Raw genomic sequence first — 55,193 nt, forward strand, 5'->3', positions numbered from 1 at the left:
CGGGGGGGGGGGGGGGGGGGGCCCCCGGGGGGGGGGGGGGGGGGGGGGGGGGGGGCCCCCCCCCCCCCCCGCCGGACGGTTGTCAGGTCAGACGGCGAGCGCCTGGGCGCGGCGCTTCACCTCCGTGCCGCGATTCTCGCTCAGCGCCTGCGCGGGGGTGCCCGGCAGGGTCGGGTCGGGGGTGAAGAGCCACTCGAGCATCTCTTCGTCGTTGAAGCCGTCGTCCCTGAGCAGGGTCAGCGTCCCGGTGAGGCCCTTGACGACCTTGTCGCCGTCGATGAAGGCGGCGGGCACGTGCAGCGCCCTGTTCTCACCGCGGCGTACGGCGATCACCTGGCCTTCCTTCACCAGTTGCCGCACGCGCGTCACCTCCACGCCGAACTGCTCGGCAATGTCGGGGAGGGTGAGCCACTCGGGGACGAGAGCATCGATCTTTGCGTCAATCTCGGTCACAGGACAAGCGTGCCATCCCGGACTGACAGTGGGAAACGCGGCCGCGCAAAAGGCCCCTCGCCCGCGCGGGGCCGTTACACGACGGCGGCCTTCAGGGGACGGGCCGGGTCGCTGATGACCTGCGGGTCCAGCAGGGCGCCCGACTCGATGAGCTTGCGCCCTTGCGCCAGGTCGCGCGGGCGGCCCACGGCGAGGACGCCGACGAGACGGCTCTCGCGCAGCCAGCACACGCTCCAGGACGCGCCCTGCGGGTCGCCGCGCCACACGGTGGTGTCGGCGGCCGCGTGATGCCCGGCGTACTGCACGAAGCGGCCGAACTGCTCCGACCAGAAGTACGGCACCGGGTCGTACGTCGCCGGGGTCTCGCCGATGATGTTGGCGGCGACCGTGCGGGGGCCCTGGAGCGCGTTGTCCCAGTGGTGGACCATCAGGCGCTCGCCGTACCGGCCCGAAGGGAAGGACGAGCAGTCACCGACCGCGTACACATCGGGCTCGGAGGTGCGCAGGCGGTCGTCCGCCACGACCTCGCGGTGGGCGCCGAGCGTGATGCCGGAGCCGGTGAGCCAGCCGGTGGCGGGGCGGGCCCCGATGCCGACGACTACGGCTCCGGCGGGCACCCGGGTGCCGTCGTCGAGGAGGACGGCACCGGGTTCGACGTGCTCCACACGCGCGTGGGTGCGCAGTTCCGCCCCGGCGTCCGCGTACCAGGCGGCCATGGGAGCGGCGACCTCCTCGGGCAGCGCCCCGGCAAGCGGCCGCTCGGCCGCCTCGACGACGGTGACCGCGCATCCGGCCTCGCGGGCCGCGGTGGCGAACTCGGCGCCGATCCAGCCCGCGCCCACGACGACGATGTCGCGCTGCGCGGCGAGGACGGGGCGCAGACGTTCGGCGTCGTCGAGCGTGCGCAGCAGATGGACGCCCGGGATGTCCTCCGTGCCGGGCAGCCTGATGGGTTCGGCGCCGGTCGCGAGGACGAGGACGTCGTAGGGGGCGGGTCCGGTGGCGGTGTCGAGGGTGTGCTCGGCGGGGCGTACGCCGGTGACCTCGCGGCCCAGTTCGAGCGTGATGTCGAGTGCTTCGAAGTCGACGTCGAAGGCGGACCCCTCGGCCTTGCCGAGCAGGACGGCCTTGGACAGCGGGGGCCGGTCGTACGGCTGGTGGGGTTCGGCGCCGATCAGCGTGACGGCGCCGGTGAAGCCCTGTTCGCGCAGGGCCACGGCGGTCTGGACCCCCGCCATCCCGGCGCCGACGATGACGACGTGCCGCCCTGCCTGGGGCGCCGGTGCCTGGTTCTGGGTCTGCTCGCTCACCGGATCACCATATGCACCTGACGTTCAGTCAGTCAGCGGGCCGCGTCACACCGGTCCCGTGACGTCTTCCACACCGGCCGCCGGTTTGACCGCTCCGGCCGCCCGCGCTCCCGCGGTCAGGCGCCGTGGACCTCTTCGACGACGCTCGTCCCGCTGCCCGCCTGCGACTCCCACTCCCACGTCTCGTCCAGCCGCACCCGCCCGTCGGGAAGGTCCACGACGAGCGAGACACAGTGCCCGGAGGAGGTCGTCGCGTCCGTCTTCAGCTGCACGTACCTGAAGTCGATCCGGTCGCCCTCACGGGTGCCCACGAGGTGGCCGCGCACCACGTCCCCGCCCGCGTACTCGGCCCAGATCCGGCCGTCCTCCTCGTGGTACGTGAACCGCGTCCGCGTACCCACCTGACCTGGAGCCTGGTCGGCGACCGGGGCGAGGACGAGTCCGTCGAGCGAGCGGGCCATGCGGGCGGGCTCCCTTACTGGGCGTCGGGGCAGTGGTTCAGGGGGTTAGGGTGGCCACCGTAAAGCACTCGCGGGAGCCCGGACGTACCGGGCTGAGAGGGAGGCTGGGACGGCCTCCGACCGTACGAACCTGATCCGGGTCATGCCGGCGAAGGGAGGGGCTGGACGCCCATGTCGCGTACTTCAGAAGGCTCCGACGTCCTGATCGTGGGCGGCGGGATCATCGGTCTCGTCACCGCGTGGCGGGCCGCGCAGCGCGGGCTGCGCACCGCGGTCGTGGACCCCGAACCGGGCGGCGGGGCCGCTCAGGTGGCGGCCGGGATGCTCGCCGCCGTCACCGAACTGCACTACGGAGAGGCCGAACAGACCCTCCTCGGCCTCAACGTGGAGTCCGCGCGCCGCTATCCGGCGTTCGCGGCCGAGCTCTCCGAGGCCACCGGGCTCGACCTCGGCTACCGCGCGTGCGGCACCCTCGCCGTCGCGCTCGACTCGGACGACCGCGCACACCTTCGGGAACTGCACGCCCTCCAGCGCAAGTCGGGCCTGGACTCGGAGTGGCTGTCGGGCCGTGAGTGCCGGCGCCTCGAGCCGATGCTGGCCCCGTCCGTGCGGGGCGGCCTGCGCGTCGACGGTGACCACCAGATCGACCCGAGACGCCTCGCGAAAGCCCTTGTCGCGGCCTGCGAGCTGTCCGGGGTGCGGTTCCACCGGCGGTGGGCCGAGCGGCTGACAGTCGTCCGCGAGGGCGCGCGCGGCGTGGTACTCGCCGACGGCACCGGGCTCGACGCCGACCAGGTCGTCCTCGCCGGCGGCAGCCTCAGCGGCAGGCTCGCCGGGGTCCCGGACGACGTGCTGCCGCCGGTGCGCCCGGTGAAGGGGCAGGTGCTGCGCCTGACCGTGCCGAAGGTGTACGCGCCGTTCCTGAGCCGCACCGTGCGCGCCGTCGTGCGCGGCGGCAACCTCTACCTGGTGCCCCGGGTCAACGGCGAGCTCGTCGTCGGGGCCACCAGCGAGGAGCTCGGCTGGGACACGACGGTCACCGCGGGCGGCGTCTACGAGCTGCTGCGCGACGCCCACGAGCTGGTGCCCGGCATCACGGAACTGCCGCTCACGGAGACCCGCGCGGGCCTGCGCCCCTGCTCCCCCGACAACGCCCCGATCCTCGGCCCGACCGCACTGCCGGGCCTGCTGCTCGCCACCGGCCACTACCGCAACGGTGTGCTGCTCACGCCGGTCACCGGCGACTCCATGGCCCACGCGCTCGCCACCGGCGCACTCCCCGAAGTGGCCCGCCCCTTCACCCCTCGGCGCTTCGACGCCGTCCCCGCACCCGTCTCTGTGGAGCAGTCCGTATGACCGTGTCCGTCACCCACGTATCCGTGAACGGCGAGGGCCGCCAGGTCGCCCCGGGCACCACGCTCGACGTCCTCGTCTCCGCGCTGACCAGCGCGCCGTCCGGTGTCGCCGCCGCACTCAACGAAACCGTCGTCCCGCGCACCCAGTGGGCCGTCACCGCACTCACGGACGGGGACCGCGTCGAGGTCCTCACCGCGGTCCAGGGAGGCTGATCCCATGGCTGACGACTCCTTGGTCATCGGCGGTACGTCCTTCTCGTCCCGGCTGATCATGGGCACGGGCGGGGCGCCCAGCCTCGACGTCCTGGAACGCTCTCTCGTCGCGTCCGGCACGGAGCTGACGACCGTCGCGATGCGGCGCGTGGACGCGAGCGTGCAGGGCTCCGTGCTCTCCGTCCTGGAGAAGCTGGGGATCCAGGTGCTGCCGAACACGGCGGGCTGTTTCACCGCCGGTGAGGCCGTTCTGACCGCCCGCCTCGCGCGCGAGGCGCTCGGCACCGACCTGGTCAAGCTGGAGGTCATCGCGGACGAGCGCACCCTGCTGCCCGACCCGATCGAGCTCCTGGACGCGGCGGAGATCCTCGTCGACGACGGCTTCACCGTGCTGCCGTACACGAACGACGACCCGGTGCTCGCGCGGAAGCTGGAGGACGTGGGCTGTGCCGCGGTCATGCCGCTCGGTTCCCCCATCGGCTCCGGGCTCGGCATCCGCAACCCGCACAACTTCCAGCTGATCACCGAGCACGCGCGCGTGCCGGTGATCCTGGACGCGGGCGCCGGGACGGCGTCCGACGCGGCGCTCGCGATGGAGCTGGGGTGCGCCGGTGTGATGCTCGCCTCGGCGGTCACCCGCGCGCAGGAGCCGACCCTGATGGCGGAGGGCATGCGGCACGCGGTCGAGGCGGGGCGGCTGGCGTTCCGGGCAGGCCGTATCCCCCGCAGGCACTTCGCCGAGGCCTCGTCGCCCGTGTCCGGGATGGCCAGGCTCGACCCGGAGCGGCCCGCGTTCTGAGGGCCGTACGGCACGGTCACAGCTCTGCTGCAGTACGGCCGTCTGCGGACGACTGCGGAGCCGGGTGTCGGCGGCGGCTCGTACACTCACCTGCGTGGACACGACCCTTCAGGACCCTCTCGTCGGGCAGGTGCTCGACGGCCGGTACCGCGTCGACGCACGCATCGCGGTCGGCGGGATGGCCACGGTCTACAGGGCCGTGGACACCCGCCTCGACCGCGTGCTCGCGCTCAAGGTGATGCACCCGGCCCTCGCCGCCGATGTCTCGTTCGTCGAGCGCTTCATCCGCGAGGCCAAGTCCGTCGCCCGGCTCTCCCACCCGAATGTGGTCGGGGTCTTCGACCAGGGCGCGGACGGCCAGTACGTCTATCTGGCGATGGAGTACGTCGCGGGCTGCACCCTGCGGGACGTCCTGAGGGACCGCGGGGCACTGCGGCCGCGCGCCGCACTCGACATCCTGGAGCCGGTCCTCGCCGCGCTCGGCGCCGCGCACCGCGCGGGATTCGTGCACCGCGACATGAAGCCGGAGAACGTCCTCATAGGGGACGACGGCCGCGTGAAGGTGGCGGACTTCGGCCTCGTACGGGCCGTGGACACCATCACCAACACGACGGGCTCCGTCCTCGGCACCGTCTCCTATCTCGCCCCCGAGCAGATCGAGTCGGGCACCGCGGACCCCCGCGTCGACGTGTACGCGTGCGGGGTGGTGCTCTACGAGATACTCACGGGCGCCAAGCCGCACTCGGGCGACTCCCCCGCCCAGGTCCTCTACCAGCACCTGAACGAGGACGTGCCGCCCCCGTCCGCGTCCGTTCCCGGCCTGCCCGCGGAGCTGGACGAGCTCGTCGCGTCCGCGACCGCGCGCACGCCCGACCTCAGGCCGTACGACGCGGTGGCGCTGCTCGCCCAGGTCAGGGCGGCCAGGGCCGCCCTCACGGACGCGCAGCTCGACGCGGTGCCGCCGGCCGCACGCCCCGAGGACCTCGGGGACCGTGACATCTCCGACGACCGTACGAGCGTGATCCCGCGGGCACTGCGGACCAGGGGCGTACAGCTCCCGCTGCCCGCCGACGACCAGGACCCGCAGGCGGAGCTGAACCGCACGAGCCGCTTCGAGACGCCGCCCCCGCCGCCCGCCCCTTCCCGGAGGCGACGTCCGCGACGCGGTGTGCTCGCGGCCGTCGCGGCCGTGCTGCTCGCCCTCGGCCTCGGCGCGGGCGTCTGGTACATCAACTCGGGCCAGTTCACGAAGGTCCCGCCGCTGCTCGCCAAGACACAGACGCAGGCCAGGGAGCGGCTCGGCGAGGCCGGCCTCGACCTCGGGCACGTCAAGCGTGCGTACAGCGACACCGTGCAGCGCGGCACCGTGATCGCCAGCGACCCCGAGGTGGGCGCCCGCATCCGGGACAACGGGGCGGTGGATCTGACAGTGTCCCTGGGTCCGGAGACCGTGAAGGTCCCCGACCTCCAGGGCACGCCCCTCGGCAAGGCGGAGCGTCGGCTGAAGGACGCGGGCCTGGAGCCCGGCATGGTCACCAAGGATTTCGACGAGGACGTCCCCAAGGGGGCAGTGCTCGCCACGGACCCGGAGTCCGGCACCACGCGCAAGGCCGGCTCGGCCATCGCGCTCGTGGTCAGCAGGGGCAGCGCGGTGGACGTCCCGGACGTGACGGGCGAGTCCGAGGAGGACGCCATCGCCGACCTGCAGGACGTGGGCCTGAAGGCCGAGATCGCCACGCAGCGGGCGTACTCGGACGAGGACAGGGGCAGCGTCGCCGGACAGTCCCCCGTCGAGGGCAAGCGGCTCGGCGAGGGGGACACGGTCACCCTGACGATCTCCAAGGGCCCGGAAATGGTCGAGGTCCCCGACGTCGTGGGCATGAGCGTCGACGACGCCCACCAGAAGCTCGAGGCCCGCGGCTTCGAGGTCGAGAACGACCGCGGCCTGCTCGGTATTTTCGGCGACACCGTGAAGAAGCAGTCCGTGAAGGGCGGTGACGAAGCCCCGAAGGGGTCGACGATCACCATCCAGATCCGCTGACGGGACAGGCACGCGCGCGTGCCACCCTTGACGGGTGAGCAGCACCGACACCGCATCCCGTAACCCGGTCGGCGGCCATGTCCCCGTCGCCGGCGGCCTGGCCTCCGTAGGGCTTTCGTACGCGCGCGAGCTCGGCGCCGAGACCGTCCAGGTCTTCGTCGCCAACCCGCGCGGCTGGGCGACGCCGCCCGGCAATCCGAAACAGGACGAGGCGTTCCGCGCGGCCTGCGCCGCCGAGGACATCCCGGCGTACGTCCACGCGCCCTATCTGATCAACTTCGGCTCGCACACCGAGGCGACCGTGGAGAAGTCCGTGGAGTCGCTGCGGCACTCGCTGCGCCGGGCCCGCGAGATAGGCGCGCTCGGCGTCGTCGTGCACACGGGTTCGGCGACCGGCGGCCGTGCGCGTGAGGTGGCGCTCGCGCAGGTGCGGGAGCGGATGCTGCCGCTCCTCGACGAGCTGACCCATGACGACGACCCGTACCTCCTCCTGGAGTCGACCGCGGGCCAGGGCTCTTCGCTGTGCTCGCGGACCTGGGACTTCGGGCCGTACTTCGACGCACTGGACGCGCATCCGAAACTGGGTGTCTGCCTGGACACGTGCCACATCTTCGCGGCGGGCCACGACCTGACGGGCCCCGCCGGCATGAACCAGACCCTGGACCTGCTGGTGGACACCGTGGGCGAGGGCCGCCTCAAGCTGATCCACGCCAACGACTCCAAGGACGTCGCCGGCGCACACAAGGACCGCCACGAGAACATCGGCTCCGGCCACATCGGCGCCGAGCCGTTCCGCGCGCTGATGGCCCACCCGGCGACCGAGAACGTGCCGCTGATCATCGAGACGCCCGGCGGCAAGGTGGGCCACGCGACGGACGTGGCCCGTCTGAAGGAGCTGCGGAAGGGCTAGAAGATCACTTGAGGAATACCCCCAGGGGGTATACGGTTCTTGTCGGCGACAGGAACCGCTCTCCGACGTTGGGGGAACTCATGCAGCACGAGACGCACGCCGGGCACGCACACCACGAGCAGCACGAGCACTCCGGTCACACCCACGTCGGGCACGGCCTCGGCAAGGTCAGCTGGTCCATGGCCGCGCAGGCGACCCTCCACTGCCTCACGGGGTGCGCCATCGGCGAGGTCCTCGGCATGGTGATCGGCACGGCGTTCGGCTGGGGCAACATGCCGACGATGATCCTGGCGATCGTGCTCGCGTTCTTCTTCGGCTACTCGCTCACGCTGCGCAGCGTCCTGAAGGCCGGCGTCGACTTCAGGACCGCGTTCCGGGTCGCGCTCGCCGCGGACACCCTGTCCATCGCCGTCATGGAGCTGATCGACAACGGCGTGATCGCACTGTGGCCGAGCGCGATGGACGCCCGTCTGTCGGACGGCCTGTTCTGGGGCGCGCTTGCGGCCTCACTGGCCATCGCCTTCGTCGTGACCACGCCGGTCAACAAGTGGATGATCGGCCGCGGCAAGGGCCACGCGGTGGTGCACCAGTACCACCACTGACGGATCGTACGACCACTGACAGACCGCAAGGGAAGCGCCAGGACTCAGAGCTCGGGGCCGTCCCCGGGCCCTTCCTGGTACGAGTAACGCTGCTCCCGCCAGGGGTCGCCGACGTTGTGATAGCCGCGCTCCTCCCAGAAGCCGCGACGGTCGGCCGTCATGTACTCGATGCCGCGGACCCACTTCGGGCCCTTCCAGGCGTACAGATGGGGCACGACGAGGCGGAGCGGGAAGCCGTGTTCCGCGGTGAGGAGTTCGCCGTCCTTGTGGGTGGCGAAGATCGTGCGGTCGGCGGCGAAGTCCTCGAGGCGGAGATTCGCGCTGAACCCGTACTCGGCCCAGACCATCACATGGGTGACGGCGGGCGCGGGCGGCGCCAGCTCGAGAATCGTCGCGGCGTGCACGCCGCCCCACTCCGCGCCGAGCATGCTGAACTTCGTGACGCAGTGCAGATCTGCCACGACCGTGCCGTAGGGCAGGGCGGAGAACTCCTCGTGGGTCCAGCAGCGCTTGTCCCCGTCGGCCGTGGCGCCGAAGACTCTGAACTCCCAGCGTTCGGGGCGGAACTTGGGCACCGGGCCGTAGTGGGTGACCGGCCAGCCCCGCTGGAGACGCTGTCCCGGTGGAAGCTCCGACTGCACTGCTCCCCCAGACTCGCGACCCACCGGCTGACCCATGCCTCCATCCTGACAGACCCCGGGCAGTGGCCGTGACCAGCGAGAGCCCGGCCACCTCCGAAAAGGGCAACTCCTACTAAGCATGCACTTACTGGACGGTTTTCGGTGCCGGTGCGAGGATGCGCGAAATCTGCCCAGTCCACCACGTGGAAGGAGCCTCTGCGATGCAGGGCGACCCCGAGGTCATCGAATTCCTCAACGAGCAGCTCACGGGCGAGCTGACGGCCATCAACCAGTACTGGCTCCACTACCGGATCCAGGACAACAACGGTTGGACCAAGCTCGCGAAGTACACCCGTGCAGAGTCCATCGACGAGATGAAGCACGCGGACCGGCTGACGGAACGGATTCTCTTCCTCGACGCCCTGCCGAACTACCAGCGGCTCTTCCACGTACGGGTCGGGCAGACCGTCACGGAGATGTTCCAGGCCGACCGCCAGGTCGAGGTCGAGGCGATCGACCGCCTCAAGCGCGGCATCGACGTCATGCGGGCCAAGGGCGATGTGACGTCGGCGCGGATCTTCGAGGACATCCTGGAGGACGAGGAGCACCACATCGACTATCTGGACACCCAGCTGGAGCTGATCGAGAGTCTCGGTGAGGCGCTGTACCTGGCCCAGCAGATCGAGCAGCCGGACAGTTAGCGGCCGCACATACTCAGGCGGAGCCTCAGGCGGCGTCCGGAAGGTCCACGAGGGCGTTGGGGTCGGCCGTCAGGACGGGCCTTCCCTGCTCGACCAGCTCGCGGCGCGGGCAGCTCCCACGGCCGAGCAGCGCCTGAATGCGGCGTACACACGAGCCGCAGTCCGTGCCGGCCTTGCAGGCCGACGCTATCTGGCGGGGGGTGCACGCACCGCCGTCCGCGTGCTTCTTGACCTGGTCCTCGGTCACACCGAAGCAGTTGCAGACGTACACGCGGTTCACCTCCCAGCGATCAGGACCGGTTCGTTGCTCCCGCCCTAATGAACGGTGAGGCTAACCTAACCTTACCCGCCGGGTGCGGAGCACAAAAGTGCCGTGGGGCGCGGATCGATGTGATCCGCGCCCCACGGCGATTTACTGCGGGATCACTGGTCGCGGTACATCTCCGCCACCAGGAACGCCAGGTCGAGGGACTGGCTGCGGTTCAGGCGCGGGTCGCAGGCCGTCTCGTAGCGCTGGTGCAGATCGTCGACGAAGATCTCGTCGCCGCCGCCCACGCACTCGGTGACGTCGTCACCGGTGAGCTCGACATGGATGCCGCCCGGGTGGGTGCCGAGCGCCTTGTGGACCTCGAAGAAGCCCTTGACCTCGTCGAGCACGTCGTCGAAGCGGCGGGTCTTGTGGCCCGAGGCCGCCTCGTACGTGTTGCCGTGCATCGGGTCGGTGATCCATGCGACGGTCGCGCCGGAGGCGGTGACCTTCTCGACCAGCTCCGGGAGCTTGTCGCGGACCTTGTCGGCGCCCATGCGGACGATGAAGGTCAGGCGGCCGGGCTCGCGGTCCGGGTCGAGGCGCTCGATGTACTGCAGCGCGTCCTCGGCCGTCGTCGTCGGGCCGAGCTTGATGCCGATCGGGTTGCTGATCTTCGAGGCGAACTCGATGTGCGCGCCGTCGAGCTGGCGGGTGCGCTCACCGATCCACACCATGTGGCCCGACACGTCGTACAGCTTGCCCGTACGCGAGTCCACGCGGGTCAGCGCCGACTCGTAGTCGAGGAGCAGCGCCTCGTGGGAGGCGTAGAACTCGACCGTCTGGAACTCGGCCGGGTCGGTGCCGCAGGCCCGCATGAAGTTCAGCGCGTTGTCGATCTCGCGGGCGAGCTGCTCGTAGCGCTGGCCGGACGGGGACGACTTCACGAAGTCCTGGTTCCAGGCGTGCACCTGGCGCAGGTCGGCGTAGCCGCCGGTGGTGAAGGCGCGCACCAGGTTGAGCGTGGAGGCGGACGCGTTGTACATCCGCTTCAGGCGCTCGGGGTCCGGGATGCGGGCCTTCTCGTTGAAAGCGAAGCCGTTGACCGAGTCGCCGCGGTACGTCGGCAGGGTCACGCCGTCGCGGGTCTCGGTGCCCTTGGAGCGCGGCTTGGAGTACTGCCCCGCGATACGGCCCACCTTCACGACGGGCACGGAGGCCGCGTACGTGAGGACGGCGCCCATCTGGAGCAGCGTCTTGAGCTTGTTGCGGATGTGGTCGGCCGACACGGCGTCGAAGGCCTCGGCGCAGTCGCCGCCCTGGAGGAGGAACGCCTCTCCCTTGGCGACGGCAGCCAGTCGGGCGCGCAGCTGGTCGCACTCGCCCGCGAAGACGAGCGGCGGATACGACTCGAGCTCCGCGATCACATCGCGCAGAGCCTCGGCATCGGGGTACTCGGGCTGCTGCGCCGCGGGCAGGTCTCGCCAGGTGTTGCCAGCGCTTGCGCTGGTCTTAGCGTTCACGGTCACATCCTCAACATTACGGGGTCAGGTCGGCTGTCCAGCCGACCGCTCACCCTTTGAGACGCGTCGTCCACAGATGAGCTGCCGATCGGGTAAGGTGCCGCTCATGTTCGCGCACACGACCCGTAACTGGTGGTGGACCGCTCACCCAGCGGCCCACTGACTGCGCGTACAGCGAAGCGAAGGCCGCCCGAGGGCGGCCTTCAGTGTTTTCCGGGACCTGGCCGTTCCTCTCCGCAACCGGAGTCCGGAAGAGGAATCACACGCCATGGATCTGTCCGAGCTGCTGCACGACGACCGCCCCTTCGCCCTGTTGCGCCGCCGCGCGCCCGGCCGCGACCACGACATCGTGGAGCTCCTGGTCGGCCCCGTGCACACCTACGAGCGACTCGCCGACATTCCGGAGGGCCTCGCCCTCGTGCCGTTCCGGCAGATCAGGGAGCGCGGCTTCGACGTCCGCGACGACGGCACCCCGCTCACGGTGCTCACCCCCGACCAGACGTACGAGCTGCCGCTGGCCGACGTCCTTGCGCAGCTGCCGGCCCATGACGTCCGCGTGTCGGACGGGGGCTTCGACGTGGACGACGCCGCGTACTCGGACATCGTGGAGCGGGTCCTGCGCGAGGAGATCGGGCAGGGCGAGGGCGCGAACTTCGTGATCCGGCGGACGTACGAAGGCGCGATCCGCGGGTTCGGGCGGGCGGACGCGCTCGCGCTGTTCCGGCGGCTGCTCGCCGGGGAGCGGGGCGCGTACTGGACGTTCGTCGTGCACACCGGAAATCAGCAGGGGACCGAAGGGACTTCCCCGGAAGGGCGGGGGCGGGCGACGGGCGGGCGGACGCTGGTCGGGGCGAGCCCCGAGGTGCATGTGCGGATGAGCGGCGGCACGGTCGTGATGAACCCGATCAGCGGGACCTATCGCTACCCGGCCGAGGGCCCGACGCCCGAGCACCTGCTGGATTTCCTCGCCGACGGCAAGGAAATCGAGGAGCTGTCGATGGTCGTCGACGAGGAGCTCAAGATGATGTGCACCGTCGGCGACATGGGCGGGGTCGTGATCGGCCCGCGCCTGAAGGAGATGGCACATCTCGCTCACACGGAGTACGAGTTGAGGGGCCGGTCCTCGCTGGACGTGCGCGAGGTGCTGAAGGAAACCATGTTCGCGGCGACCGTCACGGGGTCGCCGGTGCAGAACGCCTGCCGGGTGATCGAGCGGCACGAAGTGGGTGGGCGCGGCTATTACGCGGGGGCGCTCGCGCTGATCGGGCGGGACGCGGGCGGGGCGCAGACCCTGGACTCCCCGATCCTGATCCGTACGGCCGACATCGACGCAGGCGGGAAGCTGCGGGTGCCGGTCGGGGCGACGCTGGTGCGCGGCTCGGACCCGGCGAGCGAGGTCCAGGAGACGCACGCGAAGGCGGCCGGGGTGCTGGCCGCGCTGGGGGTGCGGCCCGGGCGGCCGCGCGGCGAGGGCGTGCGGCCCGCGCTCGCCGACGATCCGCGGGTGCAGGCGGCGCTCGACGGGCGGCGGGCTGCGCTGGCGCCGTTCTGGCTGCGGATGCAGGAGAAGGCGGCGGCCCTGGAGGGGCACGCGCTCGTGGTGGACGCCGAGGACACGTTCACGGCGATGCTGGCGCATCTGCTGCGGTCGTCGGGCCTCACCGTCTCCGTGCGGCGCTACAACGAGCCGGGGCTGCGGGACGCCGTGCTCGCCCACGAGGGCCCCGTCGTCCTGGGCCCGGGACCTGGCAACCCCTCCGACGAGACGGACCCGAAGATGCGTTTCCTGCGCGCGCTGACCGCCGAGGTGCTGCGTGATCACCGGCACGGCGTGCTCGGCGTGTGTCTCGGCCATGAGCTGATCGCGGCCGAGCTGGGGCTTGAGATCGTCCGCAAGGAGGTGCCGTACCAGGGCGCGCAGACGGACGTCGATCTGTTCGGGCGGACCGAGACCGTCGGGTTCTACAACAGCTTCGTGGCGCGCTGCGACGACGACGCGGCGATGGAGCTGGCCGCGCACGGCATCGAGGTGAGCCGGGACGCGGCGAGCGGCGAGGTGCACGCGCTGCGCGGGCCGGGTCGTGCCGGAGGCGCGCCAAAAAATGCAGTGGCGGGGGTTCAGTTCCACCCGGAGTCGGTGCTGTCGCTGCGCGGGGCGGACGTCGTGCGGGAGCTGCTGGGTCAGCTCTTGGGCGCGGAGGGCACGAGGACGTTCTCGGAGCGCCGGCCCGCCTGATAGTCGAGGACGTTGGCCACCGTGGTCTCGATGATCTGGCTCACCGCGTCCACGGTGTAGTACGCCTGGTGCGATGTGACCAGGACGTTCGGGAAGGTGACGAGGCGGGCCAGGGTGTCGTCCTCGACGACGTCGAGCGACTTGTCGAGGAAGAAGAGCCCGGCCTCGGCCTCGTACACGTCGAGGCCGACGCCGGTGAAGCGGCCCTCGCGCAGCTCGGAGACGAGCGCCTTGGTGTCGATGAGGCCGCCGCGGCTGGAGTTCACCAGGATCGCGTCGTCCTTCATGGTGCGCAGGGCGGCGCTGCCGACGATGCGCTCGGTGGCGGGGAGCAGGGGTACGTGCAGGCTGATCAGGTCGGCCTCGGTGAAGAGGCGCTCCTTGTCGACGTATTTCATGCCGAGTTCGACGCAGGCCGGGTTCTCGGCGATGTCCCAGCCGAGGAGCTTCATGCCGAAGCCGTGGGCGATCCGGGTGAACGCCTCGCCGATCTTGCCGGTGCCGAGGACGCCTACGGTGCGACCGCGCAGGTCGCGGCCCATCAGCCCGTCGAGCCTGAAGTCGAAGTCGCGGGTGCGGTTGGAGGCGCGGACGATGCGGCGGTTGACGGCCATCGCCAGGGTCCAGGCGAACTCGGCGACGGAGTACGGCGAGTAGTACGAGACGCGGGCGACGGTCAGGCCGAGGCGCTCGGCGACCTCGAGGTCGATGTTGTTGAACCCCGTGGAGCGCTGGGTGATCAGCTGCGTGCCTCCGGCGGCGAGGGTCTGCAGGACGCGGTTGTCCAGGGTGGCGTTGACGCTGGTGGAGATGATCTCGTAGCCGGCCGCGATGGGTGCCGTGTCCTCGTTGAGGAAGACGTCCAGGCAGCGGACCTCGTGATGACCCGCGAACGCCTTCTCCATGAGGGGCTTCTCGTCGGACTGCACGCCGAATGCGAGGATCTCCACGACTGCTCCCGTTTCTTCCGTATCGCGTCGTGTGTGCCGGTTACGGCGAATATACGGGCCGGGCAACCCCGTGACACCCGGGGGTGGGAGGACCTCGCCTCGCCCCACCCCCGGCGTCACCCCGGCCTCGCGCCTCAGCCGAAGAAGACCCCGACCTCCTCGTACAGTGCGGGATCGACCGTCTTCAGCCGGGCGGTCGCCTCGGCGATCGGCACCCGGACGATGTCCGTGCCGCGCAGCGCGACCATCTTCCCGAAGTCGCGGTCGCGCACGGCCTCGATGGCGTGCAGCCCGAAGCGGGTGGCGAGCCAGCGGTCGAAGGCGCTGGGGGTGCCGCCGCGCTGGATGTGGCCGAGGACCGTGGTCCTGGCCTCCTTGCCGGTGCGCCGCTCGACCTCCTTGGCCAGCCATTCGCCGACTCCGGAGAGACGGACGTGCCCGAAGGAGTCGAGCGTCCCGTCCTTGAGGACCATCTGCCCGTCCTTGGGCATGGCGCCCTCGGCGATGACGACGATCGGGGCGTACGAGGCCTTGAAACGGGAGGTGACCCAGGCGCAGACCTGGTCGACGTCGAAGCGCTGCTCGGGGATGAGGATGACGTTGGCCCCGCCCGCGAGGCCCGAGTGGAGCGCGATCCAGCCCGCGTGGCGGCCCATGACCTCGCAGACCAGGACCCGCATATGGGACTCGGCGGTGGTGTGCAGCCGGTCGATGGCCTCGGTCGCGATGCCGACGGCGGTGTCGAAACCGAAGGTGTAGTCGGTGGCGGACAGGTCGTTGTCGATGGTCTTCGGTACGCCGACGACGGGCACGCCGTACTCGTCGGTGAGGCGGGCGGCGACGCCGAGGGTGTCCTCGCCGCCGATCGCGATGAGCGCCCCGACCTCCTCCTTGGCGAGGGTCTCCTTGATGCGGCGGATGCCGTTCTCGACCTTGAGGGGGTTGGTGCGCGAGGAGCCGAGGATGGTGCCGCCACGGGGCAGGATGCCGCGCACGGCCGGGATGTCGAGCTGTACGGTGTCGCCTTCGAGCGGCCCGCGCCAGCCGTCCCGGAAGCCGACGAAGTCATAGCCGTACTCCTGCACGCCCTTGCGGACGATGCCCCGGATGACGGCGTTGAGCCCGGGGCAGTCGCCGCCTCCGGTCAGTACTCCGACCCGCATGGAAATGTCCCTTCGCCACAGCACTGTGAGCTGACACGGGTCACGCTAATAGTGATCCATGTCACTTCGGCAGCACGCGAAGGGTGAATTCCGTTGAAGAGTACGGAGGTTGACCTTTGTGTGGTGATCCTTCAGGAGGCGCGGGGGCGGTTACGCGTCGTCGAGGCCGCGCTCGATGGCGTACCGGACGAGCTCCACGCGGTTGTGCAGCTGGAGCTTGCCCAGGGTGTTCTGCACGTGGTTCTGCACGGTGCGGTGCGAGATGACGAGCCGCTCGGCGATCTGCTTGTAGCTCAGGCCCTTGGCGACCAGGCGCAGGACCTCGGTCTCGCGCTCGGTGAGCTGCGGGGCCTTGGGCGAGTCGGCGCCCGCGGCGGGCCCGGGTTCGGAGGCCAGCCGCCGGTACTCGCCGAGGACGAGGCCCGCGAGCCCCGGGGTGAAGACGGGGTCACCGGCCGCCGTGCGGCGCACCGCGTCGGTCAGCTCCTCGGTCGACGCCGACTTCAGCAGGTAACCGGTGGCGCCCGACTTCACCGCCTCCAGGACGTCGGCGTGCTCCCCGCTCGCCGACAGGACCAGGACGCGCAGGGCGGGGTTGGCGCCGACGAGTTCCTTGCAGACCTGCACGCCGGGCATCTTCGGCAGGTTCAGGTCGAGTACGAGGACGTCGGGCGCGGCGGCGCCCGCCCGGCGCACCGCCTGCTCGCCGTCGCCCGCGGTGGCCACCACGTCGAAACCCGCCTCGGCGAGGTCCCTCGCCACGGCGTCGCGCCACATCGGGTGGTCGTCGACCACCATGACCCTGATCGCGCCCGTGGCGGCACCCTCCCGCTGCTGCTCGGTCATCTTCCCGATTCCGCCTTCCCCCGTGAAACCTTCGGAACTCTCAGTTCGACCTCGGTGCCCTGTCCCGGCACCGAGATCAGCTCGGCCGTGCCGCCGATGTCCCGCAGCCGGCCGCGGATGGACTGGGCGACACCGAGCCGCCCCTCCCCCTCGGCCTGCGCGAGACGTCCTTCCGGGATGCCGGGTCCGTCGTCCCGCACCGTCACGATCACCGCGTCGGGCTCGTCCTCGACGAGGATCCAGGACCGGGCGTCCGCCCCCGCGTGCCTGCGCACATTGTCCAGGGCGGCACTGACAGCCGCCGCGAGCTCCTTCGCCGCGACCGGCGGCAGGACCACCGGGGCGCCCGGCTCGGCGAAGCTCACCCGCGCCCCGGCGTGCGGCGCGAGCAGCGACCTCAGATCGCAGGGCGTCGAGGCGCCGGGCAGGTCGTCCGGCTCTTCCACGCCCCGCACGAGCGCGCCCTGTGAGGCGTCCTCGGAGGCACGTGAGGCGGGCACGAGACCGCCTGCGACCAGGGTGCGCAGGGCGACCTCCTGCTCGCCGGCCATCCTGCCGAGCTCGGCGGCCTCGCCGCCCAGCGCGGCGCCGCGGCGCTGCACCATGGCGAGGACCTGGAGCACGCCGTCGTGGATGTCGCGGGCGAGCCGCTCCCGCTCACGGGTGGCCGCCTCGATCTCCAGGGCCCGGGCGAGGGTGCGCTCGGAGGCGCGGGCCACCTCGACGACATAGCCGATGGCGATCGACGCGATGCACACGAGCAGGACGTTGTGGAGGGTGTCGCGGCTGAAGGCGCCGCGCTGCACCACGTTCGCGACGCCGACGAGCAGCGAGGCGAACGCCGCCCACCGCCAGCCGCCCTTGACCGCGTACGCGAGGACCGCGCCGGCCGTCCAGATCGACGGCAGGGTCGGGCCACCGGCCACGATCCGGCTGTGCTCGACGGCGACCGGGGTGAGCAGGATGCCGGCGAGCGCGACGATCAGGTCGGCGGTGAGGAATCGCTTGGTGCAGCTCGCGGCGTTCGCGACGCGCGGCAGCGTGGCCAGGGTCCACACGACCAGGACCACGAAGTAGCCGATCGCCACCCAGGGGCGATCGAACCTGTCCTGCGCGGTGACGAACAGGCCGATCGCGTACAGCATCGTCAGCAGCCGGTACGCCGTCAGCGCGCGCCACAGCGGCTGCTCGACGGACATCCTCATCACGCGTTCGCGCCTGGCCACGCACCCACCCCCCGAACTGCGGCTCCCGGAACGACCGCTCCCAGAACGACGACGCGGCTAGGAGGCCGGCCGTTCCACGCCGCCGCCCTTGTTCTCCTTGGCTTCCTTCTCGGCCATGGCTTCCCGCTCCGCCTTGGCTTCCTTCTCCGCCTTGGCCTCGGCCTTCGCCGCGTCCGCGATCTGCCGCTTGGCGGCGGTCGCGTACATGTCGACGTACTCCTGGCCGGAGAGCTTCATGATTTCGTACATGACCTCGTCGGTCAGGGCCCGCAGCACGAACCGGTCGTGCTCCATGCCCTGGTAGCGGCCGAAGTCGAGGGGCTTGCCGATGCGGATGCCGGGGCGCATCAGCTTGGGCAGGACCTTGCCGGGGGGCTGGATCTTCTCGGTGTCGATCATCGCGACCGGGAGGACGGGCGCGCCGGTGGCGAGCGCCACGCGCGCGAGTCCGCCGGGCTTGCCGCGGTACAGGCGGCCGTCGGGCGAGCGGGTGCCCTCCGGGTAGATGCCGAAGAGCTCGCCGCGCTCCAGGACCTCGATGCCGCTCTTGATGGCGGCCTCGCCCGCGCCGCGCGAACCGGAGCGGTCCACGGGGAGCTGGCCGACGCCCTTGAAGAACGCGGCCGTGAGCTTGCCCTTCACACCGGGCGTCGTGAAGTACTCGGCCTTCGCGATGAAGGTGACCTTGCGGTCGAGCACCGCCGGCAGGAAGAAGGAGTCCGAGAAGGACAGGTGGTTGCTGGCCAGGATGGCGGGACCCTCGGCGGGAATGTTCTCGAGGCCCTCCACCCAGGGCCTGAAGCCGAGCTTCAGCGGCCCTCCGATGGCCACCTTCATTGCGCCGTAGATCAACCCACTGCCTTCCCTTGTCTGTGGATCAGACCATAACCCGCGCCGCAGCTCCGAGGCCCTACGACCCTGGTCGGTGTCAGCGCGGTCGCGTACGGTGAAGTACGCCCCGCAGTCCTGGGCGATCCCCCTCTCACGAACAGGAGACCGAAGGTGCCGGTCATTCCTGGAGCCGAGCCGTACCGCCACGAAGGCGGAGAGGTCGGCGTCCTCCTTTGTCACGGGTTCACCGGTTCCCCGCAGTCGCTGCGCCCCTGGGCGGAGTACCTCGCCGAGCGCGGCCTCACCGTCTCGCTCCCCCTGCTGCCCGGTCACGGCACGCGCTGGGAGGACATGCAGGTCACCGGCTGGCAGGACTGGTACGCGGAGGTGGACCGCGCCCTGCGCGAGCTGCTGGACCGGTGCTCCCAGGTCTTCGTCTTCGGTCTGTCGATGGGCGCCGCCCTCGCGCTGCGGCTCGCGGCGAAGCACGGGGACGAGGTGGCGGGCCTGGTCCTGGTGAACCCGGGGAACAAGGTGCACGGCCTCGCCGCGCACGCCCTCCCGGTGGCCCGGCATCTCGTGCGCTCGACGAAGGGGATCGCCAGCGACATCGCGAAGGAGGGCTCGTCGGAGATCGGGTACGACCGGGTGCCGCTGCACGCCGCGCACTCCCTGCGGAACTTCTTCCGCATCGTCGACCGTGAACTGCCGCAGGTGACACAGCCGTTGGTGGTCCTGCACAGCACCCAGGACCATGTGGTGCCGCCCGTCGACTCGGCCCGCGTCCTCAGCCGGATCTCGTCCACGGACGTCGAGGAGATCCTGCTGGAACAGAGCTACCACGTCGCGACGTTGGACCATGACGCGGACCGGATCTTCGACGAGAGCTATGCGTTCATCGGCCGGCTCGCCCCCAGTGTCGGTAAGGAAGGGACGGCCACCGGTGGCTGAGCAGGACCGACGTGAGCCCGCCGGCGACGAGAGCCGCGAGCCGGAGGACGCGTCCGCCGAGACGGCGGCGTCGGGCACGGCGCTGCCCGGTCCGGCGCAGCTCGGCAAGGAGCAGCAGCCCGGCGCAGACGCGACCGCGGCCGCCGGGGGCGCCGGCCAGCCCGTGGACGAGGACGTCGTCTGGGCCGCCATCGTCGCCGGGTACGGCGATGAGCCGCCGGACCCGCCGGGTGCCAAGCCGTTCAAGTCGATCGAGGACCTGGCCCTGCCCGACCCGGAGACGAACGGCTCGGAGACGGACGGCCCGGAGGCGAGTGGCTCGGAGCCGGACGCCCCAAAGCCCGGCAAGCCCGCGACGCCGCTCGGCTCCTCGGTCTCCTTCGCACCCGGCGTCGGCGGCCCCCGCGACTACCGGCAGGCCGAGCCGTCGGACAGCGACGACGAGGGCCACTTCGTGCCCCCGGAGCCCCCGCCGCTGCCCGAGGCGGACGTCACCGCCAAGTTCGCCTGGCTCGCCGTGATCGGCGGCCCGGTCCTGATGCTGCTGGCCGTGCTGCTCGGCTGGCAGATGACGTGGTGGCTCACGACGGTCTGCGTCGGTGGCTTCCTCGGCGGCTTCGGCACGCTCGTGATGCGTATGCAGGGCGACGATGACGACGACGATCCGGGGCGCGGCGCGGTCGTCTGACCCGCGTCAGCCCCGGGCGGCGGGAACCCTGAGGGCGGCCAGGACCGGCAGATGGTCCGTGGCCGCCCTCAGGTCGTCCTCGCTCACCCCCGGCATACCCACCGGGACCCCGCAGCCGAGGACCTCGACGCCCTGTGTCGCGAGGATCGCGTCGATGCGCTGATGCGGGTCGGCCGGTGTCGACGTGTACTCGCCGAGCCACGGCTTCGTGGCCCAGGTGTCCTGGAGAGCCTCCGCGAGGCGCCGGAACGTGCGGCCGCCGGGTCGTTCGTTGAGGTCACCGCCCGCGACGGCGTGCTCGACGCCGAGCGCCGCGAGCCGGTCGAGGAGCATCCCGCCCTGCGCGTACCGCTCGTCCTTCTGCAGGCTCAGATGGCAGCTCAGTACCCCGATCCTGGCGCCACCGAACCGGACGACGGCGGTCGCGAAACCGCGCCGGTGCAGTCCGGGGGTGAGGGGCAGCAGGACGTCCTCGGTGCGTTCGACGGTGGCGCGCAGGGAGCAGAGCAGAGCCGGGCCCGCCGCGCTCGCGCCGCCCGAGAGGATCACCAGGTCCGAGGCGGCCGCGAGCCGGGCGAGTTTCTTGCGCCAGCGGAAGAAGCGGGGCGCCTCCTGGATCAGGACCAGGTCGGGGGCGCAGGCCGCGATGACGCGGGCGAGCGCGGCGGTGTCGTCGCGCATCGAGCGGATGTTGTAGCTGAGCACCCGGACGACGGCCGAACCGTCGGGTTCGGTGCGGGAGTTGGGGAGTGATCCGGTGACCATGACGATCAAGATACGACGAACGCCCGCCGTTTCTCCGGGGAAACGGCGGGCGTTCGGTGGCTGAAGCAGCCGGTGTCACATGATCGGGTCGGGCTCCCGCGCCAGGTCCGCCGCTCCGACCATGCCCGCCTTGTTGCCGAGCTGGGCCGCGATGACGTCCGCCACGGGGCGCCAGTTGCCGCCGACCAGCCAGCGCTTGTAGGACTTGCGGATCGGGTCGAGGACGAGCTCGCCCTCGTCCGAGAGTCCGCCGCCGACGATGAACGCGGACGGGTCGAACAGCGAGGCCAGGTCGGCGAGGCCCGCGCCGGCCCAGCGGGCCAGCTCGCGGTACGAGTCGACGGCCACGGCGTCACCCTGGCGGGCGGCCATGGAGATGTGCTTGCCCTCGATGCCGTCCGGGGTGCCGTCGCCCAGGGAGAGCAGGAACTCCGCGTTCTCCGGGGTCGCGTTGGCGCGCTGCTTGGCGTAACGGACGAGCGCGCGGCCGGAGGCGTACTGCTCCCAGCAGCCCTGGCTGCCGCAGCCGCACAGCAGGCCGTCCGGGACCATCCGGATGTGGCCGAACTCGGCGGCCACGCCGAAGTGCCCGCGGCGCAGCTTGTTGCCGATGATGATGCCGCCGCCGAGGCCGGTGCCGAGCGTGATGCAGATGACGTTCCGGTGGCCCTTGCCCGCGCCGAACTTGTATTCGCCCCAGGCGGCCGCGTTCGCGTCGTTCTCGACGACGACCGGCAGGCCGACCCGCTTCTCGACCTCTTCCTTCAGAGGTTCCTGGCGCCAGTCGATATTGGGCGCGAAGTAGACCGTGGAGCGCTGGCGGTTGACGTATCCGGCGGCGCCGATGCCCACGCCGACGATCTCGTGTCCTGCCCGTGCGCCCTCGACGGCCGAGGCGATCGCGTCAACGATGGCCTCGGACGTGCTGGGAGTCGGCACCTTGAACGTCGAGAGGATGTTGCCTTCCTCGTCGACCACGCCGGCCGCGATCTTTGTGCCGCCGATGTCGACGCCGATGGTGAGTCCCATGAATCCCTCAGTTCGGTCGAGCCCCGCTACGGCCCACCGTACCCGAGCGGTCTTCAGTCGAGGTCGATGTGTTCACCTTTTGAAGGCCCCTCGGGGCCCTCGTCACGGGGGTCCGTGCCGTCCGCGGCGGCCCGTCCGGCCTGGGCGCCCGACGAGCGCTGGGTCCAGCGCTGCTCCTGGCGCTCGACGGCGGAGCGGTAGGCGGCGAGCAGCTCGTTACCCGCGGCCGCGAGGTGGTCGAAGACCTCGGGATTGCGCTCGACGACCGGCTCGACGGCCGCCTTCGCCTGCTTGACGACCTGGCTGACGACCTGCTGCGCGGTGCCCTGCGCGACCGCGCCGAGAAGGGGCGTCTGGAGCCCCGACAGCTTCTCGGCGACGGCGTCGACGAGCTTGCGCAGCTCCTCGGCGGCCGAGCCGGGCGGGGGCCCGTGCTCGGCACGGCGGCGGGCCTTCTCCTCCGCGAGGTCCTCGGCGCACGCCTTCTCCCAGGCGTCGGCGTCTGCCTCGGGTGCGGGCTGCTCGGTGGCGTCGCTCATGGCGGCTGACTCCTGCGAGAACGTATGTGGGTGGGTGCGTACCAGGAGGGGTGCGTACCTTCGACGTTACCCGAACGGCGGTAGTCCGTTCACCGTCCCCGCGGCCACAGGTCGGGGTCGGGGGTGAACCTGATGCGCAGGACGCCGTCGCGCAGGCCGGCGCCGGCGACGGTGCAGCGGCGCAGCGCCGACGGCAGGGAGACGATGCGGCGGAGCGGTCCGGCGGTCACGACGAGTTCGTCGCCGCGCCGCACCAGCCCGAGGTCCTCGCGGACGGCGCCGGGCAGCGGCAGGTGCCACACGAGGACGCCCTCGTCGGCGATGCGGTCCTCGACGGGCCAGGCGGTCGCGGCCGGCGCGGGCGGGACCGGCGGTGCGCCGAGCGCGGCCAGGTCGTCGGCGCCGCGCGGGTCACGGCCCAGATGGGGCAGCTCATGCACGTCGTGCGTGCCCTGCCAGGTGGCGACGATCTTGCGCTGGCGGGCGGCGGCGTCAGAGAGCCACGGGTCGGTGGAGCCGTCGGGGAGCACGCGGGAGGCGAGCAGCGCGTCGGCTCGCAGGCCGTGCAGGGCGAGGGCGGTGGTCGTGGCGAGCAGGGCGTCGGCCGCGGCGGGCGTGGGTTCGGCGACGAGGCGCACGGTCGTGTGCGGGTCCTCGATGACGGCCTGGGCGGCGGCAAGTTCGGTGTCCCAGCGGTCCGCCGTCTCGTACAGCCACTCCGCGGGCATGGGGACGCCGGCGAGGCGGCCGAGGAGGGGGCGCAGGGCGCGGGCGGCCTGGCGTTCCGGGGGGAGCAGGCGGCGCAGGTAGCGGCGCAGTTGTTCCGGCAGGGCGAGCAGGGCGAGGGCCTGCGGCGCCGGGGGAAGGTCGACGACGACGAGGTCGTAGGGACCGTGTGCGCTGTCGCGCAGGGCGCGGAGCAGGGCGAGCTCGTGGCTGCCGGGCAGCGGGGTGAGTTCCTCGGCGTCGAGGCGGGTGGCGCCCAGGAGGTCGAGGGCGGACGCGGCCTTTTCCTGGAGGCCGGCGAGGTCCTCGCGGAAGCGGTCCGCCGGGGCGAGACGTATCGCGGTGAGACCGGGTTCGACGGACGTCGGCGCCGCGCTCGTAGGGGTGGCGAGGGCGGCGCCGAGGGTGTCCGTGGGGTCCGCCGAGAGCACAAGGGTGCGGGCTCCGCGGCGGGCGGCGGTGAGGGCCGTGGCCGCGGCGGCGGTGGTCCGGCCGGAGCCGCCGGGGCCGGTTACCAGAACGGTGCGCATGGGGTGTGAGGCTACCTGGGACGCAGGTCGCCCCCGGCGGGCCGCCGGACGGAGACAGCGGGCCGCCGGACGGGGGCGCCGGGAGCTACTTCGTCTCCACGCGCTTCTTCAGGCCGGCGAGGGCGCGGTCGATGATGACCTTCTCGGCCTTGCGCTTGATCATGCCGAGCATGGGGATCTTGACGTCGACCGTGAGGCGGTAGGTGACCTCGGTGCCCGTGCCGGACGACTTCAGGAGGTACGTGCCGTCGAGGGAGCGCAGCATCTGGGACTTGACCAGGGTCCAGGAGACCTCGTTGTCCCCGGTCCAGGTGTAGGCCAGGGTCTGGTCGTCCTTGATCGCTCCGGCGTCCATGACGAGTCGCACCTGCTCGGCGCGGCCCGCGCCGTCCGTGGCGAGGACCTCGGCCTCCTTCACCTCTCCCGTCCAGTCGGGGTAGCGGGCGAAGTCGGCGATCACCCCCATGACATCGGCCGGTGCCGCCTCGATCGTGATGCTCGAGCTGGTGTGTTCCGCCATCGCGGTGGCTCCTCCAGATGCGGTCCGCTGAGGGGTGGTGTGTATCGCGTGAAGGCTACCGCGCACCGGCGGCGGCGCTGTCACCACTCCAGGGCCCAGGGCCTGCCCGAACCCGCGAAGTGGCCGACATTGACGCACTCCGTCGCCCCGATCCGCATGCGCCGGGCGAGCGGCTGGTGGACGTGGCCGAAGAGGGAGTACCGGGGACGGGTGCGCCGGATCGCCTCCAGGAGGGCGCGGCTGCCGCGCTCGAAGCGGCGCGCGACGGTGTCGTAGACGAGTTCGGGGACGTCCGGCGGGATGTGGGTGCACAGCACGTCGACCTCCCCGACAGCCTCGATCTTGGCGGCGTACTCCTCGTCGCTGATCTCGTACGGGGTGCGCATGGCGCTGCGCAGTCCACCGCCGACGAAGCCGAAGACGAGGCCGCCGATCTCGGCGCGCTCGCCGTCGAGGACGGTGGTGCCGGGTCCGGCGTACTCGGACCACAGGTGCGGGATGTCGACGTTGCCGTAGGTGGCGTACGTCGGTGTGGGGAACGCCGCGAAGAGCTCGGCGTACTGCTTGCGCACCGCCGTCTCGATGGCGGTCCCGCGATCGATCCCGGCCCAGAGCCCGGCGCCGAACGTACGTGCCTCCTCGAATCGGCGGGCGGTGCGCAGCTCGACGATGCGGTGCGCGTTCTCCACACCGAACAGGTCCGGGAAGATGCCACGCGAATGATCTGCGTAATCGAGGAAGAGCACCAGGTCACCGAGGCAGACGAGGGCGTCCGCCCCGTCTCCCGCCCGGGCGAGGTCTGTGGAGTTTCCGTGCACATCGCTGACCACATGTACGCGCATGCGATCACCCTAGAACTGTGTGGGAATCGTGGGTAGAGGGGGCCGGACCTGCGGTTACTTCCTATTCGCCGATTCGGTGGACTAGGGTCGGCGGAGCAGTTACACGGCGTGTGACGCAGCGAACATCTGGCCTGGACCCCCTACCGGAAAAGCAGTACCGGTGGGTAACGTCCGGGCAGTCCAGTAGTGCTCAGCATTTCAACCACTGGGGCTACCACTGCTTCAGCAGCTGAGCACCTGCCCGATCTTGGACCGCATCGTCGACTCACACAATGCCGTGGCGCCGGTGCCCTATGAGGAGCAGCAGTCTTGCGCGAGTTCAGCCTTCCGGCCCTGTACGAGGTCCCTGCGGACGGCAATCTGACCGACATCGTCCGCAGAAACGCCGCGCAGCACCCCGACGTCGCCGTCATCGCCCGCAAGGTGAACGGCACCTGGCAGGACGTCACTGCCACCACCTTCCTCGCGGAGGTGCGGTCCGCCGCCAAGGGCCTGATCGCCTCCGGCGTGCAGCCGGGCGACCGGGTCGGCCTGATGTCCCGTACCCGCTACGAGTGGACGCTCCTCGACTTCGCGATCTGGAGCGCAGGCGCGATCACCGTCCCGGTGTACGAGACCAGTTCCGCCGAGCAGATCCAGTGGATTCTCGGCGACTCCGGCGCCGTGGCCTGCGTGGTCGAGAGCGCCGGGCACGAGGCCACCGTCGAGTCCGTGCGCGACCGCCTCCCCGGCCTCGGCCACGTCTGGCAGATCGACGCCGGCGGCGTCCAGGAGCTGGACCGCGCGGGCGCCGGCGTCTCCGACGCGACCGTCGACGAGCGCAGCGCCGTCGCGAAGGCCGACGACCCGGCGACGATCGTCTACACCTCGGGCACCACGGGCCGCCCCAAGGGCTGCGTCCTCACACACCGCAGCTTCTTCGCCGAGTGCGGGAACGTGGTCGAGCGCCTCAAGCCCCTCTTCCGTACGGGCGAGTGCTCGGTGCTGCTCTTCCTGCCCGTCGCGCACGTCTTCGGCCGCCTGGTCGAGGTCGCCTCGCTGATGGCCCCGATCAAGCTGGGCCACGCCCCCGACATCAAGCACCTCACCGATGAACTGGCCGCGTTCCGGCCGACGTTGATCCTGGGTGTGCCGCGCGTCTTCGAGAAGGTCTACAACTCGGCGCGCGCCAAGGCGCAGGCCGATGGCAAGGGCAAGATCTTCGACAAGGCGGCCGACACGGCCATCGAGTACAGCCGCGCCCTGGACACCCCCAAGGGCCCGTCCATCGGTCTGAAGCTGAAGTACAAGACGTTCGACAAGCTCGTCTACTCCAAGCTGCGCGCCGTCCTCGGCGGCCGCGGCGAGTACGCGATCTCCGGCGGCGCCCCGCTGGGCGAGCGCCTCGGCCACTTCTTCCGCGGCATCGGCTTCACGGTCCTCGAGGGCTACGGCCTGACCGAGTCCTGCGCCGCCACCGCCTTCAACCCGTGGGACCGGCAGAAGATCGGCACGGTCGGCCAGCCGCTGCCGGGTTCCGTGGTCCGGATCGCCGACGACGGCGAGGTGCTGCTGCACGGCGAGCACCTGTTCTCGGGCTACTGGAACAACGAGGCCGCGACCGAGGAGGCGCTGGCCGACGGCTGGTTCCACACGGGCGACATCGGCACGCTCGACGAGGACGGCTACCTCCGGATCACCGGCCGCAAGAAGGAGATCATCGTGACGGCGGGCGGCAAGAACGTCGCCCCGGCCGTCATCGAGGACCGCATCCGCGCGCACGCCCTGGTCGCCGAGTGCATGGTCGTCGGCGACGGGCGCCCCTTCGTCGGCGCGCTCGTCACGGTCGACGACGAGTTCCTCGGTCGCTGGGCCGCCGAACACGGCAAGCCGGCCGACTCGACCGCGGTGTCCCTGCGGGACGACGCGGATCTCCTCGCGGCGATCCAGACGGCCGTGGACGACGGCAACGCGGCGGTCTCCAAGGCGGAGTCGGTGCGCAAGTTCCGCATCCTGCCGACCCAGTTCACGGAGGAGTCGGGCCACCTGACGCCGTCCCTGAAGCTGAAGCGGAACGTGGTGGCGAAGGACTACGCCGACGAGATCGAAGCGATCTACCGGGGCTGAGCCGTGCGGGGGCCCCGCCCCCGCACCCCCGCTTCCCTTGTCCTCGAACGCCGGACGGGCTGGATCATCCAGCCCGTCCGGCGTTCGGCGTTACAACAGCCCGCGCAGCCGCTCGGCCAGCAGATCCCACCGCCACCGCTCCTCGACCCACTCGCGCCCCCGCTCCCCCATGCGCCGCCGCAACTCCGCGTCGCCGAGGAGCGTGATGATCCGGTCGGCGGAGTCCTCCGCGTCGCCGCCCTTCACGACCCAGCCCGTCTCCCCGTCGAGCACCGCGTCCGGCGCGCCGCCGGAGTCACCCGCCACGACCGGCAGACCCGTCGCCGACGCCTCCAGGTAGACGATGCCGAGACCCTCGACATCGAGGCCCCCGCGCCGGGTCCGGCACGGCATGGCGAACACGTCGCCCGCCCCGTAGTGCGCGGGCAGCTCCGACCACGGCACGGCCCCCGTGAAGCGCACCGAGTCGGTGACGCCCGTCTCCGCGGCGAGCTTGCGCAGCTCCTTCTCGTACGGGCCCCCGCCCACCACGAGCAGCACCGCGTCCGGGACGGCCGCCAGGATCCGCGGCATCGCGAGGATCAGGGTGTCCTGCCCCTTGCGCGGCACGAGCCGCGAGACACACACGACGACGGGCCGGTCGGTCAGTCCGAGCCGCTCGCGCACCAGATCGCCGCCGGAGCCGGGGTGGAACGTCTTCTCGTCCACACCCGGCGGCAACTGCACCATCCGGCCCGCCGCGGCGGGCGTCAGGGCGGCGGCGATCCGCGACCGCGTGTACTCGCCGAGATATGTGATCGTGTCCGTCGACTCGCCGATGCGGCGCAGGAGTTGGCGGGACGCGGGCAGTTGCGCCCAGCCGGCCTCGTGCCCGTGCGTGGTGGCCACCAGGCGCTGGGCCCCGGCCTTGCGCAGCGCCGGAGCCATCAGGCCGAGCGGGGCGGCCGCGCCGAACCACACCGACGTGCAGCCGTGCTCCTTGAGCAGGCCCACAGCGCGCCGGGTGACGCGGGGCGTCGGCAGCAGCATCGTCGTACGGTCGCGCACGACGGTGAAGGGCTGCTCGGCGTCGAAGGCGGCGGTCGCCTCGACGCCCTCCCGGGTGCGCTTCCAGGTGGAGGCGTAGACGACGAGCTGCTCGGGGTCCAGGCGGAGCGCCATGTTGTGCAGGAACGCCTGGATGCCACCGGGCCTGGGCGGGAAGTCGTTGGTCACGATCAGGGTCTTGTGCATCGCCGCCGACAGTACCTAACGCGCCGGTGGGCCATGCTTCATGGCCCCTGCACAGTTCTGCCCGGCATCATGGCCCGAATGATGCCGAGAATCCCGGTCCCCGCGGTGCTGGTGTGGGCCGCGACCAGGGCGCTGCTCCTCCTGTGCGTCCTGAAGGTGATCACGGTCCCGGGTCCCGACGTGACGAGCGACGTCTCCGTCATCTACCGGAACTGGTACGGGATCCTGCGCACGGGCACGTTCCCGCTGGACGACGTCACCTGGCAGTACCCGCCGGCCGCCGCGGGCGCGATCCTCTCCCCCGCCCTGCTGCCGTTCCTGTCCTACGCCACCGCGTTCTTCGTGCTCGCCCTCCTCGCCGACGCGCTCACCTTCGGGCTCCTCGTGTACGCGGGCGGGCGGCCCGGCAGGTCGTGGCGCGGGGCGTGGGTGTGGGTCGCGGGCGTGCCGCTGCTCGGTCCGACCGCGTACGCCCGTTACGACGTCATGGTCACGGCGGTCGCGGTGGCCGCGCTGCTGGCCGGGGCCCGGCATCCGCGCGTCATGGGGGCGCTCACGGGGCTCGGCGCGCTGCTGAAGGTGTGGCCCCTGCTCCTGCTGCTCGGGACCCGTCGTGGCCGCGTCACACGGGCTTCCTGGGGCAGCGCGGCCCTCACGGCCGGCAGCCTGGTCGTCGCCTTCGCGGCGGCGATGCCGGGCTCGCTCGGCTTCCTCACCTCCCAGCGCGACCGCGGCACGGAGGTCGAGTCGCTCGGCGCGCTGGTGTTCCACGTGGCGCGGCAGTTCGGCTGGCCGGGTTCCGTCGGGCTGAACTACGGCTCGATGGAGTTCCTCGGCCCCTACGTGGACGTCGTGAGCGTGGTCGCGCAGGTGCTGACGCTGCTCGCGTTCGCCTGGCTCCTGATGTGGCGGCTGAGGGCGCGGGCCTGGGCGCCGGGGACGCTCGCGGACGCGGCGTTCGTCGCGGTGCTGCTGTTCACGACGACGAGCCGGGTGATCAGCCCTCAGTACATGCTGTGGCTGACCGGTCTGGCCGCGGTGTCGACCGTGTTCTCCGCGAGCCGGATGACACCGCCGGCCTGCCTGGTCGTGGCGGCGTCCCTCGTGACGTTCCTGGAGTTCCCGCTCGGCTTCGGACACGTCGTGTACGGCGACGGACTCGGCCTCGCCCTGATCCTCGTACGCAACGGCCTGCTGGTCGCCGCCTCCCTCACCGCCGCCCGGCGCCTGTGGCGGCAGACGGTCACGGAGCCGCGGACGCGCGAACAGGCGCTGCCTCCCCGGGCGGCCCGCGACGAGACCCTGCTCACGTCATGACCCCGCCGGCCGGTCAGCCGAGCTGGGCCCGCAGATAGTCCCGCCAGTCCGCCGTGAACTTCTCCTGCGTCGTCCCGAGCACGCTCACCATCGCCTCCTCGACCGCCCCGGTCCGCCGCTTGTGCTTCCCCACGGCGCGGTAGAAGTCGTTCAGTTTCGCCTCGCCCCAGCGGTCGGCGATCATCCGGCAGGCCAGCCACCCGCCCTCGTACGCCTGCGCGAGCCGTCCAGCGTCGCCGGAGAACCCGAAGTCCGGGTCGGTGGGGAGCGCGGCCGGCAGCCGGCCGAGCCGCACCGCGCGCTCCAGTTCCGGCGCGGCCTGCCCCGCGGAGCGGCCGGTACCGCGGTAGCCGACCCAGTCCGCGTAGCCCTCGGACAGCCACAGCGGAGTCGCGCCCGACGTCGCCGCGCGGGTGGCGACGTGGGTCGTCTCGTGCGTGAGGACGACCTGCTTGCCGAAGGAGCCGAGCACGCCGTACGCGTCCGGGTTCACGATGATCCGGTCGGCCGGCGTCCGCCCCGGCGCCCCCGCCTCGCCGGTCGTCACCGCGGCGATCCCCCGGTACCCGGCGGCGGGTGACCCGAGCAGCGCCCCCATGCCGTCGAGGGACTTCGGGACCAGGACCACGACCCGCTGGGCCCAGCCGGTCCCCCAGGCGTCGCTCACGGCGGGCACGGCCTCGTCGGCTAGGTCCGCGTAGCCGCTCAGTGCGCCGTGGGACCTGCCGACGCCGAGGACGAGACTGTGCACGCCCCGCTCGACGACGACCCTGCCCTGTTCCCAGAGCTGCTCGCCGGCGTCCGGGGCGGGCCGGTCGGAGGTCACGTACCAGCGGCCCTCGCGCAGTTCGAGCTCGAGGGAGCGCCCGGAGACGACGGGGGCGCTGTCGTAGCCCTTGATCCGGTAGCGCAGTTCCGCGCCGGCCGTGGCATGGCTGCCGGAGCGGTCCAGGCGCGTGAGCCGGTACGTCCAGGAGGTCAGCGGGACGTCGGTGAGGTTCGCCGGGACCGCGGCGTCCGCGCTGCCGGTGGCCCGGTACGCGGCCGGATCCCGGGCGAGGACGGCGTCGGCCCTGCGGTCGAGGGTGTGCTGCACATCGCCCCGCGCGGTGTCCTGCGCCACTCCCCCGCTGCAGCCGACGAGCCCGGTGAGCAGGGCGGTCACGGACAGCAGGGCGACGCACGCCCCCGCTCCACCCGCACCACGCCCACGACCAGCCATCCTCCCGATCGTACGGCGCCTGCCGCGACCGCTCAGACCCGTGTCACGGACGACACGGGCATCATGCCCACCGGGTCGTAGCGCACGGGCGCGCCGGGGTAGGGGGCGTGGATGACCTGGCCGTTGCCCACGTACATCCCGATGTGGCTGGCGTCCGAGCGGTAGGCGACGAGATCGCCGGGCCGCGCCTCGGACAGCGGCACCTGCCGGCCCGCGTACCGCTGGGCCTGAGAGGTGCGCGGCAGGCCCACGCCCGCCCGCGCGTACGACCACTGCATGAGGCCCGAACAGTCGAATCCGGAGGGCCCGTTGGCGCCCCACACGTACGGCTTGCCGACCGCGGACATGGCGGCGGCGACCGCCGCGGCGGCCCGGCCGGACGACGGCACGCCCGCGCCCGACAGGTCGGGGATGCCGTCGCGCACGCCACCGCGCGAGGCGCGCTCGTAGGCCTCACGCTGCGAGGCGGGCAGGGAGTTGAGCAGGCGGCGGGCCGTGGCGAGCTTGTCCTCGACGGCCCGCTTGTGCCGGGCGACGGCCTTGCGGGAGCGCTCCAGGTCGACGAGTTTGAGGGTGGCCTCGGCGCGTTCCTGGGACAGGTCGCGCTGCGCCCGCTGCAGTTCGGTGAGTTCGCCGGCCTGGCGGGCGGTGATGCGGTTGAGGACGGACGCCTTGTCGAGATAGCCGTCGGGGTCCGACGACAGGAGCAGGGCGAGAGCGGGGTCGATGCCGCCCGAGCGGTACTGGGCGCCGGCGAGCGAACCGAGGGCGCCGCGCATGGTGTTGATGCGCTCCTGCCCGCGGGCGACGCTGCCTTGCAGGTCCGCCAGTTCGTCGCGGAGCTTGCCGGCGCGCTCGTCGGCCTTGTTGAACGCCTCGGTGGCCTGCTCGGCCTGCTCGAAGAGGCGGTCGACCTCGGCCCGGGTGCCGGACGGGCGGTCCTGTGGCGCGGCGCCTGCGGGGGCGGCGGTGAGCCCGGCGGCGGTGGCCGCCACGGCGGACACGGCCGACAGGAGGCTGACAGTGGAGCCGCGCGCGCTCCGGTCGAGGCCGGACTGTGCGGGACGGCGATGTGACCCCACGAGTAGCCGCTCTCCCTTCCACTGACGAACGACCCCCGGCCGGAGAACCCGGTCGGGGGAATGCGGGGCGACAGTAGCCGCGAGGGGCGGGCGCGGCCAACGACCGCTGCGGGCGGAAAACGCGACGCCCCGCCTATGACGCAGGTCATGGGCGGGGCGTGGGGTCAGCGGGTGATGCCGGAATTCGCCCGAACGGGCGCGCTTTCTCGTGGCGCTCGCCCGGCGGATCCGGGCCGGGTCCTCAGCCGGACAGGCGGACGCCGAACATGAAGGAACCGACGGTGCTCATCGACTCGTAGCGCACGACGGCGCCGGGGTGCGGGGCGTGCAGCACCTGGCCGTTGCCGGCGTACAGGCCCACGTGCGCGAGGTTGTTGAAGAAGACCAGGTCGCCGGGCTTGAGCTGGCTCATGCCGATCTTCGTGCCGTCGTTCTGCTGCGTGTACGTGGTCCGGGTTATGCCCACACCGGCCTGTCCGTACGACCACTGGGTGAGCCCGGAGCAGTCGTAGGAGTTGGGGCCCGTGCCGCCGGAGACGTACGGCTTGCCGAGCTGGGTGGCGGCGGCGCTCAGGGCGGCGGCGCCGCGCTTGGAGGCCGGGACCTCGTTGCCGAGGTCGACGCGGGCGCCGGCGGAGCGGCTCGCGCGGGCGTCGTCGGCGGCCATCTTCTGCCGCTCGGCGGCGGTGAGGGTGTTGAGGAGCTTCTGCGCGGCGCTGAGCTTGCTCTGGACCTGCTGCTTCTTCTTGCCGAGTTCCGTGCGGGTGTCGGCGAGGTCCTTGAGCTTGTCGGCGGCCTCCTGGCGCTCCTGCGCCAGCGAACGCTGCTTCTCCTGGATCTTCTTCAGGCCCTCGACCTGCTGACCGCTGAGCTGGTCGAGCGTGGAGGCCTTGTCCAGGAAGTCGTCCGGGTCGGCGGAGAGGAAGAGCTGGACGGAGGGGTCGATGCCGCCGGAGCGGTACTGCGCACTGGCCATCGAACCGAGGCCGGAGCGCAGCTCGTTGAGGTCCTCCTGGCCGCGGGCGACCTTGTCCTGGAGGTCGCCGATCTCCTTCTCGAGCTTCTTCTGCTTCTCCTTGGCCCCGTTGTACTTGTCGGTGGCCTTCTCCGCCTCTTCGTAGAGCTTGTCGACCTTGGCCTTGACCTCGCTCTTGGTCGGCTTCGGCGCGGCCTGTGCCGCCTGCGACGTGAGGGCCACGGCGGCGGCGGCGGTTGCGGTGAGCACGGTCACACGGGTGCGGCTCGGCTGCTTGGGTCGACGGTGGGACGCCACGAAGGCGAGCTCCTTCTTCCTCCAGCCGCCTACCGACACGCCGGTGGGCGGTGACCCTCTGCCGTCACTCCCGATGAGCGATCACCCGAGCGGAGGTTCGAGGCCAGACCTTAGTGACCTTCCTGTGATCAGTTCAAATCCTGACGGGAAAAAAGTCGGTCACCGAGCGCATTCTTTGCATTCAACTCACGTGCGGTAATGCTCGTTTGACACTACGTTGCGTAAACGATCCGCCAATTCGGGCATCAGGCCCAGAGGTTACGTATGAGACCTACGTTGCCTATGCGGCGAAGGGCCGAAACCTGCGCGGCGGTCGGTCAGCCGTGCGAGAGACGCTTCAGGAGCATCACGGAGGCGACGGGACGGGCGCCCGACCTGGCGACCCCGTCGGCCACCTCGCGGTCCGTGGAGACGACCACCACGGGCCGTCCGGAGGGCTCGGCACGCACCAGCTGGCGGATCAGTTCGTCGGCGGTCACACCCGCCTTCGAGAAGAGCACGCGCACCCCGCGCGGCGGCGCGAGCAGTACGGGCGCGACGAGTTCGGCCCCGTCGAAGACACAGGTCACCTCGGCGCCGGTCTGCGCGGCGAGCCGGGAGAGCGAGCCGAGCAGCCTCAGCCGCTGCTTCTCCAGCGGCATCGTCGGATAGCCGGTCTTGGTGACGTTGTAGCCGTCGACCACGAGATGGGCCTGCGGCAGAGCGAGCAGCTGGTCCAGGATGGCGGGGTCGTGCTCGGACAGGGCACGGGCCGCGATGTCCTTGGGCGACATCCGCCCGGGTTCGACGGCGTCCACGGTCTCGGCAGGGCGCACGGACACGGGCGGCAGCGCCAGCTCGCGGCGCAGCCCCTGGGCTGACTCCAGGACGGTGTCGAGCAGCAGCCGCACCCGCATGTCCTCGACGCTGCGGCCCTCGCGCGCCGCCTTGCGCGAGGCCTCGAGCGCCGCCTCGGTCTCGCCGAGCCGGGCCTTGAGCCGTCGCGTCTCGCTGTCGGCGGCGGACAGCTGCGCATGCGTCTCGGCCCGCACGGCCTCGGTCTCGCCGTGGACCTTGCGCAGGGCCGCCTCGCCGCGCTTGACGTCACTGAGCGCGCTGCGCAGCTTGCGGTGGAGGGAGTCGGCCTCCTTCTTCGCCGACTCCAGCTCCGCGCGCAGCCGTTCGGTCTCGGACCTGGCCTGCTCACGGGCGGCCTCGACCTCCGCGCGCAGCCGCTCCAGCTCGGCCTTCGCCTCCTCGTCGGCGCGCTCGGCGTCGGCCCGCACGGCCTCCTCGCCGGCGGCCGCTACGAGCTTCACCCAGCCCGTGGGCCGCAGCACATAGGCCGCGGCGGCCACGTCGAGGGGGTCGGCGGCGGGCGGCGGCGCCCCTGAGTCCAGGGCGCCGGCGAGCTCCGGCTGGGCCTCTCTGAGACGTTCGCCGATGCGCTGGCGGAAGAGCGTGTCGCTCTCCACGGCGGCGGCCATCGCATTGCCGGCGAACTTGGCGCGCCGGGTCGGGGTGAAGCGCGCATACTGCCGCAACTGGGGCGGCAGTTCGGCGACCGTCAGCCCGCCGAAGCCGTCCGAGACGATCTGCACGACCCGGCGCCGCACGCCTTCGGGCAACGGCCGGTCGAGCACCTCAGCGGCGCCGTCCCCGGCCTCCCCGCCTTCGCTCTCCACCATCCGTCACCCCAATGTCCGTAATTTCTGGGGGTTCGGCTCCCTCTCAGGAGCCGGCACCCGGCCTGTCCACGAGTTCGACCTGATCCACCGCGTTGCACCAGCGGCAGCGGACCGACTCGATGGTCTCACTGACCACCTCGCGCTCCTCGACCTTCGGGTCACCGGCGAGGTCGAGGTGAACGTATTCGACGACCTTCGACGAGCGGGTCACGTCGAAACGCGTGAGGTTGCCGCAGAGAGTGCAGCGCCAACGGGTCTCGGCGGTCGGCAGGGGAACCGTCATCGGGGCTGTCGCCTTCTTTCGGGGTCGTACGTTTTCCGTGGTGCGTGGTGCTCGTAACCCTACGGCCTGGCGGGGACCCCCCGCGCGGGCGTCCACAGTGGGGAATCCCGGCAGGCCGTCTGGGCAGGTGTGCACCGTTACGTCATGATCTGGCACATGATCGACAATTGGGGTGCGGCGGCGGGCAGGACGGTCAGGACGGCCGTCAGGAACCAGCCGGCACCGGTGACGTACGGGCTGATCGTGCTGTGCTGCGTGGCCTTCCTGCTGTCCCCGGCATCCGGGTTCAACCCCGTCTACGGCACGGGCGACCGGCTGCTCGCCGCACAGAGCGACTACTTCGCCCGCTGGGGCGTGATCCCCTCCCAGCTGCTCACCGGCTCCCCACGCGCCGCGCTCACCACCGTCACGGCCCTCTTCGTCCACGGCAGCTGGCTGCACCTGCTCGGCAACATGCTCTTCCTGTACGTCTTCGGCGCGATGGTCGAAGAACGTATGGGCCACCTCCAGTTCGCGCTCTTCTACCTGCTCTCCGGCTGCGTGGCGCTGCTCGGCTACGCGATCGCGCACGCGGGCTCCGGGCAGACCCTGGTGGGCGCCTCAGGGGCGATCTCCGCGGTGCTCGGGGCGTTTCTGTATCTCTTCCCCGGGGCGCGCGTGACGAGCCTGTTCCCGTTCCTGTTCTTCCTGCCGCTGCGGTTTCCCGCGTGGGTGGTGCTGCCGTTCTGGGTGGCGCTCCAGTGGGCCGCGGCGGGCCAGGGCAGCCGGGGGCCCGGGGTGGCGTACCTGGCGCACCTGGTCGGGTTCTCCGTCGGGTTCCTCTACGCCTGGGTGCGCTACAGAGGAAAAAGGAGGGGTGCGCAGAGCGCTTCTGCGCAAGGGCGGGGGCGGGAGACGGGAGGGCTAGAGTGAAAGCAGCCCCAGCCACGGCCACCGAGGGAGACAGCCAGCCGTGATCACCGCGATCGTGCTCATCAAGACCAGCGTGGACCGGATCCCCGAGATCGCCGAGTCGATCGCCGCCCTCGACAGCGTCAGCGAGGTCTTCTCCGTGACCGGTACGTACGACCTGATCGCCATGGTGCGCGTCGCGCGCCACGACGACCTGGCGGACGTCATCCCCGGGAAGATCAGCAAGATCCCGGGCGTGGAGGCGACGGACACGCACGTCGCGTTCCGCACGTACTCGCAGCACGACCTGGAGGCGGCGTTCGCGATCGGGCTCGACTCCTGATCCTGTCCGCTTGACGACCGAAGGCCGCCCCGAGGGGCGGCCTTCGTCATGTCCGGTGCGGTGCGCGGATCACACCGCGGGGACGCAACGCCCGTCCTCCGTGCGGTAGTTCCAGCGCGCGCCGTCGCGGACCAGCTCGGTGACGGCGCGGACGAAGCGCTCGACGTGCTCGTCCGGGGTGCCGGCGCCGAAGCTGACACGGATCGCGTTGAGGGACTTCTCGCCGGGCGCGGCCTCGGGCGCCCCGCACTCCCCCTGCGACTGCGGGTCGCTGCCCAGCAGGGTGCGCACGAGCGGGTGGGCGCAGAAGAGGCCGTCGCGCACGCCGATGCCGTACTCGGCGGAGAGCGCGGCCGCGAAGTGCGAGCTGTTCCAGCCGTCGACGACGAAGGAGATGACGCCGACGCGCGGGGCGTCGTCGCCGAACAACGAGAGCACCTTGACCTCGGGCACGGCGGCGAGACCGTCACGGACCTTGCCGATCAGGTACTGCTCACGGGCGACGAGCGAGTCGAAGCCCGCCTCGGTGAGGGCCTTGCAGGCGGAGGCGATGGAGTAGACGCCGATGACGTTCGGCGAACCGGCCTCGTGGCGGGCAGCGCTGTCGTGCCACTCGACATCCACACCGCCGTCGGCGCGCCGCGCGACCTTGCGGGAGGCGCCGCCGCCGGCAAGGTAGGGCTCGGATGCCTGGAGCCAGTCGGCGCGGCCGGCGAGGACGCCGGAGCCGAAGGGGGCGTACAGCTTGTGCCCGGAGAAGGCGATCCAGTCGACGTCGAGGTCCTGGATGTCGACGGGGTGGTGCGGGGCCAGCTGCGCGGCGTCGAGGACGACACGGGCGCCATGGGCATGGGCAGCGGCGGCGAGTTCACGGACGGGCCACAGCTCGCCGGTGACGTTCGAGGCGCCCGTGACGCACACCAGGGCGGGCCCGTAGGGGTCGCGGTCGGCGAGGGCGCTCTCCAGGGTCTGGACGGCCTCGCCGGGCGTGCGCGGCGCGTTCAGGTACGTCACGCGGGCGTCGCGCCACGGCAGGAGCGAGGCGTGGTGCTCGGTCTCGAAGACGAAGACCTCGCAGTCGGCGGGGAGCACGGCGGCGAGCAGGTTCAGCGAGTCGGTGGTCGACCGGGTGAAGATCACCTGGTCGTCCGCGCGGCAGCCGAGGAACTCGGCGACGGTCACGCGGGAGTTCTCGAAGAGGTCGGTCGACAGCTGCGACAGGTACCCGGCGCCGCGGTGCACGCTGCCGTAGTAAGGCGCGTAGGCCGCCACGTCGTCCCAGACCCGCTGGAGCGCCGGGGCGCTGGCCGCGTAGTCGAGGGCCGCGTAGGTGACCTCGCCACCGGTGACGAGCGGAACGGTGACATCCCGGCCGAGAACCGGCAGAGGGGTACAAAGCGACTGGTCGGCGGCAACGGTGGAGACAGACATGGCGAACTCCCGTGAGAGGTAAGCGAATTGACCGCGCCGGAGCCGATGGCTCGACGGCGCAGCCGAAAAAGAAAAGGGGTGTGCGGAGGTGGGGCGGAGATGCCCTATCGCATTCGCTTGCTCACGAGACTGCTCCCTTGAGGACCAGGACCCCAGGGTGTGCAGGGGTCCGCGCTTGCAGAGCACCTTGCTGTGCACTGCCTGGTCTTCACCCGGGGCACCCCGCCACGGACGGAGGGTTGCCGGACAGCGAGCCGGGGCCTAATCGCTGTCACTCATGACCTGCCGAGAAGTATGCCAGCTGATCGCTTCATCGCAACAGCGTGTCCGCATCCCGGACGGAGAGTGGTGGGGAGGCACCGGCCGGCGCCTCCCCACCTTGTCTTCCTTACGCGCTCACGCGTTGCTGGCCGCCACCCAGCGCTCCAGCGTCCGCTTCGCCGAGCCCGAGTCGATCGACTCGGCGGCACGTGCCATACCGGTCCGGATCTGGTCGGTCAGGGGGCCGTCGCCGGGCGTGAGAGCGACGAGCGCCGCCGCCGAGTTGAGGAGGACCGCGTCCCGCACAGGGCCCCTCTCACCGTCCAGGAGACGGCGGGCGACCTCCGCGTTGTAGGACGCGTCGGCGCCCCGCAGCGCGGACACCGGCACCAGATCGATGCCGACGTCCCGCGGGTCGAAGGTCTCCTCGCGCACGGCGCCGTCACGGACCACCCAGATCCGCGAGGTCGCCGTCGTCGTCAGCTCGTCCAGGCCGTCGTCGCCGCGGAAGACGAGGGACGAGTGGCCACGCTCGGCGAAGACGCCGGCCACGATGGGCGCCATCCGCGCGTCGGCGACCCCGACGGCCTGGGCCCGCACCTTGGCCGGGTTGGTCAGGGGACCGAGGAAGTTGAACGTCGTGCGGATGCCCAGCTGGCCGCGCGCCGCCGCCACGTGCCGCAGCGCGGGGTGGAACTTCACGGCGAAGCAGAACGTGATCCCGGCCTCCTCCGCGACCTCGGCCACCCGCTTCGGCGTGAGCTCCAGGTTCACGCCGAGCTTCTCCAGGACGTCCGAGGCGCCGGAAGACGACGAGGCGGCGCGGTTGCCGTGCTTGACGACCTTGGCGCCCGTGCCCGCGATGACGATCGCCGACATCGTGGAGATGTTGACCGTCTTGGCGCCGTCGCCGCCCGTGCCGACGATGTCGACCGTGTCGCCCGGGACCTCGATCACGTTCGCGTGCTCGTACATGGCCCGTACGAGGCCGGAGATCTCCTCCACGGTCTCGCCCTTGGCGCGCATGGCCACCGCGAACCCTGCGATCTGCGCGTCCGTGGCCTCGCCCCGCATGATGCGGTCCATGGCCCAGGCCGTGTCGTCAGCGCTCTGGTCGCGCCCTTCCAGGAGGCCGTTCAGGATCTGGGGCCAGGAACGGCCCGCCGCGGTGTTGCCTCCTGCGGGGGTCACAGCATTCATCTGCCGCTCCTGGTTTTTCGTGTGTATGGGAACAAGGCCACCCTATCCACCCCTGAGAGCGGCAAAGAGCCCCGTCCAGTGCCTGGACGGGGCTCTCAACGTGGCGACCATGGGGTCAGGTCAGGTGATCAGTGGTGGCCGTGGCCGCTGGTGATCTCCTTGTACTCCTCGACAGTCGGCTTCGGGATCTGGCTCTCCTCGCCGTACATCCCCTCGGAGAGCTTGGCCCGCAGCTTCTCCGTACCGGACACCTTGCGCTCCACACCGTTCTCGTCGACCGTCGGGCCGATCTCGAGCGGCGCGTACTGCTCGTGCGCGGTGAGGGTGTGCAGGGCGTCGGAACCGAGCGGCTGGTGGACCTCGATGAACTCACCGTGCGGCAGGCGCTTGATGATGCCGGACTCGCGTCCGTGCAGCACCTTGTCCTTGTCGCGGCGCTGGAGGCCGAGGCAGATCCGCTTGGTGGCGACGAAGACCAGCACGGGCACGATGAAGAACCCGATGCGCACGAACCAGGTGATCGCGTTGATCGACAGGTGGAAGTGCGTGGCCCAGAGGTCGTTACCGCCACCGACGAGCAGGACGAAGTACCAGCTGATCCAGGCGGCTCCGAACGCGGTCCGGGTCGGGACGTTGCGCGGGCGGTCCAGGATGTGGTGCTCGCGCTTGTCGCCGGTGACCCAGGACTCGATGAACGGGTAGACCGCGATGGCCACCAGGACCAGCGGGAAGATGATCAGCGGGATGAACACACCCAGGACGAGCGTGTGACCCCAGAGGTTGATCTCCCAGCCCGGCATGAAGCGGATCAGGCCTTCGGAGAAGCCCATGTACCAGTCGGGCTGGGCGCCGGTGGAGACCTGGTCGATCCGGTACGGGCCGATGGCCCAGATCGGGTTGATCGACGCGATCGCGGAGACGGCCGCGATGACACCGAAGACCAGGAAGAAGAAGCCACCCGCCTTGGCCATGTAGACCGGCAGCAGCGGCATGCCGACGACGTTCTTGTTCGTCTTTCCGGGGCCCGCGAACTGCGTGTGCTTGTGGTAGAAGACCAGGATCAGGTGGCCGACCACCAGGCCGAGCATGATGCCCGGCAGCAGCAGGATGTGGACCGAGTAGAACCGCGCGACGAAGTCGCCGCCCGGGAACTCGCCGCCGAAGAGGAAGAACGACAGGTACGTGCCGACGATCGGCACGGACAGGACCGCGCCCTCCATGAAGCGGACACCGGTGCCGGAGAGCAGGTCGTCCGGCAGCGAGTAACCGGTGAAGCCGGTGAACATGCCGAGGACGAACAGCAGGAAGCCGAACAGCCAGTTGACCTCACGGGGCTTGCGGAACGCACCCGTGAAGAACACGCGCATCATGTGCACGAACATGCCGGCGAGGAAGATCAGCGCCGCCCAGTGGTGGATCTGCCGGATCAGCAGACCACCGCGCACATCGAAGGAGATGTGCATGGTCGAGTTGAACGCCTCGGACATCAGCTGTCCCTGCAGCGGGACGTAGCTGCCGTGGTACTCCACCTCGTTCATCGACGGGTGGAAGAACAGCGTCAGGTACACACCCGTGAGGATGATGATGATGAAGCTGTAGAGGCAGATCTCACCGAGCATGAAGGACCAGTGGTCCGGGAAGATCTTGCGCATGTTGGCCTTGGCCAGGGAGTAGATCCCGAGCCGGCCGTCCGCCCAGTCGGCCACCCGCTCACCGGCGGGCGCCTTCTCACGCGAGGACGCGTCGTTGGTCGTCGTAGTGCTCATCCGCGCTCCCAGAAAGCAGGACCGACGGGCTCTGCGAAGTCGCCGAGCGCCTGCAGGTAACCCTCGCCGTTCACGCCGATACGCAGCTGCGGGAGCGCGTGGCCGGCGGGACCGAAGATGACGCGGGCGCCGTCGGAGAGGTCGAAGGTGGACTGGTGACAGGGGCAGAGCACGTGGTGCGTCTGCTGCTCGTACAGGGAGATCGGGCAGCCCACGTGGGTGCAGACCTTCGAGTACGCGACAACGCCCTCGTGAGCCCACGCGAGCTCTTGCTTGTCCTTGATCTCATCCGGCTGGATCCGGACCAGCATCAGGGCGGCCTTGCCCATGACCTGCTGGAAGTCCTCGTCCGTCTCCTCCACGCCCTCGGGCTTGGCGAAGGTGAGCGAGCCGACCACGATGTCCGAAGGACGCAGCGGCTCGTTCGTGTTCATGTTGACGAGGAGCTTGCCCTTCTTCCACGCGGTGTGCCGGAGCTTGTCCTCCGGCAGCGGACCGAGGTCACGAAGGAGGATGACGCCGGAGAGCGGGACCATCGCGACCGCGCCGAAGAGCGTGTTGCGGATCAGCTTGCGCCGGCCGAACTGCGACTCCTTGGCGCCCTGCTTGAAGTCCGCGAGGACCTTCGCCTTGACCGCGGGCTCGGCCGAGATCGCGTGGCGGTCGTCGGCGACCTCCACGTCGGACATCAGGGTGCGGGCCCAGTGGACCGCGCCCGCGCCGATGCAGAACAGGGCCACGCCGAGGGTCATACCGAGCGCGAAGTTCAGCGCGCTGAGGTGCCCGATCGGCCAGATGTAGACGCTCTTGTCGGCCTTGATCGTCACATACGAGGCGATGAAGGCGACCGTGGCGAGCATCGAGAGCATGAACAGGAAGGCGACCACGCGCTCGGAGCGCTTGGCGGCCCGCTCGTCGATGTCCTGGACCCGGTGCTCGTGGGGCGGCAGCCCCGGATCGGCGAAGGGGTCGTCCTTCACCGCGACCGAGCCGTGCGGCTGGTCGGCGTCCTGCGCGCTGGGCAGGTTCTCTTCTGGAATCTCTTGGCTACTCATGACTTCTTGGCCTTTGCGGTCCGAGCGGCGACCCAGACGGCGACGGCGATCAGTGCGCCGAGACCGAAGATCCAGGCGAACAGGCCTTCACTGACCGGTCCGAGCCCGCCCAGGTTCAGACCGCCGGGGCTCTCGGTGTCGTCGCCGTTGACCGCGTTGATGTACGCGATGATGTCCCTCTTGCTCTTCTCCGGCATCGTGGTGTCGGGGAAGGACGGCATGTTCTGCGGGCCCGTCTGCATGGCCTCGTAGATGTGCTTCGGGCTCACGCCCTCCAGGCTCGGCGCGAACTTGCCGTGTGTCAGCGCGCCGCCCTCACCGGTGAAGTTGTGGCACTGCGCGCAGTTGGTACGGAACAGCTCGCCACCGTTGGCGATGTCCGCACCCTCCGGGCTGACCTGGTTCTTCGTCGGGACGGTCGGACCGGCACCGAGCGAGGCGACGTACGCCGCGAGCTGGTCGATCTCGGCCTGCGAGTAGATGACCTTCTTCTTCGGGATCTGCGCGCCAGGCTGCTGCGCGGGCATGCGCCCGGTGCCGACCTGGAAGTCGACGGCCGCGGCGCCCACGCCCGTCAGCGGCGGACCGTCAGAGCTGCCCTGACCGCCGGTGCCGTGGCAACTGGCGCAGCCAACGGCGTAGAGCTTCTTGCCCTCGTCGATGGCGAGGGACTGGGCGGTTTCGTCGGCCTGCGCCTTGCTCGCGGGTGCGAACGCGGCGTACAGCCCCCCGGTGGCCGCCAGCGCGAGGAGTAGGACGACGACCGCCGCCAGCGGATGGCGTCGTCGTGCGGAGAGCTTTTTCACGGATTACCCCGGTGTCAGGATCTTCTGCGTCGGTGCTTGCTGGACGAGTCGGTGCGTCGGGATCGACGTACCGACTACTTGATCAAGTAGATCGTGGCGAAAAGGCCGATCCAGACGACATCGACGAAGTGCCAGTAATAGGACACGACGATGGCTGCGGTCGCCTGCTCATGGGTGAACTTCCTGGCCGCGTACGTGCGGCCGAGGACGAACAGGAAGGCGATGAGCCCGCCTGTCACGTGCAGTCCATGGAAGCCGGTCGTCAGGTAGAACACCGAGCCGTACGGGTCGGAGGACAGCGAGAGACCGTCCTTCTTGACCAGTTCGGTGTACTCGAAGATCTGACCGCCGATGAAGATCGCACCCATGATGAAGGTGACGATGAACCATGTCCTGAGCTTCTTCACATCCCCGCGCTCGGCGGCGAACACGCCGAGCTGGCAGGTCAGTGAGGAGAGCACCAGGATCGTGGTGTTCGTCGCTGAGAACGGAACGTTCAGCGACTCGGCCATTTCCTTCCAGTGATCTGGCCCCGTCACCGATCGCAGGGTGAAGTACATCGCGAAGAGGGCCGCGAAGAACATCAGCTCGGAACTCAGCCAGATGATGGTTCCGACGCTGGTGAGGTTCGGCCGATTGACCGACGGGTGCGCGTGCCCGGTTTCTACTGTCGTTGCTGTCGCCACGACCGACATTATGTCGGTCGCTTATCTCGCGCTCACTCCGGGGGGTGCCGTTCGGAGTGTCTGTGGGGTGTGTCCAGCTCGTATGGCCCATCGGGGCGGTGTCCGAACCGGTGTTGACGGGGTGTCGGGAGGAGTAGGCTCCGCGCAACGCTTCCCCACCTTGATGAGTCAAAGACGCCGAAGTCTCGGAGGAACGATGCAGTCGACCGCGACGGTCCTGGTCTACAGCGACAACGCAAGTACCCGCGAACAGGTCCGCCTCGCGACCGGGCGCAGGCCCGCCGCCGACGCCCCCGAGATCGAGTTCGTCGAGTGCGCCACGCTCCCGGCGGTCCTCAAGGAGCTGGACCGCGGCGGCATCGACGTCTGCGTCCTGGACGGCGAGGCCGTTCCCGCGGGCGGCATGGGCGTCTGCCGGCAGATCAAGGACGAGATCTTCCACTGCCCGCCGGTGCTGCTCCTGATGGGCCGCCCGCAGGACGCCTGGCTGGCCACGTGGAGCCGCGCCGAGGCCGCTGTGACGCTGCCGGTCGACCCGGTGGAGTTCGCGGGCGCACTGGCCGCTCTGCTGCGTTCGCGGCGCGCCGTGGAGGCGTAGGGCGCTTCGGCACGCCGACAGGGCGACCCGCAGCGCTGCCGCGGGTCGCCCCTTCCGTGTGTGGTCCGGAGTCAGAAGTCTCACACCTCGGGGCTCAGCCGGGCCGCCTGGACGCCGCTCCGGCCGCCGTCCGTTGCGGCCGCCTGGACGGCGCTGCCCTTCTCCCAGTTCTTCCAGCTGAGGTTCCAGTCGCCGAAGCCGTTGCCGAACGGGTCCATCTGCGCGCCGTTGCTGTTGACGACCTTCACGATGTCGCCGATGCGGAAGGTGTTGAAGAACCACTCGGCGTTGCTGGTGCTCATGCCGGTGCAGCCGTGGCTGACGTTGGCATATCCCTGCGAGCCCGCGGACCAGGGGGCGGCGTGCACGTATTCGCCGCTCCAGGTCACCCGGGTCGCGAAGTACACCGGCATGTCGTACGAGTCCGACGAGCCCTCGGCAATGCCGATGCTGGTGCTGCGCATCCGTACGAAGCGTTCCTTGCCGAGTACGACCTTGACGCCGTTGCGGGTCTCGAAGCCGGGCTTGCCGGTGGTGACGGGGATCGTGTTGATCACTCGGCCGTTGCGGTAGACCGTCATCTGGTGCGTGGCGGCGTCGGTCACGGCCTCTATTCGGTCGCCGATGGTGAGGCGAAGGGCCTTGGAGGTGCCGCCCCAGAGGCGGTCGCCGACCTTGATGCCATTGAGGGTGCTGTGCGCCTCCACGGTGGCGCCTGCGGGCCAGTACTCCTCGGGGCGGTAGTGCAGCGTCTTGTCGTCCACCCACGTCCAGGAGCCCGCCACGGCGGGCTCCGAGTCGACCTTCAGGCCCCTCTCCACGACAGCCCGTGCGGCCTTGTCCTTGACGGGGGCGCTGAGTACGGCGGTGACGGGCTGTCCGACGCCGTACTTTCCGGCATCGGGGCCGAAGGTGACCTTCAGGGACTTGTTCTTGCCCGGGTGGCCCGTGTCGAAGGTGAGGACCTTGCGGCCCGGCGCGCCGTCTTCGTCCTCGGTGCTCACCTGCACCGTGTAGTGGGCGTCAGCGGCGAGCGGGGCGGTGCTGTGCCACCTGCTGCCGTCGGCGGACAGTTCGCCCGCGACATAGCGGCCTATGGAATCGGTGGCAGTGACATCGGTGATGCGTGCTTCGTCGCCCTCCGAGGTGATCTCTATGGGCTTGTTCGGGTCGGTCTTCTTGCTCCCGGACTCCCCGGTGAAGCTGATCTCGCCCGCCGCGTCGTACGGCTTGGCGGAGAGCGGGTGACCGGAGCCGCCGCAGGCCGTGACGCTCGCACCGAGTGCGGTCACCAGCAGAGTGCAGCCCATTACCATGCGAATTCTCGGTGAGTGGTTCATGACCAACACGGTATGAACCCTGGCTGCCTGCGGCGCGTCGATTGGGCCGTCCGAGGCACGGCCGGTGCGGGGCATGGGAAAGGGCCCGGACACTCCGTCAGGAATGTCCGGGCCCTTCGGCGTCTGCCGGGCCCTACTGGGTCCGGTTCTCGCCGCGGTAGTACTCGAAGACCCAGCCCCACAGGCCGATCAGGATGATCGGGGCCGAGAAGTACATCAGCCACCAGCCGAAGATGACGCCCATGAAACCGAGCGCACCACCGATGGCCAGGGCGAGCGGCTGCCAGCTGTGCGGGCTGAAGAAGCCCACCTCACCGGCGTCGTCCGCGACATCGGCCTCCTTGTTGTCCTGCGCACCCGTGTCGAGCCGCCGGGCCGTGAAGGCCAGGTAGTAGCCGACCATGATGCACAGGCCGAAGGCCAGGAAGAGCGCCGTGGTTCCGGCGGGCTCCTTCGACCACACGCCGTAGACGATCGCCATGGCGAGCACGAAGACGCTCAGCCAGATGAACATCTTGCCTTGGACCTTCACTTGCCGGCCTCCTTGCCACCGGAGAGAGCGTTGCCCCCGTGGCCGCCGTTCTGGAGCTGGTCCATCGCGGCGATCTCCGGGTGGTGCAGGTCGAACGCCGGCGATTCACTGCGAATGCGCGGCAGGGTGAGGAAGTTGTGCCGCGGCGGCGGGCAGGACGTCGCCCATTCGAGCGAACGGCCGTAGCCCCACGGGTCGTCGACCCCGACCTTCTTGCCGTACTTGGCGGTCTTCCACACGTTGTAGAAGAACGGCAGGATCGACAGACCGAGCAGGAACGAGGAGATCGTCGAGATCGTGTTCAGCGCGGTGAAGCCGTCGGCCGCGAGGTAGTCCGCGTAACGACGCGGCATGCCCTCGACGCCCAGCCAGTGCTGCACCAGGAACGTGCCGTGGAAGCCGATGAACAGCGTCCAGAACGTGATCTTGCCGAGCCGCTCGTCGAGCATCTTGCCCGTGAACTTCGGCCACCAGAAGTGGAATCCGGCGAACATCGCGAAGACCACGGTGCCGAAGACGACGTAGTGGAAGTGCGCGACGACGAAGTACGAGTCCGAGACGTGGAAGTCCAGCGGCGGGGCCGCCAGGATGACGCCGGTCAGACCACCGAAGACGAAGGTGATCAGGAAGCCGATCGTCCAGAGCATCGGTGTCTCGAAGGACAGTGAGCCCTTCCACATCGTGCCGATCCAGTTGAAGAACTTCACGCCTGTTGGTACGGCGATGAGGAACGTCATGAAGGAGAAGAACGGCAAGAGCACGCCGCCGGTGACGTACATGTGGTGCGCCCACACGGTCACGGAGAGGCCCGCGATCGCGATGGTCGCGCCGATCAGGCCCGAGTAGCCGAACATCGGCTTTCTCGAGAACACCGGGATCACTTCGGAAATGATTCCGAAGAATGGCAACGCGATGATGTACACCTCTGGATGGCCGAAGAACCAGAAGAGGTGTTGCCATAGCAAGGCGCCGCCATTACTGGCGTCGAACACATGGGCACCGAACTTGCGGTCCGCCTCCAGGGCGAACAGCGCGGCGGCAAGGACCGGGAAGGCCAGCAGGACCAGCACACCGGTCAGCAGCACGTTCCACACGAAGATCGGCATACGGAACATCGTCATGCCGGGTGCGCGCATGCAGATGATCGTGGTGATGAAGTTGACCGAGCCGAGGATCGTGCCGAAGCCGGAGAAGGCCAGACCCATGATCCACATGTCGGCGCCGATGCCCGGCGAGCGGACGGCGTCCGAGAGCGGGCTGTAGGCGAACCAGCCGAAGTCGGCCGCACCCTGCGGGGTGAGGAAGCCGCCGACCGCGATGAGCGAGCCGAAGAGGTACAGCCAGTACGCGAACATGTTCAGCCGCGGGAACGCCACGTCGGGCGCGCCGATCTGCAGCGGCATGATCCAGTTCGCGAATCCGGCGAACAGCGGCGTCGCGAACATCAGCAGCATGATCGTGCCGTGCATCGTGAACGCCTGGTTGAACTGCTCGTTCGACATGATCTGGTTGCCGGGACGAGCGAGCTCGGCGCGCATGAAGAGCGCCATGAGTCCGCCGATGCAGAAGAACGCGAACGACGTGACCAGGTAGAGCGTGCCGATCGTCTTGTGGTCAGTGGTGGTCAGCCACTTGACGACGACATTCCCCGGCTGCTTGCGCCTGACCGGCAGCTCGTTCTCGTACGAGTCGTCAGCTGCGGCGGCACCCTGGGGTTCGTTGAGGATGCTCACAGGTTGTTCGTCTCCCGGTTCTTCTCGTGGCTCGTCTGCGCGATGCCGGACGGGATGTAACCGGTCTGCCCCTTCTTCGCGAGGTCCTTGAGGTGCTGCTGGTAGCGCTCAGGGGAGACGACCTTCACGTTGAACAGCATGCGCGAGTGGTCGACGCCGCAGAGCTCGGCGCACTTGCCCAGGAAGGTGCCCTCCCGGTTGGGAGTCACCTCGAAGGCGTTGGTGTGGCCCGGAATGACGTCCTGCTTCATCAGGAACGGCACCACCCAGAAGTCATGGATGACGTCGCGCGAGGTGAGGACGAACCGGACCTTCTCGCCCTTGGGGAGCCAGAGGGTGGGGCCGGGGTTCTTCGTCTGCGGGTTCACCGATGCCGGCGTACCGGCCTCGTAGACGCCGCCGGCGTTCGCCGGGAAGTCCTCGATGAAGCGGTCCGGAATGCCGGCCAGTTCCTTCGAGGTCTTCGCGTCGCCCGTGGAGCCGGGCACGTTCTCGACGTAGTTGAAGCCCCAGCTCCACTGATAGCCGACCACGTTGATCGTGTGGGCCGGCTTGTCGGCGAGGCTGAGGAGCTTCGTCTCGTCCCGTGCCGTGAAGTAGAAGAGGACCGAGACGATGATGAGCGGTACAACCGTGTACAGCGCCTCTAGCGGCATGTTGTACCGCGTCTGCGTTGGTACCTCGATCTTGGTGCGGCTGCGCCGGTGGAAGATGATGCTCCACAGGATCAGGCCCCAGACAAGGACACCCGTGGCGAGCGCTGCCGCCCACGAGCCCTGCCAGAGGGAGAGGATCCTGGGTCCTTCTTCCGTAACCGGGGTCGGCATACCAAGACGAGGGAAGTCCTTGTATGTGCAACCAGTAGCGGTTACCAGGATCAGGCCCGCAGTCAGCACCTGCGGCAGCTTCCGCCGCATCGGGCGCCGCGACGAGCGGTCGGAGCCGTTGGGACTCACGTAGCGCCTTCCCGAGAGTCTCGCCCGCGCTGGTTGGCTACGGCCGTCTCGCTGGTCGCTCGCCGCCCTGGCACACGGGCAGGGGTTTGGATGTTTATGCGGACCAAACCCTACTGGACGCTATTTGGGGTCGCGCGGGGAGGGTGCCTAACGCGCCGCGGGTCACTCAGAAGGGGTGGAACTTGCTGTTCCGGGGGGATCTGACGGGGGATCGGGGGGATGTCCGACGGGCGCGGGAGCGGGCGGGCCGACGGGTGCACGCTCCGGGCGGCGGGTCCCGGCGTGCTCCGCGCCCCTGGCCCGACGCCGCGCTCACCCGGGGCTTTACCGTTGCGGTGTGTCCTACTTCGACGCTGCATCCTCCGCTCCCCTGCATCCCGTGGCCCGGCAGGCGCTGCTCGCCTCGCTGGACGAGGGGTGGGCCGACCCCGCCCGGCTCTACCGCGAGGGGAGGCGGGCCCGGCTGCTGCTGGACGCGGCCCGCGAGGCCGCCGCAGACGCCGTGGGCTGCCGCCCGGATGAGCTTGTTTTCACCCCTTCGGGGACTCGTGCCGTGCATGCGGGAATCTCCGGCGCGCTCGCTGGACGCCGGCGTGTAGGCCGGCATCTGGTGGTTTCCGCGGTCGAGCACTCCTCGGTACTCCATTCGGCTGGCGCGCTGGAGGCGGACGGCGGCTCGGTGACCGAGGTGGGCGTGGACCGGGCCGGTTCCGTCTCGCCCGGCGCGTACGCCGATGCGCTCAGGCAGGACACGGCGCTCGCCTGTCTCCAGTCCGCCAACCACGAGGTGGGGACGGTGCAGCCGGTGGCCGAGGTCGCCGCGGCGTGCCGGGCCGCCGGGGTGCCGCTGCTCGTGGACGCGGCGCAGTCGCTCGCGTGGGGGCCGGTCGAGGGCGACTGGTCGCTGCTCGCGGGCAGCGCGCACAAATGGGGCGGCCCGGCGGGCGTCGGGCTGCTCGTCGTGCGCAAGGGGGTGCGGTTCGCGGCCCAAGGCCCGGCCGACGAGCGGGAGTCGGGGCGGGCGGCCGGGTTCGAGAACATTCCGGCCGTCGTGGCGGCGGCGGCCTCGCTGCGGGCGGTGCGGGCCGAGGCCGCCGAGGAGGACGCGCGGCTGCGGGAGTTGACGGAGCGGATCCGGGCCCGGGTGCCGGGGCTCGTGCCCGATGTCGAGGTGGTGGGCGACCCGGTGCGGCGGCTGCCGCACGTGGTGACCTTCTCCTGTCTCTATGTCGACGGAGAGACTCTGCTGCACGAGCTGGACCGGGCCGGTTTTTCTGTTTCGTCCGGATCGTCGTGCACGAGCAGCACGCTGACGCCGAGCCATGTGCTCAAGGCGATGGGGGTGCTGAGCGAGGGGAACGTACGGGTGTCGCTGCCGCTCGGAACGGCCGGGGACGACGTCGAGCGGTTCCTCGGGGTGCTGCCGGGGACGGTGGCGTCGGTACGGGAGCGGCTGGGGGCGACGGCCGTGACCGCGCCCACCCCCGCGCCGGCGAGTGCGCCCTCGCTCGTGGTCGACGCGCTCGGCAAGCGGTGCCCGATCCCCGTCATCGAGCTGGCGAAGGTGATCGGGGACGTGCCGGTGGGCGGGACCGTGACCGTGCTCGCCGACGACGAGGCGGCGCGGCTCGACATCCCGGCGTGGTGCGAGATGCGGAGCCAGGAGTACGTCGGGGAGGAGCCGGCGGAGCGCGGTGCCGCCTATGTGGTCCGCCGGCTCTCCTGACGGGACTACTTCAGGTGCTGCTGGACCTCGGCCGCGGCCTCGTGGCCGTACGCCTTGGTGAAGCGGTCCATGAAGTGGCCGCGGCGCAGCTGGTACTCCTGCGTGCCGAGGGTCTCGATGACCAGCGTGGCGAGCATGCAGCCGACCTGGGCGGCGCGCTCATGGCCGACGCCCCAGGCCAGGCCGGACAGGAAGCCCGCGCGGAACGCGTCGCCGACGCCGGTCGGGTCGACCTTGGCCTCCTCCTCGGCGCAGCCGACCTCGATCGGGTCCTCCCCGACGCTCTCGATGCGGACGCCGCGCGAGCCGAGGGTCGTGACGCGGTGGCCGACCTTGCCGAGGATCTCCTCGCCGGTCCAGCCGGTCTTGCTCTCGATGAGGCCCTTCTCGTACTCGTTCGAGAAGAGGTACGTCGCGCCGTCCAGGAGCGTGCGGATCTCGTCGCCGTTCATCCGGGCGATCTGCTGCGAGAAGTCCGCGGCGAACGGGATGGAGCGCGAGCGGCACTCCTCCGTGTGGCGGAGCATGCCCTCCGGGTCGTCCGCGCCGATCAGCACCAGGTCGAGACCGCCGACGCGCTCGGCGACGGACTGCAGCTCGATGAGGCGGGCCTCGCTCATGGCGCCCGTGTAGAAGGAGCCGATCTGGTTGTGGTCGGCGTCCGTGGTGCAGACGAAGCGGGCCGTGTGCAGGACCTCGGAGATGCGGACGGAATCGGTGTCCACGCCGTGCCGGTCGAGCCAGGCGCGGTACTCGTCGAAGTCGGAGCCCGCGGCGCCGACCAGGATCGGGTCCGTGCCCAGCTGCCCCATGCCGAACGCGATGTTCGCGCCGACACCGCCCCGGCGGACGTCGAGGTTGTCGACGAGGAAGGAGAGGGAGACCGTGTGCAGCTGATCCGCGACCAGCTGGTCGGCGAAGCGGCCGGGGAAGGTCATGAGGTGGTCGGTGGCGATGGAGCCGGTGACTGCGATACGCACGGCGTGGTCACGTCTTCCTGAGCGGAGGGGGTTGACGCTTTACGCTACCGGGTCGCGTCCGTCCGACTGAAGCGGCAAAACTACCCGATAGTAGGTCTTTCTTCGCGGGGCCGGACCTGCATAGCGTTCCTTTATGACGAACCTCAAGGTCCGCACCGCGTCCGCACCGCTCGACCTCGAAGGCGGCCTCGCGTCCCTGCGCGGCGACTGCGCCCGAATGGCCCCGCACTGGACGGCCCCCGCCAAGGACAAGCAGACTCCCGTCGCCCCCTCCCTCCCCCACGGCGTCGTCGTGCCCTCGAAGTCCGCGCGGCTCATCGACTCGATGTCCGAATACGGGGACTAGAGAGGCGCCCTCGCGGGCCCTGGGGAGCGAGGAGGGAACCGCACGCTCCCCCGCCGCGTCCCATCGCTGTCCCCCGTATAGGGGATACGGCGTACGACGCGGCAGCTGAAGGAGCGATGTGGTGAGCACCGAGCAGACGCAGGATCGACACCGGGGGCGGTCCCCGCTGGCCGTCGCCTCGGTCGCGGCAGCGGTACTCCTCGTCGGTGGCGGTGGCGCGTATTTCGCGGCGACCTCGGCCGACGGCGACGGCCGCGGCGGGACTCCGGCGGCCGGCGACGACTCCACTCCCCCGCCGCTGGCCCTGGACGGCTACCAGGAGGGCGGCGCGGGCTCCACCTCGGGAATCGCGCCGGGCGAGCCCGACCCGAACGGCACCCGTTACCGGGCCGACGGCAAGCTCCCCACGGGCCCCGGCGACGCCCCCGTCTACCGGAGCGAGGGCGAGGTGACCGCGGCCGATGTCGCCGCGCTCGCCAGGACGCTCGACGCGCAGGGCACCCCGCACCTGGAGAACGGCGCCTGGAAGGTGGGCCCGGCGAAGGACGGCTCGGGCCCCTCGCTCCAGGTGACCGAGCGGGCACCCGGCGCCTGGACGTACGCGCGCTACGCACCGTCCGCGGGCCACAAGTGCGCGAGCCCCACCCGGTGCACCGAGGCGCCGGGGAACGGCAGCACCGAGGACGCCGTGAGCGAGGACGCCGCGAAGAAGGCGGCCGCTCCGGTGCTCAAGGCGCTCGGCCAGGACGACGCGAAGCTCGACGCGCGCCAACTGATGGGCGCGATACGGGTGGTGAACGCGGAACCGCGCGTGGGCGAGCTGCCCACGTACGGCTGGACCACGGGCGTGCAGGTCGGCTCGGACGGTCAAGTGGTCGGCGGCAGCGGCCAGTTGAAGAAGCCGGTCAAGGGTGACACGTACCCCGTGATCAGCGCGCAGAGGACGCTCGATCTGCTCAACTCCACGGCTGTCGGGGCCGGTCGCGTCGGTATCGGCGGCTGCGCGAGCCCGGTGCCGGTGAGGGAGCGCGACGAGGCGCCGTGCAAGGCGCCGACGAAGCTGCCCGCGGCGGAGCCCGTCCATGTCACGGGGGCCACGTTCGGGCTCGCGGTGCAGTTCACGCAGGGGCGGCAGATCCTCGTACCATCGTGGCTGTTCCAGGTGAAGCCGCAGGGCGGGCAGGCGGCGTTCACGGTGACGCATCCCGCGGTGGACCCGAAGTTCCTGACGTCGCCGCACGCGCCGGGGCCGACCGACAAGCCGAGCCCGCGGCCGAGCGTCAGGCCCGGCGATCCGGGGACCGACACCCGCGACGTGCGCCCCGACGGCTACACCGTGGACGGGCGGACGCTGACGGCGCACTTCACGGGCGGCGTGTGCAGCACCTACACGGCCACCGCGACGGAGCAGGACGGCAAGGTCGCCCTGAAGGTCACGGAGACGCAGAAGAAGGGCACGGTCTGCATCGCGATGGCGAAGTTCTACACGCTGCCGGTGACGCTGGACGAGCCGCTCGACGGCCGGAAGGTCGTGGACTCCAAGGACAGGGCGGTGCCGCACGCGGACGGCAAGCGGGGGCCCGAGCCGGCACCGCAGAGCTGACCCCGTAGCGCAACGCGAAGCGGCGGTTCCCCCTCTGACAGGGAACCGCCGCTTCGTGTGCGTACAGGCTCAGGCTCAGCTGAACGAGTCGCCGCAGGCGCAGGAGCCCGTGGCGTTCGGGTTGTCGATCGTGAAGCCCTGCTTCTCGATGGTGTCGACGAAGTCGACGGAGGCGCCGCCCAGGTACGGGGCGCTCATGCGGTCGGTGACGACCTTGACGCCGCCGAAGTCCTTCACGACGTCCCCGTCGAGGGAGCGCTCGTCGAAGAAGAGCTGGTAACGCAGGCCGGAGCAGCCTCCGGGCTGTACGGCGACACGCAGCGCCAGGTCGTCGCGCCCTTCCTGGTCAAGGAGGGCCTTGACCTTGGCCGCGGCGGCGTCGGACAGGAGGATGCCGTCGCTCACGGTGGTGGTCTCGTCCGATACGGACATCTGCTTCTCTCCAGGGTTGTACGGAGACTGCTTGCCGACGTTCCAACCGGCGGGGCCGCGGTTTCATTCCGGCCCTGGCGCTCGTGTTTCGCCTCTCGGCGAGTTCGGCTTCCTTGCCCTTTCATGCTCGCACACCGCGCGCGCGGCGGGCACGGGCCGGTCCGCGCGGATTGCGTCACATCGACACGATGGCCATCGTCATTCTGACGTGAAGCAGTTATGATAGATAGCGTCATTTCGACGAGAAGCCTCGCCGCACGAATGTCATAACAAGAAAGGGTGCGTGACGTGACCACGGCCCAGACCCCCGTTGACCTGGACGTTCAGCCGACTCCGCTGGCTCTCCTGCTGCTCGGCCGCGAGGCCGACCCGCGGAGCGAGCGCGGTGTGGAGTGCCCTGGAGACCTGCCCTCCCCGTCCGACCCGGACCTGGTGGAGCGCGCCCGCGCGGCCAAGGAGAAGCTCGGGGACAAGGTCTTCGTGCTCGGCCACCACTACCAGCGCGACGAGGTCATCCAGTTCGCGGACGTCACCGGCGACTCCTTCAAGCTCGCCCGCGACGCGGCCGCCCGGCCGGAGGCCGAGTACATCGTCTTCTGCGGTGTGCACTTCATGGCCGAGTCCGCCGACATCCTCACCGGCGACGACCAGAAGGTGGTCCTGCCCGACCTGGCCGCCGGGTGCTCCATGGCCGACATGGCCACCGCCGAGCAGGTCGCCGAGTGCTGGGACGTGCTGACCGAGGCCGGCATCGCCGAGCAGGTCGTGCCCGTCTCGTACATGAACTCCTCCGCGGACATCAAGGCGTTCACCGGCAAGCACGGCGGCACGATCTGTACCTCGTCGAACGCGAAGAGGGCCCTTGACTGGGCCTTCGAGCAGGGGGAGCCCGATTCGACAAAGGTGCTCTTCCTGCCGGACCAGCACCTCGGGCGCAACACCGCCGTGCGGGACATGGGGATGTCCCTGGAGGACTGCGTCCTGTACAACCCGCACAAGCCGAACGGCGGCCTGACCGCCGAGGAACTGCGGAACGCGAAGATGATCCTGTGGCGCGGGCACTGCTCGGTGCACGGGCGCTTCTCGATCGACTCGGTCGACGACGTCCGCGAGCGGATCCCCGGCGTACGGGTCCTGGTGCACCCCGAGTGCAAGCACGAGGTCGTCGCCGCGGCGGACGAGGTCGGCTCGACGGAGTACATCATCAAGGCCCTCGACGCGGCCCCGGCCGGGTCGAAGTGGGCGATC

55 protein-coding genes and 2 riboswitches (1 of these 57 cut by a window edge) are annotated in these 55,193 nt (G+C 70.5%); of the genes, 20 read left to right on the forward strand and 35 right to left on the reverse strand.

Annotated elements, in window-relative coordinates:
* Positions 1 to 87: 87 nt before the first annotated feature.
* The 3 genes from ACWFR4_RS01845 to ACWFR4_RS01855 form a co-directional block, all read right to left on the reverse strand.
* On the reverse strand, positions 88 to 453 hold the full coding sequence (locus ACWFR4_RS01845) for an Rv2175c family DNA-binding protein (protein WP_116502558.1): 366 nt from the start codon (positions 451 to 453) through the stop codon (positions 88 to 90).
* A 74-nt stretch (positions 454 to 527) separates the two neighbouring features.
* Positions 528 to 1,763: an NAD(P)/FAD-dependent oxidoreductase gene (locus ACWFR4_RS01850; RefSeq protein ID WP_453650240.1), complete on the reverse strand. Its 1,236-nt coding sequence runs from the start codon at positions 1,761 to 1,763 to the stop codon at positions 528 to 530.
* A gap of 116 nt (positions 1,764 to 1,879) precedes the next feature.
* Positions 1,880 to 2,224, reverse strand: a complete 345-nt coding sequence (locus ACWFR4_RS01855; RefSeq protein WP_453468242.1) for a hypothetical protein — start codon at positions 2,222 to 2,224, stop codon at positions 1,880 to 1,882.
* Positions 2,225 to 2,284: 60 nt separating this feature from the next.
* Positions 2,285 to 2,398: riboswitch (TPP riboswitch) on the forward strand.
* Here ACWFR4_RS01855 and thiO point away from each other — a divergent pair.
* From thiO to ACWFR4_RS01885, 6 genes are all read left to right on the forward strand, one after another.
* Positions 2,396 to 3,580: a glycine oxidase ThiO gene (thiO, locus tag ACWFR4_RS01860; RefSeq protein ID WP_453650242.1), complete on the forward strand. Its 1,185-nt coding sequence runs from the start codon at positions 2,396 to 2,398 to the stop codon at positions 3,578 to 3,580. It overlaps the preceding riboswitch by 3 nt.
* On the forward strand, positions 3,577 to 3,792 hold the full coding sequence (thiS, locus tag ACWFR4_RS01865) for a sulfur carrier protein ThiS (protein WP_266565175.1): 216 nt from the start codon (positions 3,577 to 3,579) through the stop codon (positions 3,790 to 3,792). The genes thiO and thiS overlap by 4 nt, the downstream gene beginning before the upstream one ends.
* 4 nt (positions 3,793 to 3,796) lie before the next feature.
* Positions 3,797 to 4,591, forward strand: coding sequence for a thiazole synthase (locus ACWFR4_RS01870; RefSeq protein WP_116502554.1), 795 nt, complete (start codon positions 3,797 to 3,799; stop codon positions 4,589 to 4,591).
* A gap of 94 nt (positions 4,592 to 4,685) precedes the next feature.
* On the forward strand, positions 4,686 to 6,632 hold the full coding sequence (gene pknB, locus ACWFR4_RS01875) for a Stk1 family PASTA domain-containing Ser/Thr kinase (RefSeq protein WP_453650244.1): 1,947 nt from the start codon (positions 4,686 to 4,688) through the stop codon (positions 6,630 to 6,632).
* Positions 6,633 to 6,666: 34 nt separating this feature from the next.
* Positions 6,667 to 7,542: a deoxyribonuclease IV gene (locus ACWFR4_RS01880; protein ID WP_366119679.1), complete on the forward strand. Its 876-nt coding sequence runs from the start codon at positions 6,667 to 6,669 to the stop codon at positions 7,540 to 7,542.
* Positions 7,543 to 7,622: 80 nt separating this feature from the next.
* Positions 7,623 to 8,144 (forward strand): DUF4396 domain-containing protein, encoded by a 522-nt coding sequence (locus ACWFR4_RS01885; protein WP_453650246.1) that lies wholly within the window; start codon positions 7,623 to 7,625, stop codon positions 8,142 to 8,144.
* A gap of 44 nt (positions 8,145 to 8,188) precedes the next feature.
* Here the strand turns inward: ACWFR4_RS01885 and ACWFR4_RS01890 are convergent, their stop codons facing one another.
* Positions 8,189 to 8,821: a sulfite oxidase-like oxidoreductase gene (locus ACWFR4_RS01890; RefSeq protein ID WP_453650248.1), complete on the reverse strand. Its 633-nt coding sequence runs from the start codon at positions 8,819 to 8,821 to the stop codon at positions 8,189 to 8,191.
* 164 nt (positions 8,822 to 8,985) lie between these two features.
* Between ACWFR4_RS01890 and bfr the strand changes: the two genes are divergently transcribed.
* Positions 8,986 to 9,465: a bacterioferritin gene (gene bfr / locus ACWFR4_RS01895; RefSeq protein WP_116502549.1), complete on the forward strand. Its 480-nt coding sequence runs from the start codon at positions 8,986 to 8,988 to the stop codon at positions 9,463 to 9,465.
* 25 nt (positions 9,466 to 9,490) lie between these two features.
* Here the strand turns inward: bfr and ACWFR4_RS01900 are convergent, their stop codons facing one another.
* Positions 9,491 to 9,745 carry a (2Fe-2S)-binding protein gene (locus tag ACWFR4_RS01900; protein WP_266565163.1) on the reverse strand — a complete coding sequence of 85 codons (255 nt, stop codon included), beginning with the start codon at positions 9,743 to 9,745 and terminating at the stop codon, positions 9,491 to 9,493.
* A gap of 143 nt (positions 9,746 to 9,888) precedes the next feature.
* A complete protein-coding gene (locus ACWFR4_RS01905) occupies positions 9,889 to 11,241 on the reverse strand; it encodes a class II 3-deoxy-7-phosphoheptulonate synthase (RefSeq protein WP_453468119.1) in 1,353 nt (450 codons plus the stop codon).
* A 100-nt stretch (positions 11,242 to 11,341) separates the two neighbouring features.
* On the opposite strand from ACWFR4_RS01905, the gene ACWFR4_RS01910 reads away from it, so the two are divergent.
* The gene (locus tag ACWFR4_RS01910) at positions 11,342 to 11,398 is read left to right on the forward strand and encodes a trp operon leader peptide (RefSeq protein WP_351255831.1); all 57 of its coding nucleotides are present in this window, start codon (positions 11,342 to 11,344) and stop codon (positions 11,396 to 11,398) included.
* Between the two features lie 105 nt (positions 11,399 to 11,503).
* Positions 11,504 to 13,471 carry an anthranilate synthase family protein gene (locus tag ACWFR4_RS01915; RefSeq protein WP_453650250.1) on the forward strand — a complete coding sequence of 656 codons (1,968 nt, stop codon included), beginning with the start codon at positions 11,504 to 11,506 and terminating at the stop codon, positions 13,469 to 13,471.
* Here ACWFR4_RS01915 and ACWFR4_RS01920 read toward each other — a convergent pair.
* The 5 genes from ACWFR4_RS01920 to ACWFR4_RS01940 form a co-directional block, all read right to left on the reverse strand.
* Positions 13,417 to 14,421, reverse strand: a complete 1,005-nt coding sequence (locus tag ACWFR4_RS01920) for a 2-hydroxyacid dehydrogenase (RefSeq protein ID WP_453468121.1) — start codon at positions 14,419 to 14,421, stop codon at positions 13,417 to 13,419. The genes ACWFR4_RS01915 and ACWFR4_RS01920 overlap by 55 nt on opposite strands.
* Positions 14,422 to 14,555: 134 nt before the next feature.
* Complete coding sequence (locus ACWFR4_RS01925; protein ID WP_453468122.1) at positions 14,556 to 15,584, reverse strand: 6-phosphofructokinase; 1,029 nt, start codon at positions 15,582 to 15,584, stop codon at positions 14,556 to 14,558.
* A 150-nt stretch (positions 15,585 to 15,734) separates the two neighbouring features.
* Complete coding sequence (locus tag ACWFR4_RS01930; RefSeq protein ID WP_453650252.1) at positions 15,735 to 16,430, reverse strand: response regulator; 696 nt, start codon at positions 16,428 to 16,430, stop codon at positions 15,735 to 15,737.
* Positions 16,427 to 17,656, reverse strand: a complete 1,230-nt coding sequence (gene macS / locus ACWFR4_RS01935) for a MacS family sensor histidine kinase (RefSeq protein ID WP_453650254.1) — start codon at positions 17,654 to 17,656, stop codon at positions 16,427 to 16,429. The genes ACWFR4_RS01930 and macS overlap by 4 nt, the downstream gene beginning before the upstream one ends.
* A gap of 57 nt (positions 17,657 to 17,713) precedes the next feature.
* Positions 17,714 to 18,493, reverse strand: a complete 780-nt coding sequence (locus ACWFR4_RS01940; protein ID WP_116502541.1) for a lysophospholipid acyltransferase family protein — start codon at positions 18,491 to 18,493, stop codon at positions 17,714 to 17,716.
* A gap of 165 nt (positions 18,494 to 18,658) precedes the next feature.
* On the opposite strand from ACWFR4_RS01940, the gene ACWFR4_RS01945 reads away from it, so the two are divergent.
* Both ACWFR4_RS01945 and ACWFR4_RS01950 read left to right on the forward strand, forming a co-directional pair.
* The gene (locus ACWFR4_RS01945) at positions 18,659 to 19,438 is read left to right on the forward strand and encodes an alpha/beta hydrolase (protein WP_227294266.1); all 780 of its coding nucleotides are present in this window, start codon (positions 18,659 to 18,661) and stop codon (positions 19,436 to 19,438) included.
* A complete protein-coding gene (locus ACWFR4_RS01950) occupies positions 19,431 to 20,126 on the forward strand; it encodes a hypothetical protein (protein ID WP_453650255.1) in 696 nt (231 codons plus the stop codon). The genes ACWFR4_RS01945 and ACWFR4_RS01950 overlap by 8 nt, the downstream gene beginning before the upstream one ends.
* Before the next feature lie 6 nt (positions 20,127 to 20,132).
* On the opposite strand, the gene ACWFR4_RS01955 is transcribed toward ACWFR4_RS01950, so the two are convergent.
* The 6 genes from ACWFR4_RS01955 to ACWFR4_RS01980 form a co-directional block, all read right to left on the reverse strand.
* On the reverse strand, positions 20,133 to 20,891 hold the full coding sequence (locus tag ACWFR4_RS01955; RefSeq protein ID WP_453468126.1) for an endonuclease/exonuclease/phosphatase family protein: 759 nt from the start codon (positions 20,889 to 20,891) through the stop codon (positions 20,133 to 20,135).
* A gap of 75 nt (positions 20,892 to 20,966) precedes the next feature.
* Positions 20,967 to 21,920, reverse strand: a complete 954-nt coding sequence (locus tag ACWFR4_RS01960; RefSeq protein ID WP_100592179.1) for an ROK family glucokinase — start codon at positions 21,918 to 21,920, stop codon at positions 20,967 to 20,969.
* A 53-nt stretch (positions 21,921 to 21,973) separates the two neighbouring features.
* Positions 21,974 to 22,459: a DUF5304 domain-containing protein gene (locus ACWFR4_RS01965; RefSeq protein ID WP_453468781.1), complete on the reverse strand. Its 486-nt coding sequence runs from the start codon at positions 22,457 to 22,459 to the stop codon at positions 21,974 to 21,976.
* 89 nt (positions 22,460 to 22,548) lie between these two features.
* Positions 22,549 to 23,715 carry an ArsA family ATPase gene (locus ACWFR4_RS01970; RefSeq protein WP_453650257.1) on the reverse strand — a complete coding sequence of 389 codons (1,167 nt, stop codon included), beginning with the start codon at positions 23,713 to 23,715 and terminating at the stop codon, positions 22,549 to 22,551.
* An 85-nt stretch (positions 23,716 to 23,800) separates the two neighbouring features.
* Complete coding sequence (locus ACWFR4_RS01975; RefSeq protein WP_266565140.1) at positions 23,801 to 24,235, reverse strand: SRPBCC family protein; 435 nt, start codon at positions 24,233 to 24,235, stop codon at positions 23,801 to 23,803.
* 80 nt (positions 24,236 to 24,315) lie between these two features.
* Positions 24,316 to 25,077 carry a metallophosphoesterase family protein gene (locus tag ACWFR4_RS01980; RefSeq protein ID WP_453468783.1) on the reverse strand — a complete coding sequence of 254 codons (762 nt, stop codon included), beginning with the start codon at positions 25,075 to 25,077 and terminating at the stop codon, positions 24,316 to 24,318.
* Positions 25,078 to 25,386: 309 nt separating this feature from the next.
* Between ACWFR4_RS01980 and ACWFR4_RS01985 the strand changes: the two genes are divergently transcribed.
* Positions 25,387 to 27,183, forward strand: coding sequence for an AMP-dependent synthetase/ligase (locus ACWFR4_RS01985; protein WP_453650259.1), 1,797 nt, complete (start codon positions 25,387 to 25,389; stop codon positions 27,181 to 27,183).
* Between the two features lie 90 nt (positions 27,184 to 27,273).
* Here the strand turns inward: ACWFR4_RS01985 and ACWFR4_RS01990 are convergent, their stop codons facing one another.
* Positions 27,274 to 28,416 (reverse strand): glycosyltransferase family 4 protein, encoded by a 1,143-nt coding sequence (locus tag ACWFR4_RS01990; RefSeq protein ID WP_453463483.1) that lies wholly within the window; start codon positions 28,414 to 28,416, stop codon positions 27,274 to 27,276.
* A 78-nt stretch (positions 28,417 to 28,494) separates the two neighbouring features.
* Between ACWFR4_RS01990 and ACWFR4_RS01995 the strand changes: the two genes are divergently transcribed.
* A complete protein-coding gene (locus ACWFR4_RS01995; protein WP_453650261.1) occupies positions 28,495 to 29,733 on the forward strand; it encodes a glycosyltransferase 87 family protein in 1,239 nt (412 codons plus the stop codon).
* A 13-nt stretch (positions 29,734 to 29,746) separates the two neighbouring features.
* Here ACWFR4_RS01995 and ACWFR4_RS02000 read toward each other — a convergent pair whose 3' ends face one another.
* The 5 genes from ACWFR4_RS02000 to ACWFR4_RS02020 form a co-directional block, all read right to left on the reverse strand.
* Entirely contained in the window at positions 29,747 to 30,955 is a 1,209-nt protein-coding gene (locus ACWFR4_RS02000) for a hypothetical protein (protein WP_453650263.1), read from the reverse strand.
* Positions 30,956 to 30,987: 32 nt separating this feature from the next.
* Entirely contained in the window at positions 30,988 to 32,037 is a 1,050-nt protein-coding gene (locus tag ACWFR4_RS02005; protein ID WP_453650265.1) for an NlpC/P60 family protein, read from the reverse strand.
* A 241-nt stretch (positions 32,038 to 32,278) separates the two neighbouring features.
* Positions 32,279 to 33,310: an NlpC/P60 family protein gene (locus ACWFR4_RS02010; protein WP_453650267.1), complete on the reverse strand. Its 1,032-nt coding sequence runs from the start codon at positions 33,308 to 33,310 to the stop codon at positions 32,279 to 32,281.
* A 317-nt stretch (positions 33,311 to 33,627) separates the two neighbouring features.
* Positions 33,628 to 34,977, reverse strand: coding sequence for an NYN domain-containing protein (locus tag ACWFR4_RS02015; RefSeq protein WP_453463471.1), 1,350 nt, complete (start codon positions 34,975 to 34,977; stop codon positions 33,628 to 33,630).
* 43 nt (positions 34,978 to 35,020) lie between these two features.
* Positions 35,021 to 35,260 carry a hypothetical protein gene (locus ACWFR4_RS02020; RefSeq protein WP_100592168.1) on the reverse strand — a complete coding sequence of 80 codons (240 nt, stop codon included), beginning with the start codon at positions 35,258 to 35,260 and terminating at the stop codon, positions 35,021 to 35,023.
* Between the two features lie 156 nt (positions 35,261 to 35,416).
* Between ACWFR4_RS02020 and ACWFR4_RS02025 the strand changes: the two genes are divergently transcribed.
* Both ACWFR4_RS02025 and ACWFR4_RS02030 read left to right on the forward strand, forming a co-directional pair.
* A complete protein-coding gene (locus tag ACWFR4_RS02025; protein ID WP_453463486.1) occupies positions 35,417 to 36,172 on the forward strand; it encodes a rhomboid family intramembrane serine protease in 756 nt (251 codons plus the stop codon).
* 40 nt (positions 36,173 to 36,212) lie between these two features.
* On the forward strand, positions 36,213 to 36,494 hold the full coding sequence (locus ACWFR4_RS02030) for an Lrp/AsnC family transcriptional regulator (protein ID WP_100592167.1): 282 nt from the start codon (positions 36,213 to 36,215) through the stop codon (positions 36,492 to 36,494).
* A 69-nt stretch (positions 36,495 to 36,563) separates the two neighbouring features.
* Here the strand turns inward: ACWFR4_RS02030 and ACWFR4_RS02035 are convergent, their stop codons facing one another.
* From ACWFR4_RS02035 to ctaE, 6 genes are all read right to left on the reverse strand, one after another.
* Positions 36,564 to 37,925, reverse strand: coding sequence for an aminotransferase class V-fold PLP-dependent enzyme (locus ACWFR4_RS02035; RefSeq protein WP_453463468.1), 1,362 nt, complete (start codon positions 37,923 to 37,925; stop codon positions 36,564 to 36,566).
* A gap of 166 nt (positions 37,926 to 38,091) precedes the next feature.
* Positions 38,092 to 38,208, reverse strand: a riboswitch (SAM riboswitch).
* A 113-nt stretch (positions 38,209 to 38,321) separates the two neighbouring features.
* Positions 38,322 to 39,386 (reverse strand): anthranilate phosphoribosyltransferase, encoded by a 1,065-nt coding sequence (gene trpD / locus ACWFR4_RS02040; RefSeq protein ID WP_453650269.1) that lies wholly within the window; start codon positions 39,384 to 39,386, stop codon positions 38,322 to 38,324.
* 128 nt (positions 39,387 to 39,514) lie between these two features.
* Positions 39,515 to 41,152 (reverse strand): cytochrome bc1 complex cytochrome b subunit, encoded by a 1,638-nt coding sequence (gene qcrB, locus ACWFR4_RS02045; protein WP_453463463.1) that lies wholly within the window; start codon positions 41,150 to 41,152, stop codon positions 39,515 to 39,517.
* Positions 41,149 to 42,207: a cytochrome bc1 complex Rieske iron-sulfur subunit gene (qcrA, locus tag ACWFR4_RS02050; RefSeq protein ID WP_453463461.1), complete on the reverse strand. Its 1,059-nt coding sequence runs from the start codon at positions 42,205 to 42,207 to the stop codon at positions 41,149 to 41,151. Before qcrA ends, qcrB begins: the two co-directional genes overlap by 4 nt.
* Complete coding sequence (gene qcrC, locus ACWFR4_RS02055; protein ID WP_453650271.1) at positions 42,204 to 43,013, reverse strand: cytochrome bc1 complex diheme cytochrome c subunit; 810 nt, start codon at positions 43,011 to 43,013, stop codon at positions 42,204 to 42,206. Before qcrC ends, qcrA begins: the two co-directional genes overlap by 4 nt.
* Before the next feature lie 74 nt (positions 43,014 to 43,087).
* The gene (gene ctaE / locus ACWFR4_RS02060; RefSeq protein WP_100592161.1) at positions 43,088 to 43,708 is read right to left on the reverse strand and encodes an aa3-type cytochrome oxidase subunit III; all 621 of its coding nucleotides are present in this window, start codon (positions 43,706 to 43,708) and stop codon (positions 43,088 to 43,090) included.
* 187 nt (positions 43,709 to 43,895) lie between these two features.
* On the opposite strand from ctaE, the gene ACWFR4_RS02065 reads away from it, so the two are divergent.
* Positions 43,896 to 44,297 carry a hypothetical protein gene (locus ACWFR4_RS02065; RefSeq protein WP_453463455.1) on the forward strand — a complete coding sequence of 134 codons (402 nt, stop codon included), beginning with the start codon at positions 43,896 to 43,898 and terminating at the stop codon, positions 44,295 to 44,297.
* 80 nt (positions 44,298 to 44,377) lie between these two features.
* Here ACWFR4_RS02065 and ACWFR4_RS02070 read toward each other — a convergent pair whose 3' ends face one another.
* From ACWFR4_RS02070 to ctaC, 4 genes are all read right to left on the reverse strand, one after another.
* The gene (locus ACWFR4_RS02070; protein ID WP_453650273.1) at positions 44,378 to 45,637 is read right to left on the reverse strand and encodes an Ig-like domain-containing protein; all 1,260 of its coding nucleotides are present in this window, start codon (positions 45,635 to 45,637) and stop codon (positions 44,378 to 44,380) included.
* 133 nt (positions 45,638 to 45,770) lie between these two features.
* Positions 45,771 to 46,169 (reverse strand): cytochrome c oxidase subunit 4, encoded by a 399-nt coding sequence (locus ACWFR4_RS02075; protein WP_326713375.1) that lies wholly within the window; start codon positions 46,167 to 46,169, stop codon positions 45,771 to 45,773.
* Entirely contained in the window at positions 46,166 to 47,902 is a 1,737-nt protein-coding gene (gene ctaD, locus ACWFR4_RS02080; protein ID WP_453463449.1) for an aa3-type cytochrome oxidase subunit I, read from the reverse strand. Before ctaD ends, ACWFR4_RS02075 begins: the two co-directional genes overlap by 4 nt.
* A complete protein-coding gene (gene ctaC, locus ACWFR4_RS02085; RefSeq protein WP_453463446.1) occupies positions 47,899 to 48,858 on the reverse strand; it encodes an aa3-type cytochrome oxidase subunit II in 960 nt (319 codons plus the stop codon). Before ctaC ends, ctaD begins: the two co-directional genes overlap by 4 nt.
* A gap of 337 nt (positions 48,859 to 49,195) precedes the next feature.
* Between ctaC and ACWFR4_RS02090 the strand changes: the two genes are divergently transcribed.
* Entirely contained in the window at positions 49,196 to 50,584 is a 1,389-nt protein-coding gene (locus ACWFR4_RS02090; RefSeq protein WP_453650275.1) for an aminotransferase class V-fold PLP-dependent enzyme, read from the forward strand.
* Between the two features lie 5 nt (positions 50,585 to 50,589).
* On the opposite strand, the gene ACWFR4_RS02095 is transcribed toward ACWFR4_RS02090, so the two are convergent.
* Positions 50,590 to 51,564 (reverse strand): carbohydrate kinase family protein, encoded by a 975-nt coding sequence (locus ACWFR4_RS02095; RefSeq protein ID WP_453242819.1) that lies wholly within the window; start codon positions 51,562 to 51,564, stop codon positions 50,590 to 50,592.
* Positions 51,565 to 51,697: 133 nt separating this feature from the next.
* Here ACWFR4_RS02095 and ACWFR4_RS02100 point away from each other — a divergent pair, with 133 nt between their 5' ends.
* The gene (locus ACWFR4_RS02100) at positions 51,698 to 51,910 is read left to right on the forward strand and encodes a hypothetical protein (protein ID WP_326713372.1); all 213 of its coding nucleotides are present in this window, start codon (positions 51,698 to 51,700) and stop codon (positions 51,908 to 51,910) included.
* A gap of 121 nt (positions 51,911 to 52,031) precedes the next feature.
* Positions 52,032 to 53,513, forward strand: a complete 1,482-nt coding sequence (locus ACWFR4_RS02105; protein WP_453650277.1) for a hypothetical protein — start codon at positions 52,032 to 52,034, stop codon at positions 53,511 to 53,513.
* 75 nt (positions 53,514 to 53,588) lie between these two features.
* Here ACWFR4_RS02105 and ACWFR4_RS02110 read toward each other — a convergent pair whose 3' ends face one another.
* Positions 53,589 to 53,945 carry an iron-sulfur cluster assembly accessory protein gene (locus ACWFR4_RS02110; RefSeq protein ID WP_100592151.1) on the reverse strand — a complete coding sequence of 119 codons (357 nt, stop codon included), beginning with the start codon at positions 53,943 to 53,945 and terminating at the stop codon, positions 53,589 to 53,591.
* A gap of 279 nt (positions 53,946 to 54,224) precedes the next feature.
* Here ACWFR4_RS02110 and nadA point away from each other — a divergent pair, with 279 nt between their 5' ends.
* Positions 54,225 to 55,193: the 5' portion of a quinolinate synthase NadA gene (gene nadA, locus ACWFR4_RS02115; RefSeq protein WP_453463438.1), read on the forward strand. Its footprint extends 234 nt past the window's final position; 969 of the gene's 1,203 nt are visible here — the first part of the coding sequence; it begins with the start codon at positions 54,225 to 54,227; the stop codon falls past the right edge of the window.

Source organism: Streptomyces sp. NPDC055140 (genome assembly GCF_053607285.1).

Excerpts from the sequence above, each read along its gene's own strand:
- ACWFR4_RS01955 (WP_453468126.1), bottom strand. The coding sequence starts at position 20,891 with ATGGTCACCGGATCACTCCCCAACTCCCGCACCGAACCCGACGGTTCG.
- qcrB (WP_453463463.1), bottom strand. The coding sequence starts at position 41,152 with ATGAGCACTACGACGACCAACGACGCGTCCTCGCGTGAGAAGGCGCCC.
- ACWFR4_RS01940 (WP_116502541.1), bottom strand. The coding sequence starts at position 18,493 with ATGAAGGTGGCCATCGGAGGGCCGCTGAAGCTCGGCTTCAGGCCCTGG.
- ACWFR4_RS01995 (WP_453650261.1), top strand. The coding sequence starts at position 28,495 with ATGATGCCGAGAATCCCGGTCCCCGCGGTGCTGGTGTGGGCCGCGACC.
- ACWFR4_RS02000 (WP_453650263.1), bottom strand. The coding sequence starts at position 30,955 with ATGGCTGGTCGTGGGCGTGGTGCGGGTGGAGCGGGGGCGTGCGTCGCC.
- ACWFR4_RS02070 (WP_453650273.1), bottom strand. The coding sequence starts at position 45,637 with ATGAACCACTCACCGAGAATTCGCATGGTAATGGGCTGCACTCTGCTG.
- ACWFR4_RS01990 (WP_453463483.1), bottom strand. The coding sequence starts at position 28,416 with ATGCACAAGACCCTGATCGTGACCAACGACTTCCCGCCCAGGCCCGGT.
- qcrA (WP_453463461.1), bottom strand. The coding sequence starts at position 42,207 with ATGAGTAGCCAAGAGATTCCAGAAGAGAACCTGCCCAGCGCGCAGGAC.
- ACWFR4_RS02020 (WP_100592168.1), bottom strand. The coding sequence starts at position 35,260 with ATGACGGTTCCCCTGCCGACCGCCGAGACCCGTTGGCGCTGCACTCTC.
- trpD (WP_453650269.1), bottom strand. The coding sequence starts at position 39,386 with ATGAATGCTGTGACCCCCGCAGGAGGCAACACCGCGGCGGGCCGTTCC.
- ACWFR4_RS01890 (WP_453650248.1), bottom strand. The coding sequence starts at position 8,821 with ATGGGTCAGCCGGTGGGTCGCGAGTCTGGGGGAGCAGTGCAGTCGGAG.
- ACWFR4_RS02025 (WP_453463486.1), top strand. The coding sequence starts at position 35,417 with ATGATCGACAATTGGGGTGCGGCGGCGGGCAGGACGGTCAGGACGGCC.
- ACWFR4_RS01930 (WP_453650252.1), bottom strand. The coding sequence starts at position 16,430 with ATGACCGAGCAGCAGCGGGAGGGTGCCGCCACGGGCGCGATCAGGGTC.
- ctaE (WP_100592161.1), bottom strand. The coding sequence starts at position 43,708 with ATGTCGGTCGTGGCGACAGCAACGACAGTAGAAACCGGGCACGCGCAC.
- ACWFR4_RS01975 (WP_266565140.1), bottom strand. The coding sequence starts at position 24,235 with ATGGCGGAACACACCAGCTCGAGCATCACGATCGAGGCGGCACCGGCC.
- ACWFR4_RS02100 (WP_326713372.1), top strand. The coding sequence starts at position 51,698 with ATGACGAACCTCAAGGTCCGCACCGCGTCCGCACCGCTCGACCTCGAA.
- thiO (WP_453650242.1), top strand. The coding sequence starts at position 2,396 with ATGTCGCGTACTTCAGAAGGCTCCGACGTCCTGATCGTGGGCGGCGGG.
- ACWFR4_RS01925 (WP_453468122.1), bottom strand. The coding sequence starts at position 15,584 with ATGCGGGTCGGAGTACTGACCGGAGGCGGCGACTGCCCCGGGCTCAAC.
- ACWFR4_RS01885 (WP_453650246.1), top strand. The coding sequence starts at position 7,623 with ATGCAGCACGAGACGCACGCCGGGCACGCACACCACGAGCAGCACGAG.
- ACWFR4_RS01870 (WP_116502554.1), top strand. The coding sequence starts at position 3,797 with ATGGCTGACGACTCCTTGGTCATCGGCGGTACGTCCTTCTCGTCCCGG.
- thiS (WP_266565175.1), top strand. The coding sequence starts at position 3,577 with ATGACCGTGTCCGTCACCCACGTATCCGTGAACGGCGAGGGCCGCCAG.
- ACWFR4_RS02065 (WP_453463455.1), top strand. The coding sequence starts at position 43,896 with ATGCAGTCGACCGCGACGGTCCTGGTCTACAGCGACAACGCAAGTACC.
- ACWFR4_RS02110 (WP_100592151.1), bottom strand. The coding sequence starts at position 53,945 with ATGTCCGTATCGGACGAGACCACCACCGTGAGCGACGGCATCCTCCTG.
- ACWFR4_RS02035 (WP_453463468.1), bottom strand. The coding sequence starts at position 37,925 with ATGTCTGTCTCCACCGTTGCCGCCGACCAGTCGCTTTGTACCCCTCTG.
- ACWFR4_RS02015 (WP_453463471.1), bottom strand. The coding sequence starts at position 34,977 with ATGGTGGAGAGCGAAGGCGGGGAGGCCGGGGACGGCGCCGCTGAGGTG.
- ACWFR4_RS01980 (WP_453468783.1), bottom strand. The coding sequence starts at position 25,077 with ATGCGCGTACATGTGGTCAGCGATGTGCACGGAAACTCCACAGACCTC.
- ACWFR4_RS01915 (WP_453650250.1), top strand. The coding sequence starts at position 11,504 with ATGGATCTGTCCGAGCTGCTGCACGACGACCGCCCCTTCGCCCTGTTG.
- bfr (WP_116502549.1), top strand. The coding sequence starts at position 8,986 with ATGCAGGGCGACCCCGAGGTCATCGAATTCCTCAACGAGCAGCTCACG.
- ACWFR4_RS01960 (WP_100592179.1), bottom strand. The coding sequence starts at position 21,920 with ATGGGACTCACCATCGGCGTCGACATCGGCGGCACAAAGATCGCGGCC.
- ACWFR4_RS01970 (WP_453650257.1), bottom strand. The coding sequence starts at position 23,715 with ATGCGCACCGTTCTGGTAACCGGCCCCGGCGGCTCCGGCCGGACCACC.
- ACWFR4_RS01965 (WP_453468781.1), bottom strand. The coding sequence starts at position 22,459 with ATGAGCGACGCCACCGAGCAGCCCGCACCCGAGGCAGACGCCGACGCC.
- ACWFR4_RS01855 (WP_453468242.1), bottom strand. The coding sequence starts at position 2,224 with ATGGCCCGCTCGCTCGACGGACTCGTCCTCGCCCCGGTCGCCGACCAG.